We start from the raw sequence: 55,235 nt of genomic DNA on the forward strand, positions 1-55,235 counted from the left end.
TCATCCTCTGGCACGGCTTCTGCTCGGTGCACCGCCGCTTCACCGTCGACCAGATCGACAAGGCCCGCGCCGAACACCCGGGCGTGCGCGTGATCGTGCACCCCGAGTGTCCGATGGACGTGGTCGACGCCGCCGACGAAGCGGGCTCGACCGACATCATCCGCAAGGCCATCGCCGCCGCGACCGAGCCCACGACCTTCGCGATCGGCACCGAGATCAATCTCGTGCAGCGCCTGGCCGCCCAGTACCCGCAACACGAGATCTTCTGCCTCGACCCGGTGGTGTGCCCCTGCTCGACGATGTACCGCATCCACCCCGGCTACCTCGCCTGGGTGTTGGAGTCGCTCGTCGCGGGCGAGGTCGTCAACCGCATCACGGTCCCGGCCGACGTCGCCGAGCCCGCGACCGTCGCCCTCGAGCGCATGCTCGCGGCCAAGCCGAACGGCGCGGTGAAGTGACTACCGTCGTCGTGGTGGGCAGCGGCATCGCCGGTCTCACGGCGGCGCTGCACGCGGCCGAGTCCGGATGCCGTGTCACGGTCGTGACGAAGGGCGCCCTGCCCGACACCAACACGCGGTGGGCGCAGGGCGGGATCGCGGCGGTCACCTCCCCCGCCGACACCGTGGCCTCGCACGCCGCCGACACGCTCACGGCCGGCGCGGGTCTGAATGATCCGGATGCCGTGGACGTCCTCGTCGGCGAGGGCACGACCCGCATCGCCGAGCTCGTCGCGCGGGGCGTGGACTTCGATCGCGCCGCCGACGGCGACTTCTCGCGTGGGCTGGAGGCGGCCCACGCCGTCGCGCGCGTGCTGCACGCCGGCGGAGACGCGACGGGAGCGGCGATCCAGGCCGCTCTCGGCGACGCTGTCCGGGCCGCGGCCATCGAGCTGCGCGAGCACGCGCTGCTGCGCGACCTGCTGATCGCGAACGGACGCGTCGTCGGCATCGAGCTCGACGGCGGCGAGCGCCTCACCGCCGACGCGGTGATCCTCGCCACCGGTGGCGCCGGGCAGCTCTACGCCCACACCACCAACCCGCTCGGGGCCACGGGCGACGGCATCGCCGCGGCGGTCCGCGCGGGCGCCGCCGTGGCCGACCTCGAGTTCGTGCAGTTCCACCCGACCGCGCTGGCCGTGGGCGCACCGTTCCTCGTGTCGGAAGCCGTGCGCGGAGAGGGCGCGACCCTCGTCGACGACACCGGCCGCCGCTTCGCGTTCGACGCCCACCCCGATGGCGAGCTCGCCCCGCGCGACGTCGTGGCCCGCGCCAACGCGCGCGCGATGGCGGCGCAGGGCGGTCGCCCGGTGCGGCTCGATGCCACTGCCATCGGCGACGAGCGCCTCGCGCAGCGCTTCCCCACGATCGACGCCGCCGTGCGCGAGCGCGGTCTCGACTGGGGTCGCGAGCCGATCCCGGTGACCCCCGCGGCGCACTACCTGATGGGCGGGGTCGTGACCGACCTCGACGGACGCACGACGGTTCCCGGGCTCTACGCGGTCGGCGAGACCGCCCGCACGGGCGTGCACGGCGCCAACCGCCTGGCCTCGAACTCCCTGCTCGAGGGCGCGGTGTTCGGCGCACGCGCAGGAGAGGCCGTAGGCCGCGACACGGTCTGGCCCGTCGCCGCCGTCGCGCCCGTCCCCCTTCGGGAAGTCCCGGACGCCGCTGCCCCGCCCTTCACCCGCGCGGCGCTCCAGCAGCTGATGTGGACCGACGCGGGGCTCATGCGCGACGCCGCGGGTCTCACCCGGGCCGCCGGGATCCTCGCCGCGTGGCGCACAGCCGGCGCAGCCCTCGGTGTCGAAGACGCGAACCTGTTGCTCGTCGCGTCGCACGTGGTCGACGCGGCGTTGCGGCGCACGGCATCCGTCGGCGCGCACTTCCGCTCCGACGCCGAGACCGGTTCGATCGCTGCGCCGGCGGTCGGCGCCGACACTCGCGTCCTCGCCGCCGTCGTTGCGGTCGAGGCCTCGGGGACCGACGCCGACCCTCGCGACCCCTCACCCGCCCGCGTGCCCGCCGCCGCGGCATCCGCCCCCTCCTCCCCCTCGAAGGTGCTCGCATGCTGACCCGTTCCGCCATCGACCGCGTCGTCACCGCCGCCCTCGAAGAAGACGCACCGTGGGGCGACCTCACGAGTGAGACCCTCATCCCCGAGAACGCCGTCGCCCGCGCGGAGCTCGTCGCGCGGGTCGAGGGCGTCTTCAGCGGAGCCGCGGTGTTCGCCGCCGCCTTCACCCTCACCGACCCCTCGACCTCCGTCGAGCAGCTCGTCGCAGACGGCGAGCGTTTCTCCCCCGGTGACACGCTCGCCGTGGTCACGGGCCCTGCGCGTGCGGTGCTGACCGCCGAGCGCATCGGGCTCAACTTCGCGCAGCGCATGTCGGGCATCGCCACCCTCACCGCCCGCTACGTCGCCGAGGTCGCCCACACCGGCGCGCGCATCGTCGACACGCGCAAGACCACGCCCGGCCTGCGCGCGATCGAGCGGCAGGCCGTGCGCGACGGCGGCGGGCACAACCACCGCTTTTCGCTCTCGGATGCCGTGATGGCCAAGGACAACCACCTCGCCGTGCTGACCGCGCAGGGTGTGTCGGTGACCCAGGCACTCGAGAGTGCGATCGCGCGTCTCCCCCACACCACGCACGTCGAGGTCGAGGTCGACCGCCTCGACCAGATCGACGCGGTACTCGCGGCCGGGGTCGGCACCATCATGCTCGACAACTTCTCGCTCGACGACCTGCGCACCGGTGTCGCCCGCATCGCCGGCGCCGCGCAGGTCGAAGCATCAGGGGGCGTGAGCCTCGAGACCGTCCGCGCGATCGCCGAGACCGGGGTCGACGTCATCTCGGTCGGAGCCCTCACCCACTCGGCATCCGCCCTCGACCTCGGGCTCGACATCCGCATCGAGACGGCGTGAGCCTCTACCTCGACAACGCCGCCACCACCCCCGTGCGCCCCGAGGTGCTCGAGGCCATGACCCCGTACCTCACCCGTTACTTCGGCAACCCGTCGAGCCATCACGAGGTGGGTGAGGCCGCGGCATCCGCCCTCGACGACGCCCGCCGTCGCGTCGCCGCCGTACTGGGCATGCGCCCCGCAGACGTGCTGTTCACCTCGGGCGGCACCGAATCGAACAACGCCGCGATCAAGGGGATCGTCCTGGGGTCGGAGCGGCGGCACCTCGTCACCACCGCGATCGAGCACGAATCGGTGCTCGCCTCGGCCGACTACCTGCACCGCCTCCACGGCGTCGAGATCACCCACGCACCCGTCGACGACACCGGAACCCTGACCCCCGAGGCGCTCGCCGCAGCGCTGCGCGACGATACGGCCCTCGTGTCGGTGGGCTATGCCAACAACGAGATCGGCACGGTGCAAGACGTCGCCGCGCTCGCCGCCGTCGCGCACGCCCGCGGGGTGCCCCTGCACCTCGACGCCGTGCAGGCTGCGGGGTGGCTGCCGCTGTCGGGGACGGGGGCGGATGCCGTCACCATCGCCGGGCACAAGCTCGGCGCCCCGAAGGGCACGGGCATCCTGGCCGTGCGCGGACGCCTGCCGTTCGAGCCGCTGCTGCACGGCGGCGGGCAGGAGCGCGGCCGTCGCTCGGGCACCCCCGACGTCGCCGGAGCCGTGGGGATCGCCACCGCCCTCACCCTCGCCGAGACCGAAAGGGCCAACGAGGTCGCCCGGGTCGGCGCCCTGCGCGACGCGTTCATCGCCCGCGTGCTCGCCCTCGTTCCCGGCGCGCGTCTAACCGGTCACCCGACGCATCGCCTCCCCGGGACGGCGAGCTTTGTCTTCCCCGGCACCAACGGCGAGACCGTGCTGCTCGAGCTAGAGCGGCGCGGCATCGTGTCCTCCAGCGGATCCGCGTGCGCGGCCGGCAGCGACGAGGCGTCGCACGTGCTGCTCGCGATCGGCGTCGCGCACGACGACGCCCGCACCGCCGTGCGGTTCACTCTCCCGCACGGTCTCACCGCTTCTCTCGACGACGTGGCAGATGCCGTCGCCACCGCCGTCACCGCCGTAGGATCGCGCGGGTGAGTTCCACCCCCGTCACCGTCATCGTCCCCGGGTTCGACGTCGCCGCCTTCGCCGAGGAAGCCCTCGACTCCCTGCGGGCGCAGACGCACCCGCACTGGAGCGCGATCCTCGTCGACGACGCCTCGAACGATGACACAGCGCGCATCTTCGCCGACGCCGCCTCCGCCGACCCGCGGTTCCGCCTCGAGCGGCACACCTCACGGCGGGGGCTCGGAGCTGCCCGCAACACCGGCCTCGCACGGGTCGACACCCCGTACACCGCGTTCCTCGACGCCGACGACGTCATGCGCCCCCACGCCCTCTCGCGCCTGGCCGACACGCTCGATCGCACCGGCAGCGACTTCGTGGTGGGCGCCTACGTACGTCTGCGACCGGATGCCGACACCCCCGCCTACGTCGCCGGAGAGGTGCAGCCCTGGGTGTCGGCATCCACCGATCCCGCCCGTGAGCGCACGACGCTCGCGGAGCACCCCGCCGCCTCGGGCAACATCGTGGCGTGGTCGAAGATGAGCCGCACCGCCTTCTGGCGCGAGCACGACCTGCGGTTCCCCGAGGGGCGTTACTACGAAGACCAGGTCCTCACGCAGCGCATGTACACGCTTGCGGCGGGGTTCGACGTCATCCCCGACGTCGTGGTCGACTGGCGCCAGCGCCGCGAGGGCGGGTCGATCACCCAGCGACTCAGCGAACTCGACATCCTGCGCGATTACCTCGACGCTCTCGGTGAGGGCATCGCGGTCCTGCAGGCCGCCGGAGCCGACGCGGCCGTGCGGGAACGCGGGGCGCTGATCCGCACCCTGGACCTGCCGCCGCTCGAGCGCATCGCCGAGTCGCACCCCGACCCCGCGTACCGCATCGCGCTCGAGGCGTTCGTCGAGACCCTGCCCGGCTGACGCCCGCCCGGGGCAAAACCGCGGAGCTCCGCCCGACACGCCGATGGCGGATGCCGTTACACGGCGCGCGGTTGGAAAGCTCCGCCGTTGTGCACGCGGCGGACCCGCGCCCGTCCGGTCTGATGGCGGGCGCCTCAGTCGGGTGCCTCGTCGGCGCGTCGCGCGGGAAGGGCGGCACGGGCGAGGCCCGCTTCGTCGAGCTGCTCCTCGGCGAGGACGAACGACGCCGCGAGCTGTTCGGCCGCGAGGCTCGCGTACAGGCCGCCCTGGGCCAGCAGCTCGCTGTGCGTTCCCGATTCGACGATGCGGCCGGCATCCACCACGTGGATTCGGTCGGCGCCGATGACCGTCGACAGGCGGTGCGCGATCGACAGGGTCGTGCGTCCGTGCGAGGCCGTCTCGAGGGCCTCTTGCACGATGCGCTCCGACACCGTGTCGAGGGCGCTCGTCGCCTCGTCGAGCAGGAGGACCGGCGGGTCCTTCAGCAGCACGCGCGCGATCGCGATGCGTTGCTTCTCTCCGCCCGACAGACGGTAGCCGCGCTCGCCCACGATGGTGTCGTAGCCCGCCTCGAACGAGGCGATGACGTGGTGGATGTTCGCCGCGCGGCACGCGGCCTCGATCTCGGCGTCTGTGGCGTCGGGCCGGGCGTAGCGCAGGTTCTCGCGAACGGTCGCGTGGAACAGGTAGGTCTCTTGCGAGACGATGCCGATCTCGTCGATGATCGAGGCCCGGTCGAGGGTGCGCACGTCGGCGCCCGAGAACATCACCGCTCCCCCGGTTGCCTCGTACATGCGCGGAGTCAGGTAGAGGATCGTGGTCTTGCCTGCGCCCGATGGGCCGACGAACGCGACGTGCTGGCCGGGCTCCACCGTGAACGAGACGCCGTCGAGAGTGGGCCGCGCCTGCGCGGGGGCGTCGGGGTAGCGGAACTCGACGTCGCGGAACTCGATGCGCCCCACCGGTCCCGGAGCGGCCGAGACGGGCCGCGCGTCGGGCTCGTCGACGATCGCGGGACGCAGGTCGAGGTACTCGAAGATGCGGGCGAACAGCGCCGACGAGGTCTGCACGTCGAGCGCGACGCGCATGAGCCCCATCAACGGCATGAGCAACCGAGCCTGCACGGTGGTGAACGCCACGATCGTTCCTGCCGTGATCGCTCCCGCGCCGCCTCCGATGAGGTACCCCGCGACGAGGTAGATGACCGCGGGAACACTCGACATGATCACTTGAACCACGGCGAAGAAGCCCTGGCCGCTCATGGCCCGGCGTACCTGCAGACGGACCTGATTGTCGTTCTCGGCGTCGAAGCGGGCGGATTCCGTGCGCTGGCGGTTGAACGACTTCGACAGCAGGATGCCGGAGACGCTCAGGGTCTCTTGCGTGATCGCCGACAGCTCCGACAGCGACTCCTGCGTCTCGCCCGCGATGCGCGCCCGCACCTGGCCCACGCGGCGTTGCACGAAGAGGAGGAAGGGCATGAGCGCGACCGCGATCAGGGTCAGTCGCCAGTCGATGAGGATCATCGCCACCAGCGACGCGATGACCGTCACGGCGTTTCCGAGGATGCTCGTGACCGTGTTCGTCAGCACGCCCGAGACACCGCCGACGTCGTTCTGCAGACGAGACTGGATGACGCCCGTCTTGGTGCGGGTGAAGAAGCCGAGCTCCATGTCTTGGAGGTGATCGAACAAACGCGTGCGCAGATCTCCGGTGACCCGGTTGCCGACCGTTGCGGTGAGCCAGGTCTGGCCCACGTTGAGGGCCGCCGAGACCAGGAAGAGTCCGATCATGATGCTGACCAGGAAGGCGAGCAGTGAGAGGTCGGGGCTCGACCCGTCGACGGGGAACAACGCGTCGTCGAAGATCCGCTGCACCAGCAGCGGCGGGACGACGGCGACGGCCGCGCCCACCACGACGAGGAGCGCGGTGAAGACGATGCGACCGCGGTAGGGCCGGAACAGGTCGACGACGCGGCGACCGAGGTGGGCCACGCGCGGGGCCTGCGCGTTGCGACGGCGCTGCACCTCGGCATCCACGCCGCGGAACATACTCCCGCCCATCCCCATGCTCATGATCGTCAGCCTACGTCCGACCACCGACACCGGCTCCGGCTCCGGCGGTGTCGGGGGCACCCGATAGGGTCGCGAGCGGGTCTCCTCCGATCCGTGGACCCGCCGTCGGAATAACCCGGGCCGCACCTCCGTTGTGACCCTCGCAGTCGCCCTCCGTGGCGCCACGAAGCCCCCCGCACGCAAAGGACCTCGTCATGGCCGCCACCGGCACCGTTCCCGTCTCCCGACCCCACGCCGCCGCACCCGCGGCGCCCGCGCCCCGCCCCGGCCCCGTCATCGCTCTGCTCGTCGTCGCCGCGTTCGTCGTCATCCTCAACGAGACCACGATGTCCGTCGCTCTGCCCGCGATCATGGCCGACTTCGGCGTGAGCGCCGCCACCGGACAGTGGCTCACTTCGGCGTTCCTGTTGACGATGGCCGTCGTCATCCCCCTGACCGGCTTCCTCCTCGAGCGCTTCCCCATCCGCGTCGTCTTCTTCAGCGCGATGGGCATCTTCGCTCTCGGTACCCTCGTCGCCGCACTCGCTCCGGCCTTCGGCGTCCTGCTCGCGGGCCGCATCGTCCAGGCGATGGGCACGGGCGTCATGATGCCGTTGCTGTTCACCACCGTCCTGAACCTGGTCCCCGCGAACAAGCGCGGTCGGGTCATGGGCGTCGTCACGATCGTCATCGCCGTCGCTCCCGCGGTGGGCCCGACCGTGTCCGGCCTCATCCTGTCGGCTCTCACCTGGCACGCGATCTTCTGGCTCATCCTCCCGATCGCCCTGGTGGCCATCGCGCTCGGTGCCCGCTGGGTCCGCAACGTCACCCAGACCCGTCCCGACGCACGATTCGACGTGCTCTCCGTGGTCCTGTCGGCGATCGGCTTCGGGGGTCTCGTCTACGGCCTCAGTGCCATCGGCGAGTCGGCATCCGGGCACTCGTCCGTTCCGGTGTGGATCCCCCTCGCCGTCGGCGCGGTCTTCGTCACCGTCTTCGTGATCCGTCAGCTCCGCCTGCAGCGCTCCGACTCCGCTCTTCTCGACCTGCGTGTGTTCCAGAGTTCGTCGTTCCGTCTCGCTGTGCCGCTGGTCGCGATCGTGATGGCCGCGCTCTTCGGCTCGCTCATCCTGCTGCCGATCTTCCTGCAGCAGGCGCTCGGTCTCAGCAGCCTCACGGTGGGTCTCATGCTGCTTCCGGGTGGCGTGCTCATGGGCGTGATGGCCCCGATCGTCGGCCGCCTCTTCGACCGCTTCGGGCCGACCCCGCTCGTCATCCCCGGCATGCTGATCGCGGCCGCGGTGCTGTGGACGATGGCGCTCACTTTCGGTCAGGACACGCCCATCTGGTGGATCGTGACGGTGTACCTCGCTCTCAACCTCGGGCTGGGCCTCGTCTTCACACCGCTGATGACCTCCGCGCTCGGCTCGCTCCCCCGCCGGTTGTACTCGCACGGCAGTGCCGTGGTGGGCACCGCGCAGCAGGTGGCCGGCGCGGCGGGTACGGCCGGTTTCGTGGCCATCATGACCGTGTTCTCCAGCGCCGCTCTCGCCGGTGGTGTCGATCAGGCCGGAGCCGTCGCGTCGGGCGTCCACGCCTCGTTCATCGTCGGCGCGGTCATCGCCACCGCAGCGGTCGTCCTCGCGTGCTTCGTCCGCAAACCGACGGAGGCCGAAGACGCCGACGCGCCTGTCGCCGCACACTGACCTCGGCACCGGGTGGGCGCGCCCGCGCCCGCCCGGTCTTGCGAGACACGCCAGCTCCCCGACCCGGGACGGGCGGAGGGTCTGCAGCCGTCCTGCGCGGCGCCGCACTGAGGCACGCGCCGACGCGGCGTCGATGCGACACGCGAAGCGAGCGTTCAGCGTGACAAGCGCTGGCTGACGTCAGAGCGAAAAGCCACGGCGCGAAATCAAGACGACACGCGCCGGCGCAGCGCCAGGGCGCTCACGGCGGCGAGGGCCAGCGCGACACGCACCAGCACGGAATCAGAGCGAGCAGGAACCGCCGCCGCAGCACTGCGACGCGGAAGGCTTCTCTGTGGTGTCGGTCTCGACACCGGGAGCGTTGAGCAGCGCGATCAGCGGCTTCGACGCGGCGGTGGTGTCAGAGGTGGTGTCAGCGGACATGCGCTCCATGCTACGCCTGCGCGCGAGCGCGGGGGCCGCGCGGTTCAGGTAACGCCGGGGTCCGGCATCCGCAACCCCCGTCTCTTCGTCTCGCCCGGTTCATAGCGTGGAAGCACCCCCGATCGAGAAAGAAGGGCTTCCCATGACCGACCTCACCGGAAAACGCATCGCGTTCCTCGCCACCGACGGATTCGAAGACAGCGAGCTGACCAGCCCGTGGGAGGCCGTGACCTCCGCCGGAGCCGAGGCGGTCCTCGTCTCGCCGAACGACGACAGCATCAGCGGCGAGAAGGGCCACGAGCAGAAGGTCGACCTCTCCGTCTCCGGCGCCTCGGCGGGCGACTTCGACGCCCTCGTGCTCCCCGGCGGCGTGCAGAACGCCGACGACATCCGCATCGTGGAGGACGCCGTGTCGTTCACCCGTGGCTTCTTCGACCAGCACAAGCCGGTCGCCGTCATCTGCCACGGCGGATGGATCCTCACCGAGGCCGACGTGCTCAAGGGCCGCACGCTCACGAGCTACCCCACGCTGCAGACCGACCTGCGCAACGCCGGTGCCACGTGGGTCGACGAAGAGGTGCACGTCGACCAGGGCTTGGTCTCGAGTCGTAACCCCGATGACCTGCCCGCGTTCAACGCGAAGCTCGTCGAAGAGGTCGCCGAAGGAAAGCACTCCGGCCAGACCGCCTGAGCATTCCGCGACGAGGGGCCCCGCACTTCGGTGCGGGGCCCCTTCGTCGTCCCCGCCGCCCGAGGGGTCAGAACGTGTCGCCGAGCGACGCGCGGGGCGACACGTATCGACCCCTCACACGGGCTGCGCGCCGGGGCGCGCCGCTCAGGCGTCCGCGGGCAGCGTCTGGCAGGACGGGCACCACTGCCCGCCGCCCTTCGTGCCGGGAATGTCCTCGATCACCCCGCCGCAATCGGGGCAGGGCTCTCCCGTACGCCCGTGCACGCGCATCGACGCGACCTTCGCGGCCTTCTGCTCGGCGATCGGGACTCCGCGACGTGCGATGACGGCAGCGGTCAGGGTGTCGTGCAGCGCGTGGTGCAACCGGGTGATGTCATCGTCGCTGAGGGCTGCGGCGTGGGCGGTGGGCGACAGTCGCGCGGCGAAGAGGATCTCGTCCGAGTAGGCGTTGCCGATGCCCGCGAGCGTCTCTTGCTCCTGCAACAGCGCCTTGAGCTGCTTGCGCCGCAGCCCGAGGGCTTCGGCGAGCTTGTCTCGCGAATAGCCGAAGTCCGCGGCATCCGGTCCGAGTTTCGCGACCGAGGGCACCTCGTCGGCGGCATCGACGACGTGGAGCTGCACCGACAGCCACTCCCCGGCATCAGTGATGCCCAGGATGCCGTGGTCGAACACGATCCGCGCGATGACAGCCGCTCCCGCGGGGGCGTCGTCGTCCGCGGGCCCGTCACTCCAGGTCGCCCACCCGGCCCGCCCGAAGCCCAGACCCAGGTGCACACCGTCGAGATCGAGGTCGATGTGCTTGCCGTGGCGGGTCACCGCGGTCACGGTACGACCGACGATCTCGTCGAGCGGCCGCGCTCGGGTCTTCAGCGCCCGGCCCTCGACGAGCTCGACACCCGTCACAGTGCGACCGGTCAGGCGCTCGCGCAGGAAGAGCGCGAGCGCCTCGACCTCGGGTGCCTCAGGCACCGGTCGATCCGATCACGACTCCGACGACGCCGGGGGCGTGGTCGGGGCCGGGTACGAGCGCGTCTGGGCGGATTCGCCGGCGTGCTGGGGGTTCGTGAACGCGTCCGCGACGACGCGCCCCTGAATGATCTGCGTCAGGTCGATGCCCGTCGCCGCCTTGACCGCTTCGAACGACGAGCGCAGGCCCGTCGCCGATTCCGTCGCGAGGTGACCGCTGGCGCCCTCGCCGCCGAGGACGGTGATGTTGCCGACGCGGTCGTAGCCCTTGGCGAACTCCGCCATCATCGGCACCAGGGCCTCGAGGGCGCGCTGCGCGAGCAGGGCCTCCTGGTTGTGCGACAGCGCCTCGGCCTCGGCGCGGATCGCCTCGGCGCGGGCTTCACCGGCCAGGCGGACGGCCTGGGCGTCGGCCTCGGCGCGCACGCGCACGGCGGCGGCTTCTTGCTCGGCGATCTCGGCGCGGGCCTGGGCGGCCTTGATCTGCGCGTAGGCCTCGGCGTCGGCATCCTTCTGGCGCTGGTAGAGGTCGGCGTCGGCGACGCGGGAGACCTCGGATTCCAGGCGGGCCTGCGTGTTCTGGGCCTCCTGCTGCAGGACGGCCTGGCGGCGCTCGGCGCGGGTCAGTGCCTCGGCCTGCTCGGCCTCGGCATTGGCGCGACCGACCTCGGCCTTGGCCGCGGCGCTGTTCTTGTCGAGCTTGGTCTGCTCGATGAGGTTGGCCTCGTCCGTGGCGATCTGGCGCGCGCGGATCTCGCGGACCGCGTTGATGCGGGCGACCTCCGCCTCGCGCTTGACGCGCTCGACCTCGGTCGCACCGAGGGCGGAGATGTACCCGTTGGTGTCGGTGACGCCCTGAATCTGGAACGAGTCGAGGATCAGGCCCTGCGACGAAAGGTCGGCCTTGATGCCCTCGGCGATCTGGTCCGAGAGACGCTGGCGGTCGCGCATCAGCTCTTCGACGGTCAGCGTCGCGACGACACCACGCAGCGCACCCTCGAGCTGCTCGGTCGTGAACTGCTCGATCGCCTTGTCCTGCGAGGCGAAACGCTCGGCCGCGCGGCGCACCGACTCCGGGTCGGATCCGATCTTGACCAGGGCCACGCCGCTGACGTTGACGGTGACGCCGTTGGACGACTGCGCGGTCGGCTCCATCTTGATCTGGCGCGCGCGCAACGAGATCATCTCGCCGCGCTGCGTCAGCGGGTTGACGATCGCGCCGCCGCCCGTGATCACGGTGATGCGCGAGGACTCGCCGTCGGCGCTCTTCTGCCGCTTTCCGACGATGACCAGCGCTTCGTCGGCCTTCGCGACGCGGTACCAGCCGCGGATCACCAGGCTGAGCACGATCATCACGACGATCGCGACCACCACGACGATGGCGGCGATGACGCCGATGGCTCCGAGGGCGGCGAGTTCCATACTTCTCCTTCGACGGGTACCGCGAACCGCGGTACGGGGGAATTCCCTCCAACCTATCCGGGGGCCCGCGGCCGGTGTCCACCCCTTCTGCGCACGATTCCGGTCCCCGCGGGGGTGGGGAGGAGCGTACCGTTGAGGGTGGGCGGCCCGAACCGCCCGAGAAGGGTCCCCCATGAAGATCGTTTCGTCGCAGGACTGGCGAGATGCCATCCGCTTCGATGCTCCCGTGCTCGTCTCCGAGGTCGTCCCGGGCGAAGCCACCCGCTGCGTCGCCTGCGGCACTGACGGTCCGCTGTACGAGCGCACCGAGCTGTGGGCCGTGAAGCACCGCCACCCCAAGCACCACGGCGGGTTCGTGCGGTTCTACTGCGAGGCGCACAAGCCGGCCGCCCCGCCGCCGCCGCCAGCCCCGACCATCGAGGCCCGCCGCGCCCGTGCCGCGTCCACTCCCAAGGAGCGTCGCGCGCCGAGCCTCAAGCCCACCCCGATCACCGACCGCCCCACTCGCGCGATGTGCCCCGACTGCTTCGTCGAGGTCTCCGCGGGTGGCGACTGCGGGATGTGCGGGGCCCAGGTCCTCTGACCGACGGACCACCCACATGAACAGAACCGCCCCGGATCACTCCGGGGCGGTTCTGTCGTTGGCAGGGTCTCAGCGCGCCGAGATGGTCCACTCGGCGTCGTGCGAGGCTCCGGGGTCGAGCGAGACGACGCCCGTGTCGAAGTCGTAGGCGTCGTCGTTGAACGCGTCGGGTGCGCAGGTCATCGGTTCGACGGCGAGGCCGGCGCGATGACCGGGCGTGCCGGGACCGTCCGGCAGATCGGCGGTGTGGATCTGCACCCAGGCGCACTCCCCCGCCCAGCTCATCTCGACGCCGGTGCCCGAGGGATCGGTGAGCGTGACGGTCGCGCGGCCGTCGGCATCCCGGATCAGTCCCGTGTAGGCGTGGTCGATCTCGACGGCACCCAGCACCCGCTCGTCGCGGAAGTCGAAGCGCTCGGCGTCGGAGGTGACGGATGCCAGTGCCACCGGCGCGAGCCGATCGGGGGTGACTTCGAGAACGGTGTCGGCGGGCAGGCCGAGCGTCCACTCGTCGAGGGTCGCGGGGCCCGCGACGAGGTACGGGTGGGGTCCCGTGCCCCAAGGCGCCGGTGTGTCCGACAGGTTCGTGGCGCGGACGGTCTGCGTGAGGCCGTTCGCCGCAAGGCGGTAGGTGGTCGAGACGACGAGCCACCAGGGGTACCCGGCCTGCGCGGTGACGGTCGCGGTCAGGGTGACGGCGTCATCGGACGCCTCGAGGATGTTCCAGTCGACCCATGACAGCAGCCCGTGCAGCGCGTGCCCGCGGTTCGGCTCGGTCAGCGGCAGCTGGTGCTCGACGCCGTCGAAGTGGTGGATGCCGTCGACCACGCGATTCGGCCAGGGGGCGAGCGTCGTCCCCCGGTAGCCGGGACGGAGCTCGTCGGCATCGAAGGGAACGACGAGGTCGCGGCCCTCGTACGTCAGGGAGCGGAGGGAGGCGCCGACGCTCGCGATCGCGGCTTCGTAGCCGTGTGCGCGGAGGACGACGGGGGTGCCCGAGACCACGGTGGGGGTCTCGGTGGGAACGGCAGCGGTCATGTCGCCATTATCCCGGCCGCGGCCCCGGCACCCCGGCATCCCCTCCGCCGGATTTCATCCGAACAGACGAAATGCCCCGATCCACACGGATCGGGGCATTTCGGGGAGGGCGACTTACTTGAAGGCGTCCTTGACGTTCTCGCCGGCCTGCTTGGCATGGGCCTTGGTCTGGTCAGCCTGACCTTCGGCCTCGAGGCGCTCGTTGTCCGTCGCCTTGCCCGTGGCTTCCTTCGCCTTGCCAGCGATGTTCTCCGCAGCGTTCTTGATCTTGTCGTCGAGTCCCATAGTCGGCTCCTCCCGTGTGGTCTTCGGGTATCTCCCGATGTGCGTACACGGTAAGCCGCCGACCTCCGGAGAAAAGGGGGGCTTGAATTTCAGGTCGTGGTGGGGAAGAGAAACCAATAGGTTCGAGACGTGGGGGACCCTGGAGATATCTCGTGAGCACGCTCGCCGATTTCGGCGACCTCCTCGAGGAAGCACCGCGAGAGCCGCAGCCGAGCGGTCGCGCCGGGCGCGTCGTCCTCATCGTCTTCCTCGTCGTCACCCTCCTCATCCTCGGCGGGGGCGGTGGCTACGTGTGGTGGGCCTCGTCCGCCGCTCTACCTGCCCCGACCGTCACTTCCCAGGCTCCTGCCGCGAACGCCGGGGCGGCGGCATCCCTCGCCCTCCCCGCCGGAGGCGAGACTCTGCTGCGCGTCGACGGAGGCGCCGACTACCTCGGCCCTGATGCGGCCCAGTCCTTCGCCGCGTCGGGAGGGAACGACTCGCGCTCCCTCGCGAGCATCTCGAAACTCGTCACCGCCCTGGTCGTCCTCGACGCCCACCCGCTGAGCGGGCCGACCGACCCCGGGCCGACCATCTCGTACACCGAGGCCGACACCGATCTGTACGACCAGTTCTACGTGCAGGGCGCGGTCATCGCGCCGATGCCCGACGGACTGAAGCTGTCGCTGCACGACTCGCTCACGACCATGCTGCTGCCCTCGGCCGCCAACTACGCCGTCGCCATCGCCCGGTGGGGGTTTGGTTCCGAGGGGGCGTACGTGTCGGCGGCTCGATCGTGGCTGAGCAAGAACGGTCTGAACGACACCCGGATCGTGGATGCCACGGGCATCGACTCCCGCAACGCCAGCACCCCGAGCGATCTGCTGGCGCTCGCGAAACTGGCCGAGGCGAACCCGGTCATCGCCCAGATCGCCGGCACCCGATCGGCGCAGATCACCGGCGCCGGCACGGTCACCAACACCAACGACCTGCTGGGGACCCTCGGCATCACGGGTCTGAAGACCGGCAACCTCGGCGACGGCACCTTCAACCTGCTGTTCACCTCGTCACTCGACGTGGGAATCGGTTCTCCCCTGCAGATCACGGGCGCGCGACTGGGTGGCGAGACCCACGACAGCACCGACGCGGACGTCCGCAACCTCCTCCAGAGCATCAGCGACGGCTTCCACGACATCCCGCTCGGCACGGTCGGCGACGACCTCGGCACCATCTCGACCCCGTGGGGCTCGAGCGCGTCGCTCGTGCTGGCCAAGACGACCAAACTCCGTACGTGGTCGGACACACCCGTCTCGGTCACCCTCGACACCACGACCCCGCAGAACTACGCCGACGGCGAGGTCGTCGGCTCGGTCACGTGGACCGCGGGGCCGCAGACGACGTCGGCCGAGGTGAAGATCAAGGGAGCGATCGAGGAGCCGTCCCTGTGGTGGCGGCTGACGCACCCGAGCGAGCTGGGCTGAGCACCGAGGACGCCCGCTTCCCCGGGAACGAGTCGACCGGATGCCGAACCCTCGCGGTGTCATCGACCGCGGCGCGTCCGGGGCTCGTTGAAGACCAACCGCGGGGCCGATAGCGTTCGTCTATGAGGCGAACAGTCCCCCTTCTGACGTTCACGGCCGTTCTGGCCCTCGGTCTGAGCGCGTGCGTCCCGCAGCCCTCCCCCGAGCCGACGGAAGCGGCTTCGCCGACGCCCGCCTTCACCCCGTCGGAGAAGCCCACTCCGACGGTCTCACCCACGGGCGACGCGGCAGCCCCGGCGAGCGATGCCGTCCTGATCGTCTCTCTCGACAGCGCCTCGATCGCCGCGGGGTCGACCCTCGAGTACTCGCTGAACTCCGTCGACGCGTGGACGGCGGCGCTCGGCACGGCCCCCACGCAGTCGGCGGTCGAGGGCCCCTACGGCGGCACCCTCGAGCTCACCGCGCTCACCTGGCCGGGATTCACCGTGACCGTACCCAATGACGGATCCACCCGCGGCGCCACCGTCCGCGCGACCACGCCCACGGTGTCCGGCCACCCGGTCGTCACCACGGGCGGCATCGGTGTCGGCTCGACCCGCGCCGAGGCGGTCGCGGCGGGCGCCACGGAGGGCTTCGACTCCACCGCGCTGCGCCTCGACACGCGCGACGTACCGGGGACGCAGTCCCTCCAACGCCCGGGCGAGGTGGGGCGCGAGTACGTGATGCTCGTGCTCGACGGCGACGCGGTGACGCTACTCATCCTGCCGGCGAACGACTACAGCGACATCTGATCCCCCTTTGCGGGTGAAACGCGCGGATGCCCCGGGTGAAATACAGTGCATCTCCTCGCCCCGGACCGGCGCCTCGCCCTAACGTGAGGGGCATGTCGCCACTCCCGCTCGAACCCGGAACCCTCGCCGATTGGGTCGCGGCGCTCGCCGCCGTCCTGGGGTGCATCTTGAGTATCTTCGCGCTCCGCGTCGCGCTCGCCGCGAACAGGACCGCTGACGAGACGCGTCAAGAGGCCGTCGCCTCCGCGCGCGACTCGGCTACGCGCGAAGCCCAACGAGACGAGGTCGACCGAGCGCGCGACCGTCGCCAGTTGGCGGGCAGCGTCGCCTCATGGTGGGCGGCCGACCGAGATGAAAGCGGTCGCCGATACGGGGTCGTCGTCTCGAACCAGAGCCCGACGTCGGCCGTGTTCTACGACGTCGAAGTTCACGTGGCTGGCCCGGGCGAGAACACCCACATCATCCGCATGAAGGTGCTGCCGCCCGGACAGTTCTTCGTCCAGAACCGAGGGCTCGCCCTGCAATCCTCCTGGGACGGTATTCCCCGACCAGTCCGCGAGGCTGACGTTCTCGACCCCTTCACCGTCGCCGGCGATCGCTCCATCACCCGGTTGGAGTACGCCGATGGCCTCGGCACGAGGTGGCGGTGGACGCCCGGGGAAGGTCTCGTCGAGCTTTCACCGAGCGCCCTCAGCGCTGCACGCGTCTGAGAAGAGACGTCGCTCCTAGGCTGAGGTCATGAGCGCCCCCTCCCCCGCACAGGTCGATCGCGCCATCGGCGCCGTCCTCGTCTCGGCCGCGGGCGACGCCCTCGGCTCCGCCTACGAGTTCGGCCCTGCCCTCGCCGACGAGGTCGTGCCCGCGTTCGGACGCGGGCATTTCGGCCACGGCGAGCGCGAGTGGACCGACGACACGAGCATGGCCGTTCCGATCCTCGACGAACTCGCCGCCGGACACCGCCTCGAAGACCCCTCCTCGCTCGAGACGATCGTGCACCGCTGGAAGGAGTGGGCGCGCGAGGCCCTCGACGTCGGTGCCCAGACGCGCCAGGTCCTGTCCCGCATCCCCGCCGGCGGAGTAATGGATGCCATCACCGCGGCATCCCGCGCCGTGCACGACGCGTCGGGTCGCAGCGGAGGCAACGGCTCGCTCATGCGCACGGGTCCCGTCGCCCTCGGCTATCTCGATCGCCCGCGCGAGGATCTCGCCGCGGCCGCCGGCGCCGTCGCTCGCCTCACCCACTGGGAGGACGACAACCTCGACGCGTGCGCTCTGTGGTGCGGGGCGATCCGCCACGGCATCCTGACCGGGGAACTCGACATGCGCGCGCAGCTCGATCTCGTGCCCGCCGAGCGCCGCGGTCGGTGGGGCGATCTCATCGACGCGACCGAGGGCCGGCATCCGCGGGACTTCGAACAGGCGAACGGGTGGATCGTCCGGGCGTTCCAGGGCGCCCTCGCCGCCGTCTCGGGCGCGGCGACGCCGCTCGACGCGATCGAGCGCGCCGTGCGCGGCGGGAACGACACCGACACGGTCGCGGCCATCGCCGGCTCGCTCGCGGGCGCCGTGTGGGGCGCCGACGCGCTTCCCGCCTCGCACGCCGAGGGCCTGCACGGCTGGCCGGGTATCGACGGCACCGAGCTCGCGCGCCGCGCGCGGGCAGCCGTGGGGGCCTGACGCCGCGTCAGAGGGGGTTCGCCACGCTGAACACCGTGATCAGCACCCCCACCGGAACGAGCAGGGCAGCGGCGGCGATTCCGATCCCGATCCACACCCATCGCGGCAGACTGCGCTTCAGTCGGCGCCCCTCCGGACCGACGGATGCGGACAGCCCCGGCGCTGCCCGATCGTCGCTGTACCCGTCGGTCTGGGTCCACGCCTTCGCGCCCACCGTGGCCCGGATGCGCGCGAAGCGCTCCCAGACCGCGGGATCGTGGAGGTCGAACCCGCCGGGCCGGTACACGATCAGCATGTCGTCACGCACCTCGACGTCGAGGTCGCCCGTCTCGTCGATCAGCAGCGCCATGAGATCGGGCGTGAAGACGTAGAGCGCATCGCGCTCGTAGCCCTTCGGCGCGAAGAGGTGGAAGTGCGTGTCGAAGTCGCCCTCGAGAGAGAGTCGCTGCCCCCGCTGCGGTCGGTGCTGGAGCGATGACAGGATGCCGTCGTTGCTCCGCGCATCGAGCACGAAGTGCGGCAGGTGCCGGGGCAGTCGGATTGCCAGGTAGCCGAGGTTGATGCTCCTCACCGGCACGTTGACCGACACGCTCGTCCGAATGGTGAAGATGCCGTTCTGGCGAACGTTTTCGGCCTTTCTCGCCCCGCCGACGATCCGGCCGGCCTCCCAGTCCGCGCCGGCGATGCGGTCCTGGACGTTGCCCGCCGTGGCGTACTCCCACATGTCACCCGAGAGCGCGGGAGGCTCGGCGGTCGGCTGGGACGTCCAGCCGTTGGCCGCGGCGAAGGCGGCGAGATCGTCGATGCGGGCGGGCTCGGGAATGGTGGTCACGTGCCCGACCCTTCCTCGCCGAGGAACGTGGTGCCGTAGAGATGGCATCCGAGGACACTGATCTTCGCGAGAAGGTCCGCTTCTAGGACGAAGCCTCCCTGCGTGCTGTCGGAGTCGCCCGACCACCAGATGATCGTCTCTCCGTCGTTTCGAAGGTCGGCGAGCTTGTGGGCGACGGGAAGCACCCGATCGACCACCTTCCGCACAGCGGAGAAGCCGGTCTGATCCTCGGCGTCCGTGTCGTCCGCGTCTTCGCGCAGGCACCAGAACGTGCGCTGATACCTCGCGTAAGGCGGCGTGAGGTTCCGACCGGCGCGCCCGGACGGCGTCGGGTCACCGATGTCTCCCGAGCGTTCCGGCTCCACTCCGAGCATCTCGGTGATTTGCGCCACGCTGTACTTGTCGCTGTACACGCACAGCGACGCACTGTTGTGCCTGATCATGTGCGCAAGGCTAGTGCGCCGCCAGACCGAGCGTGCTTCGGGCGCCCAGCCGCTGCGTGCAGGGTCCCGTTCGGCGGGTAAATGAGCCGTTCCGAGAAGCAGCGCACGCCGCTCGCAGCACCTGCCATCACTCGCTGCAGTGGCCGCCGCGATTTCGCACACGCTCTCGGCAGCCCCGCGAAACACCCGCTACGCGGAAGCCGTCCCGCCGAGCGCATCGACGAGGATCCGCGGATCGATATCCAGGTTCTCGGCGGAGACCGTTCGTCGCCGGAGCTTGCCGCCGTCCTGCCGAGTGAAGACGACCAGGGGCGCCTGGAACAGACCGGATGCCGGGCGGATCTCGGCGGTCGTGCCTTCGCGGACCCACTGCTCAGCACGCACCCGGGGAGCAAGAGCAGACGGTCGTTCGAGGGCGGGGAACTGCACGCTCGTCGGGGTGATCGCGACCGCGATCTCGGGCATACGCGGCCGCCGCCTGAGCTGGCGCACGCCCAACGCGCCGATGGCCAGAGGGACCACGAGCGTCACCGCGAGCACGAGTGCCGCGGTCACCTGTCCGTCCGCGGCCACGACCGCGATCGGCAGCAACGTGACGAATCCCCAAACGACTGCCAGAGCGATCGCCGCGATGCCTTGAGCCCGCACCACCTTCTGAAGAGTGTCTTCAACCGCTGCACGCTTTGCCTCGTCGTAACGCGCAATGAACGACGTTTCGGGACTCATCGCTCGAACGCTGCGGGGTTGTTCGTATCGATAGCCGTATCGCGGACGACTTGCCAGCCACTGCGCTCATCGTCATTGATTGCGTCCCGAGTGGCAGTAGCACGGCGCATGACGTCGGCGACATCCGAAGCGACTTCCTCTCGCGTCGGCATCACCGTGCGACGACGAGCTTGTTCGACGGCTTCGTCCAGCGCGCGGCGTTGCTCCGGCTCCATTGCAGCCAACTTCACGGTTTCGGGGATGCGGGAGTCGAACGATTCGCGCCATTGAGGATCGTGAAGGAGCGTCCGAAGGGGTCGCTTGCCGTTGGCAATTAGCCGTAATCGACTGGCATACGCCTCGTCCTCGGTCGCGTCGGCGAGCGCGAGCAATCGTTTCTTCAGATTCGATGCGAAGTCGTCGTCGGTCGTGCGCAGCAGCGCCGCGGACACATCAGGAAGATTCATGTCAGACCTCCGGGAGAGAGACGAACTCGATGTTGGTGGTGGCGGAGCCGAGGGTCGCTCCGGCCGCGATTGTCAGCGAGAGCGTGGTCATCATGGCGCCCCACGCACTCGAAAATGCCTCCACAACCGCGATCACGGCGGAGACGACCGCCGGTACGGCTGTCGCACCCCCGCTGAAGATGGCTGCGAGCGCCTCGCCGACGGAGGCGAATCCCATCAGGAAAACGACGAGCGCATCAACGGCCGCATCGAGCGCAGACAACAGGCCCTGACACGCTCCGAAAGCTGCCCACGCCGCATTGGAGTACTTCAACGCGAGGTCGCCGTACACCTCCGGTTGGGCGGCAAACGCCGCCGCAAGTTCTGCAAAGTATTCGCCAGCACGGTCGGCGCTCTCTCCGCTGGTCCAGGCGGCGAACACATCCACCGCCAGGTTGTTCACCTCGCCGGCGAGGCCGTCAAAAAAATCTCCGAGATGACCGAAAGCGCTTCCTGCCAGCGCCACTTTGTCCCAATCGCCGCCGAGCTTCTGCGCGAGGAATTCGAACAGGTCCTGGCCCTCAGTAAGGGACGGCGCAACGAGCTGAAATATCGCATTCAGAAGCTGCCGACCCCAATAGGACAAAGAGATGTAGTCCGGCCAGTTGATGATATTCCACACGACCGCGAAGGCCGGGTCAGCTACGGAAGACTCGGGTGGAACGAGCGCCGCGCTTGGAGAACCGACGGCAATGCTCTGGTGCTCTGTGCTCCCGTCGATGGGCGCCGTCGCCACGCCCGGATCGAGATCATCGAACAGGTCACGAACGCTGACCTGGGCATCGTACTCGTTCTCGTCGAAGCGCCGAGCTACATCATCTAGAGCGCCGCCCGAGGCAATCATCAACGCCTTCGATCGCATAAGCCCGGAGTCAACCCTGGACGCGTAAGAGCTATGCTCCGATAGAAGCCACTGGATTAACGCTCCACCCGCCCACGACTGCGCCTTATCGATGTGGTTATCGAAGTACTCCAACGCGCGACCGATGTCGTCAGCAAGCTGCAAGCACGCTTCGCCGCCCCCTCGAACCACCGACGTATCAACCTGAATGGCCATGAGCCTCTCCCCCCGAAGTGGTTCGTCAGCTTACGGGGTCGCTGCCCACCCCGTCGACACTTCCGCCCTCATCGCGCGGGCCCGGGCCGCGCGCCGTCGGCTCAGTTGTTGAAGCGGAACTCCACCACGTCGCCGTCCTGCATGACGTAGTCCTTGCCCTCGAGGCGGGCCTTGCCCTTCGCGCGGGCCTCGGCGACCGAGCCGAGCTCGACGAGGTCGTCGAACGAGATGACCTCGGCCTTGATGAAGCCCTTCTCGAAGTCAGTGTGGATGACACCGGCCGCCTGCGGCGCCTTCGCGCCCTGCGGGATCGTCCAGGCGCGCGCTTCCTTGGGGCCGGCGGTGAGGTAGGTCTGCAGGCCCAGCGTGTCGAACCCGATGCGGGCGAGCTGGTCGAGACCCGACTCGTCCTGGCCGGTCGACGCGAGCAGTTCGGCGGCGTCCTCGGGGTCGAGGTCGATGAGTTCCGACTCGATCTTGGCGTCGAGGAAGACGGCCTTCGCAGGGGCGACCAGAGCGGCGAGTTCGTCCTTGCGCGACGGGTCGGTGAGCACGGCCTCGTCGACGTTGAAGACGAAGATGAACGGCTTCGCGGTCAGCAGCCCCAGCTCGCGGATCGGCGAGAGGTCGATTCCGGATGCCGACAGCAGCACGCCACGCTGGAGGGCGTCCTGCGCGGCCTTGGCGGCCTCGAGCACCGAGGGGTCGAGCTTCTTGCCCTTGACCTCTTTCTCGTACCGGGTGATCGCCTTCTCGAGCGTCTGGAGGTCGGCGAGCTGGAGCTCGGCGTTGATGGTCTCCATGTCGTTCGCCGGGTTGACCGAACCGTCGACGTGGACGACGTCGTCGTCGGCGAATCCGCGGACGACCTGCGCGATGGCATCCGCTTCCCGGATGTTCGCGAGGAACTGGTTGCCGAGGCCCTCGCCCTCGCTCGCGCCGCGGACGATTCCGGCGATGTCGACGAACGACACCGCAGCGGGCATGAGCCGCTCGCTGCCGAACACGTCGGCGAGCTTCTGCAGGCGCACATCGGGAAGGTTCACGACCCCGACGTTGGGCTCGATGGTGGCGAACGGGTAGTTCGCCGCGAGCACCGAGTTCTTGGTCAGAGCGTTGAAGAGGGTCGACTTTCCGACGTTGGGAAGGCCGACGATTCCGATGGTAAGAGCCACGGGAGTCCAGGTTACCCGGCTCGGAGCCCGGTCACCGCGTCACGGTCGCCGTGCGCGGAAGGCGTGGGTGACGTACGGCAGGGCGACGGAGCCTCCGTCGGCGAGTTCGGGGACGGATGCCACGACCCCGTCGACCGCGGCCTCGATGCCCGCGCGCTTCTCGGGGTTGGCCGTGATGATGTCGCTGCGCGAGACGACGAGGTCGCGCAGTTGCGGCAGGGTGATGCGCCTCTCCCACGACCATTCACGATGCTCGAGCTCGCCGTAGGGCTCGGCGACGCGCGGACCGGTTGTGGCGAGGAGGACCTCGGCGTTCGACCCGCCCATGGCCGCGGTGAGCCGCCGCACCCAGTCGACGCGGTCGTCGCGGATGTTCCAGATGAGCCCGAGTACTCCCCCGCTGCGCAGCACGCGAGCGGTCTCTCGCGACGCCGGCTCGACGTCGACCCAGTGCCAGGCCTGGCCCATGACGACGGCGTCCAGACCGGAATCGGGCAGGGGCAGATGCTCGGCCGTGCCGACGAACGTGGGCACACCCCGCGCGTTCTCGCGCAGGGTCGCGAGCATGTCGGCATCCGGATCCACGGCCACAACGTCGGCGCCGAGCTCGGCGACCGCGCGAGTGAGCTTGCCCGTCCCCGCCCCGACGTCGGCGACGCGCAGCGCGCGGCCGGCCTCGCGCACGGGTTCGAGCAGCCACGCCACGGCCTCGGCGGGATACCCGGGCCGCCCGGATTCGTAGGCGGAGGCCGCCTGCCCGAACGAGGTCGACTTCTCGCGATCGGTCATGCCCCGACCCTACGCCGCCCCTCCGACATCGCATCCGCCCCACGTCCTCCCCAGCCCCGCGGTCACGACGCAGGGACTTCGGCCGGCGTCGGGTTACCGCAGCCACCCCTCGGTCCTCGCCGGCACGCATCTTTCTGCGGAATGTTCCAGCGACCGCCGCCGGAGCGAAACGGCAGACCGGATGCCGCCGACCCCGGCGCGCCTCTTCGCCCCCACGGGAGCGCGGGTGAGGGTGGAGTCGTGGCTTTGGACTTCACCGCGATCGACTTCGAAACGGCGAACTCCAGCGGCGCGTCCGCGTGCGCGGTGGGTCTGGCCCGCGTCCGGAACGGCCGCGTGGTCGCCACGGCCGCCTGGCTCATCAAGCCACCGCCAGGTCACGACCACTTCGCCCCGATCAACGTCGGGATCCACGGCATCCACCCCTCCGATGTCGTGAACGCGCCCGATTGGACGACGCAACTCGAGCGCCTCACCGCCTTCGCGGGAGCCGACGTCCTGGTCGCGCACAACGCCGGTTTCGACATGTCGGTGCTGCGCCGGGCGTGCGCGGCGACCGGCGACGAGTGCCCGCCCTACCGCTACATGTGCAGCGTGCAGATGTCGCGCAAGACCTACACGCTCGACTCCTACCGGCTCCCGCTCGTCGCCGAGGAAGCCGGCTGCTCCCCGTTCGCCCACCACGATGCCCTGGCCGACGCCGTCGCCTGCGCCGAGATCACGATCGATTGCGCCCGCCGCGCCGGCGTCGACGACGTGCACGCCCTCGCCGCGCACCTGGGCGTCCGTGTATCGCAGATCGCGGCGGAGCCGGTCGAGCGCGCCGTCGCCTGACGCCTCTCGGCCCGTCTTTCCGGCGATGTCGGAGGTCTGGTGCAAGCTGACCCCATGGATGCCATCGCTCTCGTCTTCGTGATCCTCGCTCTCGTCGTGGGCGTCGTCGGCGGGTGGTTCGTGGGTTCTTCGCGGACCGCGGCCCGCGCCGCTGAAGAGCAGCGAACCCACGGCGCCCGCGTCGCCGCCGCCGAGACCGCGCGGGCGGGCGTGCAGGCGCAGCTCGACCACCAGGTCGCCCTGTACCGCGAGCTCGTGGGGCAGTCGCGCGCGGATCAGGCAGCCCGCGAAGAACGCGAGCGTCGCGAGCAGACCGTCCTTCGCGCCCTCGACCCGGTGCGCGAGACGCTCGATGCGATGCAGCGCAAGGTCGACGGCCTCGAACGCGACCGGGTCGAGCAGTACACCGCGCTCGGCGAGCAGCTGCGCCTGTCCCGCGAGGCCGACGAGGCACTCCGCGTGACGACCGAGTCGCTCGCCTCCGCGATGCGCTCCGGAACCACGCGCGGCGTCTGGGGCGAGACGCAGCTCCGCCGGGTCGTCGAAGCCGCCGGCCTCACGCGCTACGTCGACTTCGACCTGCAGACGGCGATCTCGAGCGACGCCGGAGCCGGTCGCCCCGACATGGTGGTGCGCCTCCCCGGCGGCAAGTCTTTGGCGGTGGATGCCAAGGTCCCCCTCGATGCGTATCTGCAGGCCAGCGCGATCCCCGTCACGGCGCACGGCGACGACGGAGCCCGCCGCGCCGCATTCCTGACCAAGCACGCCCGCGCGGTGCGCGCCCACGTCGACGCCCTCGCAAAGAAGGCATACTGGGCGGGGCTCACCACGAGCCCCGAGTTCGTCGTGTGCTTCCTGCCGAGCGAGTCGCTGCTGGCCTCGGCCCTCGACGAAGACCCGACGCTGCTCGACTACGCGTTCACGCGCCGCGTCGCCCTCGCCTCGCCCGTCAACCTCTGGGCGGTGCTCAAGACCGTCGCGTTCACGTGGACCCAGCAAGACGTCTCCGACGAGGCGCGCACGCTCTTCGCCCTGGGCACAGAGCTCTACGAGCGCGTCGGCAAACTCGCCGAGCACGCGAACGACCTGCGCCGCGCGATCGAGAAAACGGTCGACAGTTACAACCGGTTCGCCGGATCGCTCGAGACACGTGTGCTCGTCACGGCGCGGAAGTTCCCCGGCATCGACGAGACCAAGCTCGATGCGGTCGCCGCTCCCGTCGCGATCGAGGCGACTCCCCGCCGATGGACCGCGCCGGAGATGATCGAGAACCTCGATGGCGCCGGCGAAGCCACCCCGTCACCGGTCGAGACGGCCGAGGCGGCCGCGAGGGCCGACCTGGGTGTCATCCGCCAGCGAGCGGGACTGGCCGACACGGAGTCGTGAGCGCAAGGCCCGACACGCGCGATGCTCGAACCCTTACCGGCATCGAGCCGGGCACGAGGGCCGAGAATGCGGGAGCCGCCGTCCGGGAGGCCGGCTTCCGAAAGACGAGAAGGTTCAGGCCCCGCCGGGAACCCAGCTCAGCAAGCTCACCACGGCCGCGGAGACGGCGACGAACGCGCCGACCATCCACCACGCGCTGACCTCGTGACCCTCGTCGCGCCGGACGCGCAACAGCACGTCGGGGCGGCGCGCAGGGTCGACCGCGCTGGCGATGACCGCCTGTGCACCTGTCTGAGGTGCGGTCTGATTCGTCGGAGCTGCTGCCATGGACGATCCCCCTTCGGGTCTCGGAAGAACACAGCGTCGCCGTTGACACTCCTAGAGATTCTGCCAGACAGGGCTTCCGTTACCGGTCACGCTTGCGTCACGACACGCCCGGCTCTAGCTGCACGTCGAGGCGACGACCGTGCGCCTGTCGCCGAACGCCGAAACAGCACCCCGCTGACGTCACGGCTGCCCCGGGCGACCGCTCCGTCCGCGAGATGCTGTCTCAGGAAACGACGAATTCAGCGCCGCGGCGTCACAGCCACTTCGACGTCAGGTGCTCGGACGAGATGCGGCGGAGCGTTCCCGAGGCGCCGCGCAGCACGACGCTCTCGGTGTAGATGAAGTCGCCATCGCGGCGGACTCCCTGCACGAGCTGGCCGTCGGTCACGCCCGTGGCGACGAAGATCGTGTTCTTGCCCTTCACCAGACCATCGGCTTCGTAGACCTGGCCGTCGACGTCGAGGCCGGCATCCCGACCCTTCTCCTTCTCGTCGTCGGTCCGCGGGGCGAGCACGCCCTGGATGTGACCACCCAGCGCCTTGATCGCGCACGCGGTGACGATGCCCTCGGGGCTGCCGCCGATGCCGACGCACATGTCGGTGCGGGCGTTGTGGCGGGCGGCGTTGATGCCGCCGGCGACGTCGCCGTCGCTCATGAGGCGCGTGCCCGCCCCCGCCTCGCGGATCTCGGCGATGAGCTTCTCGTGACGCGGACGATTCAGCACCGACACGACGATCTCGTCGACGGGCTTGCCGAGGGCCTTGGCCAGCAAGCGGATGTTCTCGGCGATGGGGAGGCGGATGTCGACGACACCGACACCGGCGGGCCCGGTGACGAGCTTGTCCATGTAGAAGACGCTGGACGCGTCGAGCATCGTGCCCTGGTCGGACACGGCGATGACCGACAGGGCGTTCTGGCGGCCCGCGGCCGTGAGCGAGGTGCCGTCGATCGGGTCGACCGCGACGTCGCACTGGGGCCCGCGGCCGCTTCCGACGCGCTCTCCGTTGTAGAGCATGGGGGCGTTGTCCTTCTCGCCCTCGCCGATGACGATCGTGCCGTCGAAGTTGACGGTGCTGAAGAACGCACGCATCGCGTCGACGGCTGCGCCGTCGGCGGCTTCCTTGTCGCCGCGGCCGATGAAGGGGACGGCGCGGATAGATGCCGCTTCGGTCGCCCTCACCAGCTCGAGCGCCAGGTTCCGGTCGGGGTGCAAAGGGCTCATGTCGGCAGTCAGGCTCACCATGGGGCCACTGTATCCAGCGATCCGGTGACAATCGCGGGTTTTGACCGGACGTGCAACGAAGGAATCGCCGTTCTTAACGGATCAGCAGAACCGCCCGGTTCCTGCTGCGCCCGCACCGTCACGATCCGGCGGCTTCGCTAGAGTGACGGTGTCCCGACAACACCAAGGAGCACCTCCATGCCCGTCGCTTCCCCTGAGCAGTACGCCGACATGCTGGACCGCGCGAAGGCCGGCGGCTTCGCGTATCCCGCGATCAACGTCTCGAGCTCGCAGACCATCAACTCGGTGCTCCAGGGCCTGACCGAGGCCGGCTCCGACGGCATCCTCCAGGTCACCACCGGTGGTGCCGACTACTTCGCCGGTCACACGGTCAAGGCCCGCGCCACCGGCGCCCTCGCCTTCGCCAAGTACGTGACCGAGGTCGCGAAGAACTACCCGATCACGGTCGCCCTGCACACCGACCACTGCCCCAAGGACGCCCTGCCCGGCTTCGTCCTTCCGCTGCTCGAGGCCTCCGAAGAAGAGGTCAAGGCCGGTCGCAACCCGATCTTCCAGTCGCACATGTGGGACGGCTCGGCCGTTCCCCTCGACGAGAACATCGACATCGCGGCGGAGCTCCTCCCCCGCATGAAGAACATCAACGCCATCCTCGAGATCGAGGTCGGCGTGGTCGGCGGCGAAGAGGACGGCGTCCAGCACGAGGGCTCGAACGAGGCCCTGTACACGACGGTCGCCGACGTGACCAAGGCCGTCGAGCGCCTCGGCCTCGGCGAGAACGGCCGCTACATCTCGGCCCTGACCTTCGGCAACGTGCACGGCGTGTACAAGCCCGGTGGCGTCAAGCTCCGCCCCGAGCTGCTCGGCGAGATCCAGGAGGGCATCGCCGCGAAGTTCGGCACCGGCCCCAAGCCCCTCGACCTCGTCTTCCACGGCGGCAGCGGCTCGACCGACGACGAGATCGCCCTCGCCGTCGCCAACGGCGTCGTGAAGATGAACATCGACACCGACACCCAGTACGCCTTCACGCGCTCGATCGCGGGCTACATGTTCTCGAACTACGAGGGCGTGCTCAAGCTCGACGGCGAGGTCGGCAACAAGAAGCAGTACGACCCCCGCGCCTGGGGCAAGGTCGCCGAGTCGGCGATGGCCGTCCGCGTGGTCGAGGCCACGAAGCAGCTCGGCTCGTTCGGCCATTCGAAGAGCTGACACCTCGTCATCCCGCGAACGCCCCGGCTCTCACGCCGGGGCGTTCGTCGTTTCCGGTTGCCGTGCCCCGGCCCCCGCCGCTGTCCCGGCATCCCCCGCACGCGCCCCTCCTGCACGCCGAGACGGCATCTCGTTGACAACCGGGTGTCAGCCTGCAACGGACGAGTCAGCGAATTGCCGTCTCGCGCCACCGGCAAGGCAGGACGCCCCGCGCGATCGCACAGCCGAGCGCGGGTGCGCCGACCGGGGCCGGACGCGCCTCAGCTGCGGTACACCTCGAGCACCGTGGGCGCTCCGTGGGGCGACGAGAGCACCTCGATGGCATCCCCCGCTCGGATCTCTCCGGCGCGACGGACACGCAGGTAGGCGCCGAGGCGCCCCTCGTCCGAGAAGCGCTTGACCCAGCCGAGCGCTGCCGACCCACCGACCCACCGGGCGAACGTCGCACAGGGCGTTCGGGGCATCGTGACCTCGAGCTCGACGGTGTCGCCGATGCGCCAGACCTCGCCGATCCGCGCTCCGTTGACGTCGAGTCCCTCGACGCGGAGGTTCTCGCCGAACCATCCCGGGCGCAGCTCCCGATCGAGCTCGCCCTCCCAGAAGTCGGCGTCGTCCTGGGCGTACGCGTAGACGGCCTTTTCCGGCCCGCCGTGGTGTTTGCGGCTCGCTTGCACGTCGGAGCGGAGGCCGAGCTTGCCGACGCGGACCTTCCCCTCGAGCGGACGCTTGTCGATCGCCGTCACCCCGATCGACCCGGAATCCGGGCGCAGGCTGTGAACGACGCAGACGGCGACGAGTCGAGGCATGCGTCGATGCTAGAGCGTGCGGCGGCGGCGCGCGGACGCGGCCCTCAGTCGAACTCGCGCCGCATCACGACCGTGTCGCCGTCGAGAGAGCGGATCTCGACCGCGCCGATGTTCGAGGCCGAGAGGTCGGTCCCCGCGCTCAGTTCGGTGGTCGAGCCCGGGTCGGCGCGCCAGGTCGAGAGCACGCTCGTCGTCCCCGAGTCGTCGGTGATGGCGAGAGCGTAGGGCCAGCCCCCGGGCGGGGCGTCGAGCACCTGACCGGTGTACTGGCACACGAGGTCGATGCGGGTCCCCCACGGCGCGGAGGTGAGCTTCACCGAGGCCTCGAGGGGTGCACCGGCGACGTCGTCGAGGGCGTAGACGGTACCCGCCGACTGCTGCATCGCACTGTTCACGGCGAACACGCTCGGCACCGCGACCGCCACCAGGGCGATGGATGCCGCGAGCGTCCACGCGGTGATGCGCCGCTTCCGGCGACGCCGCGCGACCTCGACCACGCGTCCGCGCAAAGACGGATCGGGCGAGGCGAGCGGAATGGGGCCCGTCGTCGCGCTGAGCGCTCGGGCGCGTTCGGGCGACAGTCGCGAGAGGAGTCCCGCGGTCGGAGCCAATTCTGCGACGGAGGCGCGACAGATGGCGCACACCGCCAGGTGCGCTTCGAATTCGGCGCGGTCGGAGGCGCACAGCGCTCCGAGCACGTAGGCGCCGTCCGACATCGACAGACGTTCGTGATCGTCGTTCATCGGGTCACCCCCCTTTCCTGCAGCGCGAGCCGCAATGCCCGCACCGCGTAATGCAGTCGCGATTTGACGGTGCCCGTCGGGATGCCGAGCTCGTCTGCCGTCTGTGCGACGCTGCGTCCGCCGTAGTAGGCGCTGACGATGACGGCGCGGTGATCGGGTGTGAGGGTGGCGAGCGCCTCCTCGACCAGAAGCGCGTCGAACATCGCGTCGGTGTCGTCGTCGCGGACGGTCTCGGGGAGTTCGTCGACGGGCTGCTCGTGCCGGCGCCGCGCGCTCCGCGCCTCGTCGATGACGATGTTGCGGGCCACGGTGTACATCCACGAGCGCAGGGAGGCCGGGTCGTCGCTCATGACGCGTGGCGTACGCCACGCGCGCAGCAGCGTCTCCTGCACGACGTCGTCGGCGCCCGCGTGATCGCCGGTGAGGCTCACGACGTAACGCCAGACGGGGGTCGCGTGCGCGTCGTACAGCGCGGTCAGTTGCGCGTGGTCGTCTCGCACAGCGGCATCCCCTCTCCCTCTTCTTCTAGGAACACGGGATGCCGTGGGGTTCGGTTCAGTTCGAGACGGTGCCCATGACGGCCGTCAGGAACTGCGGGTCACTCGCCATGCCGATGAGCGACAGGACGGCCGCGATGACCGTCGAGACCAGCGCGCCGACGATCGGGATCCAGAACGAGATACGCCCGCGCCTCATGGACCGCCAGGTGAACATGGCGGTCAGAAGCCACCCGATCCCGGTGACGGCCGCGGCCGCCGCACCCCAGAGGTACCCGGCGGTCAGGTTGGTGAACGTCGCGTCGACCTGGAAGACCCGCGCGAAGTTATTCGCGTACTCGGGGAAATTGAGCAGCTGGATGATCGTGGTGACGACGGAGAACAGCCCGTAGATCAACAGACCGAACGTCACGATCCGGTCGACCTGGCCGCCGCGGGTGGTGGGGGCGGGCATGGGCCCGGGCTTCGCCGCGGCGCGGGGTTCGGGGGCATGCTCCGGCTGCGGGGCCACGCCCGCCTCGAGGGCCTCGGTCACCTCCGGACGGCGGATGCGCGCCCGCTGCTCCTCGGGGGTGGCGTACTCGCCGTACTGCGGGCGGGGACGAGCCTCGTCCGCCGCGGACGGGGTGCGCGGGTCGACGTCGCTCACGCGCGGCCCCGGCCGCCCAGCGCGCGCTCGTCGCGCTTGCCGCTGGCATCCTGTCGCAGCTCCTTGGGGAGCGAGAAGATCAGGTCTTCCTCGGCGGTGCGCACCTCTTCGACGTCGCGGTAGCCGGCGCCGGCGAGCTCTTCGAGGACCTCGGTCACGAGCACCTCGGGCACCGAGGCGCCGCTGGTGACGCCGACGGTCTCGACACCCTCGAGCCACTCCTGCTTCACCTCGTCGACGTAGTCGACGCGGTAGGCGGCCTTCGCGCCGTGCTCGAGGGCGACCTCGACCAGGCGCACGCTGTTGGAGCTGTTCGCCGAACCCACGACGATCACGAGGTCGGCGCCGACGGCGACCTTCTTGATCGCGACCTGGCGGTTCTGGGTGGCGTAGCAGATGTCGTCGGAGGGCGGATCCTGCAGCTCGGGGAAGCGCTCGCGCAGACGCCGCACGGTCTCCATCGTCTCGTCGACCGAGAGCGTGGTCTGCGAGAGCCACACGACCTTCGACGGGTCGCGCACCTCGATGGTGTCGGCGTGGTCGGGAGAGTTCACGACGGTGACGTGTTCGGGGGCTTCTCCGGCGGTGCCCTCGACCTCTTCGTGGCCCTCGTGGCCGATCAGCAGGATCTCGAAGTCGTCACGGGCGAAGCGCACGGCCTCGCGGTGCACCTTCGTCACGAGGGGGCACGTGGCGTCGATGGCCTGCAGACCCCGATCGGATGCTGCGGACACGACGGCCGGCGAGACACCGTGCGCGCTGAAGACGACGTGGGAGCCGGCGGGGACCTCGTCGACCTCTTCGACGAAGATCGCGCCCTTCTTCTCGAGCTCGGTCACGACGTGGATGTTGTGCACGATCTGCTTGCGCACGTACACGGGGGCGCCGTAGCGCTCCAGGGCCTTCTCGACGGCGATGACCGCACGGTCGACACCGGCGCAGTAGCCGCGGGGTGCCGCGAGCAACACCTTCTTCTTGCCCTGGACCGGGACGTCCTGAAGCCGCCCGCGTCGACCCGGGATGCGGGGAACGGGCAGGTGCACGGCAGGTGAGCTCACCCCTCGATTCTACGGGGGCGCCCCTGGACGACGGCCGAACCTCCCCGGCGCGACCCGGCCGGATAGCATGGGACCTTCCCTCCCGAGAGACGTCCGGCTCTCGCGGCCCCCGCCGACGGCGTGCATCCCAGCGAGTGACATGACCTCTTTCCAGCCCGAGACCGTCGCAGGTCAGGCCCCGCCCGCCGACAGCGTGCACCCCCGCGACTCCTCCACCGATGCCCCCACCTCGGTGTCCCGGCTGAACGACACGATCCGGGGCTTCATCGAGCGCTGGGGATCGGTCTGGGTCGAAGGTGAGATCACCTCGTTCAACCGCCGCGGCGGCAACGTCTTCGGGCGGCTGAAGGACCTCGGCACCGAGTCGACGGTGGCCTTCCGCATCTGGTCGAGCACGCTCAACCGGTTGCCCAAAGACCTCAAGGTCGGCGACCACGTCGTCGCGTGCGTGAAGGCCGACTACTTCCCGCGCACCGGAGACTTCTCGTTCGCGATCTCGGCGATGCGACACGTGGGCTTGGGCGAACAGCTCGAGCGCCTCGAGCGCCTGCGCCTGCAGCTGCGTTCGGAGGGGTTGTTCGACCCCGTCCGCAAGAAGAAGCTGCCCTTCCTCCCCCACTGCATCGGTCTCATCACGGGCGAGAACTCGGATGCCGAGAAGGACGTGCACCGCAACGCCGAACTGCGTTGGCCCCGCGTCCGTTTTCGCACACAGCACGCCGCCGTCCAGGGCGACCGGTGCGTTCCCGAAACGCTCGCGGCCCTGAGGATCCTCGATGCCGACCCCGAGGTCGACGTGATCGTGATCGCACGCGGCGGCGGGGATCCGCAGACGCTCCTCGGCTTCAGCGACGAGCGCCTGCTGCGTGCGGTGGCCGCGGCATCCACTCCGATCGTCAGCGCGATCGGGCACGAGAACGACCGACCGCTCCTCGACGAGGTCGCCGACGTGCGCGCCTCGACGCCCACCGACGCCGCCAAGCGCGTGGTCCCCGACGTCAGCGAGCAGCGGGCCCTCGTCTCGCAGTTGCGCGCCCGACTGACCGGACGTCTCACCCAGCGCGTCCTCCACGACATCGCGCAGCTCGAACAGATCCGCTCGCGTCCCGCTCTGCGCAACCCGCACTCCCTGCTCACCTCCCGCGCGCAGGAGCTGTGGATGCTTTCGAACCGGGGGCGCGACATCGTCGATCGCCGCATCGAAGGAGAGCGTCGGCGCACCAGCGAGCTCGGGGCGGGGCTCCGCGCCCTCTCGCCGCTCGCCACTCTCGCCCGGGGGTACGCCATCGCCCAGCTCCCCGACGGCTCGGTGCTGCGCGACGCCGCCCACGCGCCGGCCGGAACCGCCCTGCGGCTCACGGTCGAGCAGGGAACCGTGGCCGCCCGTTCGGACGGCGCCGTGCCCGACACCGTCGCACACGGCGCTTCCTCGGCCGACCTGGCCGGCTCCGCGGCATCCGTCGATCGTCCGCTCGACGACGAGGCACCCGGCGACGGGGTGTCGGTGGGGCGCGCCTAGAATGGATGCCATGACCGCGACGACCCCCGGCCCCGCCGTCGACGTCGCCACTCTGTCGTTCGAACAGGCCCGCGACGAACTCGTGCGCGTGGTCGCCGAACTCGAGCAGGGCGCCCCGACCCTCGAAGAATCCCTCGCGCTCTGGGAGCGCGGCGAGAAGCTCTACGCCCGCTGCGAGGAGTGGCTGCTCGGGGCCAAGCGCCGCCTCGACGCCGCCCGCGGCGAGGGAGACGACTGATGGCTCGCGTCGTCGCGCATCTCGGCCGACCCGAGACCCCTCAAGAAACCGCCGACCGCAAAGCCGAGTCCTCGCGTCGGTACCGCTCGAGCAAGACGTTCCGCAACCTCATCGCGGCCCTGCTCGTGACGGTCGCGGTCGTCCTGGTCGTCGTGGCGGCCGTCCCCCGCGGCGAGCCCGCCCCCCGCCCCGAGATCGACGTGCCCGCCCTCGCGGCCGACATGCAGCGCGATCTCGGTCGGCCGGTGCTCTCGCCGTCTCTCGGCGAGGGATGGCGGGTCAACCAGGCCAGCACCGAGGGCGTCGGCGGCACCGAGGCGTGGACCATGGTCTACGTGCGATCGGGCGAAAGCGGGTTCCTCCGCGTCGCTCAGGGTCTCGACGCCGACGACGCCTGGGTCGGTCAGGTTCTCGACGGCACGCGCAGCACCGAGACGACCGAGATCGACGGCATCACGTGGAACGTCTACCGCCCCTCGAACCCCTCGGGTGCGGGCAATGTCGACTACGCCCTCGCCACCCCGGCCGGGCCCGACTACGTGCTCGTCTACGGCGATGCCGCCCCCGAGACCGCGGCCCTCGCGGCCGCCTCCGTCACATCGCAGATCGAGCAGTTGAGAGAGGTCCCGTGAGCGAGCGCATGAGCCCCCGTCAGGTCTGGCAGCAGATGGTGGAGGGCAACGAGCGTTTCGTCTCCGGCGCACCCGCGCACCCGCGTCAAGACGTGGAACGTCGCACCGAGCTCGCGAGCTCGCAGCACCCGACGGCGGCGCTCTTCGGATGCTCCGACTCGCGCCTCGCCGCCGAGATCATCTTCGACGAGGGCCTCGGCGATCTGTTCGTCGTCCGCAACGCCGGCCAGGTCATCTCGGACTCGGTCATCGGCAGCCTCGAGTACGCCGTGGGCGTGCTGGAGGTCCCCCTCATCGTGGTGCTCGCGCACGACGCCTGCGGAGCGGTCGGCGCAGCGATCGAGAGCACGGGCGTCGACGCCCCGACCCTCCCCGCGTACATCTGGCGCCAGATCGCCCCCATCGTGCCCGCCGTCCGCCGCGTTCAGCGCGCCTCGGCCGTGGACGGCCAGCTGCCCGACGTCGTCGACCCCGAGCTCGTGGGCCGCGAACATCTGCGCCACACCGTGGGCGAGCTGCTGCGCGCCTCCGAGCTGATCAGCGAGGCCGTGGCCGAGGGCCGCGTCGCCGTGGTCGGCGCGAACTACCGCCTCGACGAGGGCGAGGCCTTCCCCGTCGTCATCGTGGGCGATGTCGACGACCCGCGCGTCGACGACCCCCGCGTCGAAGACGCCCGCATCTGACAACCGAACGAACGACCTGGAGGAACGACGACGTGACCGACATCGAGTACCGCATCGAACACGACACCATGGGTGAGGTGCGGGTCCCCAAGGACGCCCTCTACGCCGCGCAGACGCAGCGCGCCGTCGAGAACTTCCCCATCTCGGGCTCGGGCCTCGAGTCGACGCAGATCGCGGCGCTCGCGCGCATCAAGAAGGCCGCCGCCCTCGCCAACAAAGAGCTCGGCACCCTCGACGGGGGCATCGCGGATGCCATCGCCCAGGCCGCCGACGAGGTCGTCACGGGCGCGCACGATGCGCACTTCCCGGTCGACACCTACCAGACCGGCAGCGGCACCTCGTCGAACATGAACATGAACGAGGTGCTCGCGACCCTCGCGACCCGCATCCTCGGCGACACGGTTCACCCCAACGACCACGTCAACGCGTCGCAGTCCTCAAACGACGTCTTCCCCACCTCGGTGCACATCGCGGTCACCCAGGCCCTCATCACCGACCTCATCCCGGCGCTCCAGCACCTCGCGACGGCGCTCGAGACCAAGGCCGACGCCTGGAAGGGCATCGTGAAGTCGGGCCGCACCCACCTCATGGACGCCACCCCCGTCACCCTCGGTCAGGAGTTCGGCGGCTACGCGCGCCAGATGCGCCTCGGCATCGAGCGCGTCGAGGCCGTCCTCCCCCGCGTCGGCGAGGTGCCCCTCGGCGGCACGGCCGTCGGCACCGGCATCAACACCCCCCTCGGCTTCCCGCAGAAGGTCATCGAGCTGCTCGCGGCCGAGACCCAGCTGCCCATCACCGAGGCGAAGGACCACTTCGAGGCGCAGGCCAACCGCGACGGCCTCGTCGAGGCATCCGGAGCCCTCCGCACCATCGCGGTCTCGCTCACCAAGATCAACAACGACATCCGCTGGATGGGATCGGGCCCCAACACCGGCCTCGGCGAGCTGCACATCCCCGACCTGCAGCCCGGCTCCTCGATCATGCCCGGCAAGGTCAATCCGGTCGTGCCCGAGGCCACGCTCATGGTGTGCGCCCGCGTGATCGGCAACGACGCCACCGTCGCCTGGGCCGGCGCCTCGGGCTCGTTCGAGCTCAACGTCGCGATCCCCGTGATGGGCACCGCTCTGCTGGAGTCGATCCGCCTGCTCTCCAACGCGATGCGGGTGCTGGCCGACAAGACCGTCGACGGCCTCGAGGCCAACGTCGCGCGCGCCGAGGCGTTCGCCGGCATGTCGCCCTCGATCGTCACGCCGCTCAACAAGGTCATCGGTTACGAGGCCGCGGCCAAGATCGCGAAGCACTCCGTCGCCAAGGGCATCACGGTGCGCGAGGCGGTCATCGACCTCGGCTACGTCGAACGCGGAGAGATCACCGAAGAGGTGCTCGATGCCAAGCTCGACCTGCTGTCGATGACCCACCCGGGCTGATCGACCGCACCCGCACATCCACGACGCCGAGGCGCGCCATAATCAGAGGATGAGCCGCACGCCGAGACCCGTCTCGACGCGCGTGCGTTTCCTCGGCGCGATCCTCGGCGTCGTGCTGCTCGGGATGATCATCGCGGGCGGCGTCACGTTCCTCGTGCAGAGCGAACGTGTCGTGGCCAATGCCGAGCGCCAGCTCGACGGTTTCGATTCGACGCTGTCGACGAGCAGCCAGGATGCCGCCGCCCTCGTCGCCGCGACCATCCCCGGCCGCACCGATGGCACGGTGGCGCTCGACGGCACCCGCGTGCTCGCGACGACGCCGGCCCCGCCGGGACTCTCCGTCGGCGACGACGCGGGGCTCGTGGCATCCCTCGCCGATCAGATCAGCCTCGGCAACGACCGGGGCCGCCTCGACAGCGATCACGGCCCCGTCCTGTACGCGGCCGTCGAGACGCGCGGCGGAGTCGTCGTGCAGGTCATCTCGATCGATCAGCGCATGGAGCTCGTCACGCTCTCGACCGTCACCTACGGGATCTCGGCGCTCGTGGTGCTGCTGCTCGTCGGGGTGGCGGGCTGGTTCGTGACGGGGCGCCTGTTCTCGCCGCTCCGTCGTCTGCGCGACACCACCGACGCCATCACGATCGACGACCTGGGCACGCGCCTGCGCGCGCACGGGAACGACGAGATCTCCGACCTCACCACCTCGGTGAACTCGATGCTCGATCGCCTGGCGATGTCGGTCGACGCGCAGCGGCAGTTGCTCGACGACGTCCGGCACGAGTTGAAGACCCCCATCACAATCGTCCGCGGCCACCTCGAGATGATGAATCCCGCCGACCCCCACGACGTCACCGAGACGCGTGAGCTCGGCATCGCCGAACTCGACCGGCTCTCGCGACTGGTCGACGACATCGACACCCTGGCCGACGTCGAGAGCGGGGCGCTCGAGGCCGCGGTCATCGACGTCGGGGCGCTGACCGACCGCGTCGCCGAACTCGCCGGCGCCATCCCCGGCCACACGTGGACGATCGACCAGCGGGCTCGCGTCCGTATCCACGGCGACGCGGACCGCCTCGTGCAGGCGTGGCTCCAGCTGGCCGACAACGCCGCGAAGTACACCCCCGAGGGCACCTCGATCGAGATCGGCAGCACGGCCGACGACACGACGGCGCACCTCTGGGTGCGCGACCACGGCCCCGGCATCCCGCCCGCCGCGCGTCATCGCGTCTTCCGCCGCTTCGACCGGCTCTCGACCGGGCGCGGAGTGGACGGATCGGGGCTGGGACTGTCGATCGTGGATGCCATCGCCAAGGCGCACGACGGACACTGCACCGTCGGCGACACCCCCGGCGGTGGCGCGACCGTGGCCCTGCACATCCCCGTGACCGGGGCCCAGTCCCCCGCGGAGCTCCCGACGCCCGTGCGCGCCGGTGACGTCGTCATGCAGAGAGAGGCCACCGGATGACTCGCATCCTCATCGCGGAAGACGAGGAACGCATCTCGGCGTTCGTCGCGAAGGGACTGGAGTCCGCGGGCTATCAGACCCTCATCGTCGCCGACGGGGCGGAGGCCCTCGACACCGCACTGTCGGGCGACGTCGACCTCGTCCTGCTCGACGTCGGGCTGCCGACGCTCGACGGTTTCGAGGTGCTGCGGAGCATTCGCGGCCAGGGGTCGCAGATCCCGGTCATCATGCTCACCGCCCGCACGAGTACGAGAGACACCGTCGACGGGCTCGACGCCGGGGCCAACGACTACGTCGCCAAGCCCTTCAAGTTCGACGAGCTTCTCGCCCGTGTGCGGTCACGCATGCGCGAACCGATGACCGTGGGGCCGATGACGGTCTCGCACGGAGACGTCTCGCTCGATGTCCTCGCGCGGCGGGCGACGGTCGGCAGTCGCGAGATCGACCTGAGCGCGCGCGAGTTCTCGCTGGCCGAGGAGTTCATCCGCCACGCGGGTCAGGTCCTCAGCCGCGAGCAGCTGCTCAGCCGCGTGTGGGGGATGGACTTCGACCCGTCGTCCAACGTGGTCGATGTCTACGTGCGATATCTGCGGGCCAAGATCGGCCAATCCCATATCGTCACCGTGCGCGGCGCGGGCTATCGCTGGGAATGACGCAGAAAACCCGAAAACCCCCGGCGGGGGAACCGGGGGTTTGGGGAGACGCCCACGGTGGTCTTCCGACTCACCCGAAGAGCGGTGACCTGCACGTGACGTTCTCGTGTTTTTCCTGGGGGAACCGCCGAGGCGGGTGACGAGGTTTCCCTCGTCGATGGCTCTACTCTGACGGGCCATTGTGAGAACCCGGCGAGCCGCGAATGAGAACCCTCTCATCTTCCGTCGCGGCCTCGTCCGGCGCCGGTCACCCCGGTCGAGGCGCGCCTCAGCCACTCCGGCACAGACGAAGAGGGGCCGGGATGCCACGGCATCCCGGCCCCTCTCTCTTCACCGTTACGAGAGCTCGCCGGCCTCCAGCAGCTCCGTCACGAGCGCGGCGATGGCCGAACGCTCGGACCGCGTGAGGGTGACGTGACCGAACAGACCGTGGCCCTTGAGCGTCTCGATCACCGAGGCGACGCCGTCGTGCCGACCGACGCGCAGGTTGTCACGCTGACCCACGTCGTGCGTCAGCACCACGCGGGAGTTCTGGCCGATGCGGCTCAGCACGGTGAGCAGCACGTTGCGCTCGAGCGACTGCGCCTCGTCGACGATCACGAACGCGTCGTGCAGCGACCGGCCGCGGATGTGCGTGAGCGGGAGCACCTCGAGCAGACCCCGAGCGAGCACCTCTTCGAGCACGTTGCCCGAGACGACCGAACCCAGCGTGTCGAAGACCGCCTGCCCCCAGGGGCCCATCTTCTCGGCCTGGTCGCCCGGGAGGTAGCCGAGCTCCTGGCCGCCGACGGCGAAGAGGGGGCGGAAGACGATGATCTTCTTCTGCTGCTGACGTTCGAGCACGGCCTCCAACGCCGCGCACAGCGCCAGCGCCGACTTCCCGGTGCCGGCCCGGCCGCCGAGCGAGACGATCCCCACCTCAGGGTCGAGGAGCAGGTCGAGCGCGATGCGCTGCTCGGCCGAGCGCCCGTGCAACCCGAACGCGTCGCGGTCACCGCGCACCAGGCGGTACTCCCCCTTGCCGGTCACCCGGCCGAGCGCCGATCCGCGCTCGGAGTGGATGACGAGGCCGGTGTTGATCGGCAGCCCCTTCACCGTTTCGCTGACGCCCACTTCGGTCTCGTAGAGGTCGGAGATCTCATCGCCCGAGAGGTCGATCGAGGCGATCCCGGTCCACCCGGAGTCCATCGCCTGCTCGGCGAGGTACTCCTCGGTGCTCAGACCGAGGGATGCCGCCTTCACGCGCATCGGGAGGTCCTTCGACACCACGGTGACCTCGGCGCCGTCCTGCGCGAGGTTCATCGCGACGGCGAGGATCCGGCTGTCGTTGCCGCCGGTGCGCATCCCCGAGGGCAGCACCTGCTGGTCGGTGTTGTTCAGCTCGACGCGGAGCGTGCCGTCGGTCCCGACCGGGACGGGGAAGTCCAGGCGGCCGTGCTCGATGCGGAGTTCGTCGAGGTGACGCAGGGCCTGGCGGGCGAAATACCCGATCTCGGGGTCGTGACGCTTCCCTTCCAGCTCGGTGATCACCACGACGGGGATCACGACGGAGTTCTCGGCGAAGCGGAAGAACGCTCGCGGATCGCTCAGCAGGACGGAGGTGTCCAGGACGTACGTGCGAAGAGCCTGGTCGACTCCCGCTTCGGACTCGGTGCTCTCGACGACGTGACGCTGGTCGTACGGTGCTCGTGCAGTCACAACCCACTCCCGACCCGGGTGAATCACCCGGTTGTCACGAGTCGACCTGTGGGTCACGAGTCGCGATCCGAAGGTCGACTCGACCGGACTCCGTGTCCGATGTGATCACCGTACGACTCCGCGACACCCTCGAGGGTCGTTAACACGCCGCGAATATGACGAGTTCGTGAACAGCGCGTTCGCGCGGCTCGCGGCCGCGAAGTAGTTCACCGGATGCCGTGCGCCGGCGCCGCCGCGCGGGGCAAGTGTTACTGCCCGAAGCGTCGGTCGCGCGCCGCGAAGTCGCGGATCGCGCGCAGGAAGTCCACCTCGCGCAGGTCGGGACCGAGGGCCTCGACGAAGTAGAACTCCGAGTGCGCGGACTGCCAGAGCAGGAAGTCGCTGAGCCGCTGCTCGCCCGAGGTGCGGATGACGAGGTCGGGATCGGCCTGGCCGCCCGTGTACAGGTGCTCGCCGATCTGCTCCGGGGTGAGACTCGCGGCGAGCTCTTCGAGGGATCCACCCGACTGATCGTGCTTGGCGATGATCGAGCGCACGGCATCCACGATCTCGCTCCGACCGCCGTACCCGACGGCGAGATTGACGTGCAGACCCTTGTGCCCCCGCGTGCGCTCGGTGACCTCGTGCAACACCTCGGCGAGCTCCGTCGGCAGGCCCTCGGCGCGGCCCACGTGCTTGACCCGCCAGTTTGGCTCGTGCGAGAGCTCCGCGGCCAGCTCGGCGATGATCTCGAGCAGGTCCTGCAGCTCCTGACTGTCGCGCTTGACGAGGTTGTCGTTCGAGAGCAGGTACAGCGACACCACCTCGATGCCGAGGTCGTCGCACCAGCGGAGAAACTCGTGCATCTTGGCCGCCCCCGCGCGGTGACCGTGTGCGGCGCTGTCGTAGCCGAGCTGTCGCGCCCACCGACGGTTGCCGTCGATCATCATCGCGACGTGGTGCGGCACGGTGGCCGGCATGCGACGGCGAAGGCGCGAGATGTAGAGACGGTAGAGGGGGCCTCGCCCCTCGTTCTTCCGCATACGCGCCACCCGCCTACGCTACCGCGTCACGGGCGACGTCACGGGTCTGAAACGGGTGACGCTTCCTGGGGGAACGGTGAGCGGATCGCCCATGTACCACCCGGAGCATGGGGGCCGACGTAGGGTCGAAGCGTGACGAGCTCGACCCCCGCAGACGGCCCCGACCTGCCCCAGCTCCCCCTCTTGGAGGCGGGCGCTCTGGGCGCGCAGGCCGATCTCAAGCCCACCTGGCGCGGCTGGATCCACGCGGGCACGTTCCCCGTCGCGATCGTCGCCGGCATCGTCCTGATCACCCTCGCCCAGGGCACGCCCGCCAAGTGGGCGGCGGCGGTGTTCATGGTGACGTCGATGCTGCTGTTCGGCAACTCCGCGCTCTACCACCGCTTCCACTGGAAGCCGAAGACGCTGGCCGTGCTCAAGCGCATCGACCACGCCAACATCTTCCTGCTGATCGCCGGCACGTACACGCCCCTGGCCGTCCTGGCCCTGCCGACCCCCAAGACCACGCTGCTGCTGTCGATCGTGTGGGGTGGGGCGATCCTCGGCATCCTGTTCCGGGTCTTCTGGATCAACGCTCCGCGCTGGCTCTACGTCGCGCTGTACCTCGCGCTCGGCTGGGCCGCCGTGATGTACCTGGGCGACCTGCTCGCGGCGAACGTCGCGATGATGGTGCTGGTCGTCGTCGGCGGACTGCTCTACACGGCCGGCGCGATCGTCTACGCCCTCAAGAAGCCCAACCCGTGGCCGGGGCACTTCGGGTTCCACGAGATCTTCCACGTGTGCACCGTGCTGGCGTTCCTCTGCCACTGGACGGCGTGCCTGCTGATCTCGCTCGCCCCCGCGTACCACGGCGGCTGATCGCGCCGCGCATCCCGCGCGAGTCGCCAGGATGCGTCGCGTCGGAAAGGTCTGAGGCGACGATCATCAGCGAGTCACACGGTGACGGCGATGCCGGATGCCGGGGCCTCCGACAACCGCTCAGTCGCGGGGAGCGGCCGGGTCGATGTCCTGGTCGTCGACTGCGCTGGCGTTCTCGGCGGCGCGCGCCTGCTCCTCGGCATCCAGCTCCGCATTCACTTCTTCGCGGTACCGACCACGGCGGATGCGACGCAGCATGTCCCACACGAGGAGGAAGACCGCGACGCCGATGAAGGCGATCGCGGCGAAGCCGAGCGGCCCGGGCGTCACGATCGACTCGTCGGGGGTGACGACCGGGGAGGGTGTGGTCGCGAGAGCGACGATCACGGAGTGCATGGAGTCCTTCGGTCCGGGCGGAAGCGCGTAGCCTGGTACTCCAGCCTAAAGCCCGGGGAGACCATGACGACGCAAGCCCTGCTCGATGACCGTTACGGGCGCACGCGGTCGCCCCGACGGCGCATCGTCGGCTGGTCGATCGTCGCGGTGCTCGCGCTCGGAGCCATCGGGTATCTCGGCTACACGACGTTCGCCAGCAGTGCCGCCTCGGTCACGGCCACCGACACCGGCTTCACCGTCACCGACGACAAGTCCGTCACGGCGAGTTTCCAGATCACCGCCCCCGTCGGCAAGCCGGTCGCCTGCGCCCTCGAGGCACGCGACGAAGACCACGGCACCGTGGGCTGGAGGGTCGTGCAGTACCCGGCATCCGACGACGCATCCCGCGCCTTCTCCGAGACGATTCCGACGCTCTCGCTGGCGACGACGGGTTTTGTCAACGCCTGCTGGGTGCCGTAAACTCGCGGGATCACGACGCGCCCCGGCTCGATGCCGGGGCGTTCGACATATCCCCCGCCGGCGGCCGCACGCGCGCCGTCAGCGCCTCGACGAAGGAGTACCCGTGTCCAACGACGCTCAGGTGACGTTCCTCACGCAAGACGCCTACGACCGCCTTCATAACGAACTCGAGCACCTCTCGACGACGGGCCGGGAAGAGATCGCCAAGCGCATCGAGGCCGCCCGCGAAGAGGGAGACCTCAAAGAGAACGGCGGCTACCACGCCGCCAAGGACGAGCAGGGCAAGCAGGAGGCCCGCATCCGTACCCTGCAGCAGCTGCTCAAGGACGCCAAGGTCGGCGAAGCCCCCGAGAGCCACGGCGTCGTCGAGTCGGGCACCGTCGTGACCGCGATCGTCGCGGGCGGCGAGGAGAAGTTCCTCCTCGGCAACCGCGAGATCGCGGCCAACTCCGAGCTCGACGTCTACAGCGAGGCCTCGCCCCTCGGCGCGGCCATCATGGGCCTCAAAGAGGGCGACAAGGGCTCGTACACCGCGCCCAACGGCAAAGAGATCTCGGTCGAGGTCGTCAAGGTCGAGACGTACTCGGGCCAGTAACCCGCCTGTCGCCCGCGAGCCGCTCCCCCGTCATCGGGTGGGGCGGCTCGCGGCGTTTCTGCTCTCGGGTCAGTTGGGGACGACGGTCGCGACGAACCCGGCGTCCTCGAGCGTCTGGATGACCAGAGCCCGGTGCTCCTCACCGCGCGTCTCGACGCTCAGCTGGAGGATCACCTCGCTGATCTGCAGTCCCTGACCGTGACGCGTATGCAGCACCTCGATCACGTTGGCGCCCACGCCGGCGAGCAGCTCGGACACCCGAGCGAGCTGGCCCGGGCGGTCGGGCAGCGGAATGCGAAGGGACATGTAGCGACCGGATGCCGAGAGCCCGTGCGCCACGACCCGTTGCAGCAGGAGGGGGTCGATGTTGCCCCCCGAGAGGATCGTGACGGTCGGGCCGGTCGCTTTCACCTTGCCCGCCAGGATCGCTGCGACACCTACGGCCCCCGCCGGTTCGACGACCTGCTTGGCGCGCTCGAGGAGGACGAGGAGCGCTCGAGCGATGTCGTCCTCGGTCACGGTGACGACCTCGTCGACGTATTGGCGGATCAGTTCGAAGGGCAGGTCACCGGGACGGGCGACGGCGATGCCGTCGGCGATCGTCGGCGTCGTCTCGACCTGCATGGGGTATCCCGCGGCGAGCGACGAGGGGTAGGCGGCGGAGTTGTGCGCCTGCACGCCGATGATGCGGACCTCGCGCCCCTCGGCGGCCGCCCGGGCCTTCACCGCGGCGGCGACGCCCGCGGCGAGCCCTCCCCCGCCGATCCCGACGATCACCGTCTCGAGGTCGGGCATGTCCTCGACGAGCTCGAGGCCCAGCGTCCCTTGACCCACGACGATGTCGCGGTGGTCGAAGGGATGGATCAGCACGGCCCCCGTGCGCTCGGCGAACTCAGCGGCCAGGCGGAGCGGCGTCTCGACGGTCGCACCCTCGAGGATCACCTCGGCGCCGTACCCTCGCGTGGCGAGGAGCTTGGGCACGGGCACGCCCAACGGCATGAAGATCGTCGCCGCGATGCCGAGCTGCTGCGCGGCCAGGGCCACGCCCTGAGCGTGATTGCCCGCGGATGCCGCGACGACGCCGCGCGCGCGCTCCTCGGCCGTGAGACGCGAGAGGCGGTAGGTCGCGCCGCGGATCTTGAACGAACCGGTGCGCTGGAGGTTCTCGAGCTTGAGGCTCACCGGCACGCCGAGGAGCTCGGTCAGATGCAGCGACTCATCGAGCGGGGTTCGCGTGATGATGCCGCGCAGGTTCTGCGCGGCATCTTCGAACTCGGCCAGGGTGGGAGTGTCGTTCATGATCTCCTTCCGCGCTCGCGCGGGACGGTCCGCCAGATCAGATCCGGGGATGCCAAAACCTCACCGTCGCGCTTCCACGCCTTGGTGCTCAGATAGACGGCGACGACGTTCACGAATGCGGCGAGCGGTACCGCGAAGAGCGCTCCGGCGATGCCGCCGACCATCGCGCCGCCCGCCACCACGAGCACGACCGCGAGGGGGTGCACCTTCACGGCGGAGCCCATGAGGATCGGCTGCAGGATGTGGCTCTCGATCTGCTGCACGGCCAACACGACGATGAGCATGAACAGGGCGATGAGTGGACCGTTGTAGACCAGCGCGATGAAGACGGCGAGGGCTCCCGTGGCGACGGCGCCGACGAAGGGGATGAACGCGCCGAGGAACACCAGGACGGCGATGGGGATCGACAGCGGCACGCCCAGCAGGAAGGCGCCCAGGCCGATGCCGATCGCGTCGATCGTGGCGACGAGCAGCTGCGTGCGCGCGTAGCTCTTCACGGTGCGCCACCCCGCGCGACCGGCTCCGTCGACGGCGGGACGCGCGACGCGGGGGAACAACCGGGTCGTCCAACGCCAGATGCCGCCGCCGTCGGCGAGCAGGCAGAGCAGGATGAACAGCGTCAGCAGCACGCCGGTTCCGACGTGACCGATCGTGGTGCCGATCGCCAGCGCACCGGTCCAGAGCACCTCCGCCTGCTGCTGCAGGAAGGTACCCGCCTGCCGGAGCCCGTCGTCGATCTGCTGAGCGCTCAGGTGGAGCGGACCGTCGATGAGGTACTGGCGGAACTGCGAGACGGCGTCGACGGTGCGCTGACGGACCGAACCGAACTCGCGCGTGATCTGCCAGACGGCCAGCCAGACCAGCCCCGAGATGACGGCGATGGTACCGAGGACCGTGACGACGATGGCCAGCCACTTCGGCCACCGGTGGCGCTGCAGGAACGAGAAGGCCGGCCACACCAGCGCAGTGACGAGGATCGCGATGAGCAGCGGCACGACCAGCAGCTTCAGCTGGATGACCACGAACACCACGACGGCCAGGGCGGCCGCGATCACGAGCAGGCGCCAGGCGTAGGCCGTGGCCTGTCGCAGCGCCGGGGGCACCGGCGGTTGCAGGTCGCTCGAGACCGTGCGCCGCTTGAGGGCGTCGAGGAACGATCCGCGAGGTTCGGGATCAGTGCCGCTCATCCCGTCAGCCTACCGCCGCCCTCCGACATGCACCGCCGAGCATGTCGGAGGTGGCCGATACGGTGACAGACATGACCACGACGCTTCGTCGCGCCGACGCCCGCCGCATCGCCTTGGCCGCCCAGGGCTTCGCCCGCCCCCGGCCCGGCACCGTCGGCACCCGGCAGATCACCAGCGCTCTGCACCGCATGCGCATCCTCCAGATCGACTCCGTCAACGTCTTCTCGCGCTCGCACTACATGCCGCTGTTCGCGCGCCTCGGCGCCTACGACACGGCCCTGCTCGACAAGCTGGCCTTCGCCCGGCGTCCGTCGTGGGTGGAGTCGTGGGCGCACGTCGCCTCGCTGGTGTCGGTCGACGACTGGCCGCTGCTGCAGTTCCGCCGCGACGATCTGCGGGCGAAGTACGGGCACGATGCCTGGGCCGAGGCCAATCAGCCCCTCCTGCAGTGGCTCCGCGACGAGCTCGCCGACCGCGGCCCCCTGCGCCCGGCCGAGATCGACCACGATGCGCGCAGCGGGTCGCGTGGGTCGTGGTGGGGCTGGGACGACGTCAAGAACGGCCTGGAACGCCTGTGGCTGTTCGGAGAGGTGGCCATCGCGGGGCGGCGCGGCTTCGAGCGGCGCTACGCCCTGGCATCCGACGTCCTGCCCTCCGAGGCCCTGCAGACCGCCGTCCCCCGTCCCGAGGCGATCGCCGAGCTGGTGCGCCGCGCCGCTGTGGCCTACGGCGTCGCGACGGCCGCCGACCTGGCCGATTACTGGCGCGTCCGCGATCGTCCCGCGGTGATGGCGGCGATCCACGATCTCGTCGAGGACGGAGAGCTGATCCCCGTCGAGGTCGAGGGCTGGGCGATCGCCGGCCGCCCCGCCAAAGCGTGGCTGCACCGCGACGCCGCGCGCCCCCGCAGAGTGGATGCCGCGGCGATCCTCACCCCGTTCGACCCGGTCGTGTGGTTCCGCGATCGCGCCGAGCGCCTGTTCGACTTCGACTACCGCATCGAGATCTACACACCGGCCCCCCAGCGCCGGTTCGGGTACTACTCGCTGCCCGTCCTCGTCGGAGACGACGTGGTCGGCCGGGTGGACCTCAAGGCCGATCGCGCGTCGGGCGCCCTGCGCGTCCAGTCCGCGTGGTGGGAGCAGGGTGCTGCGCCGGATGCCGCCGACCGTGTCGCCGCCGAGCTGCTCACGGCAGCGCGCTGGCAGGGCCTGGACCGCGTCACCGTGTCGCGGTGGGGTGATGCCACCGATGACCTGGCCGGGGCCCTGCGCGCCGAGCGGCATGACCACCCCGATGGTCGCGCGAACTGAAACGCGCCCCTTCTGCCGAAGCGGAGGGGGCGCGATTCGTCAGAACTGCACGCGGGGCGGTTCGGCGATCGCGGCGCCGTCGATGACCTCGAAGAACTCCCGCTCGTGGAAGCCGAGCTGACGGGCGAAGAGGTTGTTGGGGAACACCTTGATCTTGGTGTTCAGCTCGCGCACTCCGCCGTTGTAGAACCGGCGCGACGCCTGGATCTTGTCTTCGGTGTCGACGATCGAGTGCTGAAGCTGCAGGAAGTTCTGGCTGGCCTGGAGCTGCGGGTACGCCTCGGCGACCGCGAACAGCGACTTCAGCGCCTGCTGCATGTGGCCCTCGGCGACACCGGCCTCGGCAGGGCTCTGCGCCGAGAGCGTCTCGGCGCGGGCGCGCGTGACGTTCTCGAACACGGCCTTCTCGTGAGCCGCGTACCCCTTCACCGTCTCGATGAGGTTGGGCAGCAGGTCGGCGCGTCGCTTGAGCTGGACCGTGATGTCACTCCACGCCTCGTCGACACGCACGTTCAGCGCGACGAGGGCGTTATAGGTGGCCCACAGGTAGATGCCGGCGATGATCAGGATGCCGACGATCACGATGACCGGTACGAGCCACTCCCACATAAGTCCCCACACTCCGTTCGAGAGATTGCCCTTCAGTGTAACCGCGGGCCGCACAGCGTTACGGGCAGCGGCCGGGGACTCCCAGGGGATGTCCACGAGACGGAGCACTGGTACCCCCGGTGGGACTCGAACCCACACTGAAGCGATTTTAAGTCGCCTGCCTCTGCCATTGGGCTACGGGGGCCCGAGCCTCCACCGTATCGCGGGGCGGTCGCGCGCCGGTCGCGCGGGGTGCCGCACCCGTTATGGGGCGGCGAAAGTGGCCTCGGGGCGTCGTAGGTGGCCCCGGGGCCACGACGAGACGCCGCACCGCCCCGATCACGCACGCGCGGCACAGCCACCCCGACACGCGGACCCCGGACGCCGCAACCCGGCGCGGAATGCCTCACCCGTGACGGGGCGGCGAAAGTGGCCCCGCGGCATCCGGAAACGACGAGACCCCCGCACCCAGGGGCGCGGGGGTCTCGAACGAGGGCTTACTTGGCCGCGACGGGCTCGGCCTTCTTCTCGGCCGGAGCCGCGGGGGCCTCGGCGGCGGGAGCTGCCGGACGCGGACGCGCGGCGAACTCCTCGAACGCGGCACGGGGCTTCTGAACGGCCTCGAGGTTGACGACCTCGCGGCCGTGGAAGAAGTTCTGCATCCAGTCGCCGACCACACGGAACTTGCGCTCCCACGTGGGCATGGCCAGGCCGTGGTACCCACGGTGGGCGAACCACGCGATGAGACCGGTCAGAGCAATGTTGCCCGACTGGAACGCACCGTTGTACAGGCCCAGGCCGGCGACGGCACCGAGGTTCTTGTGGTTGTACTCCTTGGGCTCTTCGCCGCGAAGGACAGCCACGAGGTTCTTGGCCATGAGCTTGCCCTGGCGCACCGCGTGCTGCGCGTTGGGGACGCAGAAACCGCCGACACCGCCACCCGAGAGGTCGGGAACCGCTGAAACGTCGCCGGCCGCCCAGGCACCCTCGACGATTTCGTCGTCGGTTCCGACGCGCAGGTCGGGGCGGGTGCGGATGCGACCGCGCTCTTCGACGGGGAGGTCGCTGCCACGGACGACCGTGGGGTTGGCCATGACTCCGGCCGTCCAGATGATCAGGTCGGTCGGGAGGTTCTCACCGGTGGAGAGCTCGACGATGCCGTCGACGGCACCCTTGACCTGCGTGTCGAGGTGCACGAAGGCACCCTTCTTCGCGAGGTCGGCGAGAACCCACTCGCTCGTCTTCTGCGAGACCTCGGGCATGATGCGCCCCATGGCCTCGATGAGGTGGAAGTGCGTGTCGTCGAACGACAGGGTCGGGTACTGCTTCAGTAGCGACGACGCGTAGGCACGGAGCTCGGCGAAGACCTCGATACCGGCGAATCCGCCGCCGACGACCACGACGGTCAGCAGACGGTCGCGCTCGGGGCCGGCCGGCAGCACCGACGCCTTGTCGAAGTTCGACGTGAGGCGGTCGCGGATGGCGACGGCCTCTTCGATCGTCTTGAGTCCGATCGCGTTGTCGGCGATGCCGGGGATCGGGAAGGTGCGCGAGACGGCACCGGCGGTCACGACGATGTGGTCGTAGCTCTGCTCGAAGGTCTCGTCACCGGCGATCGGCGTGATCGTCGCGGTCTTGGTCGCGTGAGAGATGCCCGTGATCTTGCCCGCGATGACCGTCGTGCGCTTGAGGTGGCGACGAAGGCCCACCACGACGTGGCGCGGCTCGATCTCGCCCGCAGCGACCTCGGGGAGGAAGGGCTGATACGTCATGTACGGCAGCGGGTCGACGAGCGTGACGTCGGCTTCGTTACGGCCGAGGAGCTTCTCGAGCTTCCAGGCGGTGTAGAAACCTGCATAGCCCCCACCGACGATGAGGATTCTGGGCACGGTAGTGGTCACGATGTGAGGGACTCCTCGTTTGTGGTGCGGCTCGGCTCGCGGGAGACGCGCGCCTGTCGGATTCGCCGGGCAGCAGCAGTGACACCGAGCGCAATCATTATAGCGGCCAGTGTGGCGGCACCGAGCGGCAGCGATCCATACAGAACGCTATCGCGAGACGGCAGCAGGGGCGAGCTCGCCGCCGGCGCGGCTTCGATCGGCGGCAGCGGGGGGATGACGACCGGGGTCGAGGTCGGCTCGGGCGACGGCTGCGCGTCCGCCCGGCGGTACAGCCGGATCCATTCCTCGAGGCTCCCCAGCGGGTTCTCCGACACGGTCTCGACCCGCGCCGACACGGCGGCCGCGGCATCCACCAGACCGTACCCGTAGAGCTTGTCGGGTCGCGCGGAAGCGCCCGCGGCCGGCTTCGCCGTCTGGATCAGGCGGTTGAGGACGTTGTCGGCATCCATTCCCGGATGCGCGGCGCGGACGAGAGCGGCGATGCCGGCGACGATCGGGGCGGCGCCACTCGTTCCGTTCCACTGCACCAGGGTGCCGTCGGCCGAGACGCCGATGAGTCGCTCGCTCGGGGCGGAGAGCCCGATGGTGATGCCCTGCGTCGACGCGTCGTTGCTCGCCGCGCCGGTCGGGTCGACGCCTCCCACGGCGAGCACCCCCGGAATGGTGGCGGGGGCGCCCACGCGGTCGGTGCCGCTCCCCCTGTTGCCCGCGGCGACCACGATCACGACGTCGTGGTCGAAGGCGTACTCGAAAGCGGTGTCCCAGCTGGTGTCCCAGTCGAGGGTGTTGGTCGTCAACGACATGTTGATGACCGTCGCACCGTTGTCGACCGCCCAGCGGATGGCGTCCGCGATCTGGTCGGTGAAGGGCTTGGTGCTCGCAGCCCCGAAGCCGACCGAGATGGACAGCAGCTCGGCTTCGGGCGCCACGCCGATCATGCCGCGACCGTTACCGGTGCCGCGTGCCGCGGCGAGAGAGGCCACCCAGCTGCCGTGGTTCGCGTCGACGGCACCGACGGGGGTGCGTCCGTCGGCGGCCCCCACGCCCGAGACGTCGGTGCCACCCGCGACGGCTCCGTTGAACTCGGCGGGACCGCGCCCGATCCCGGTGTCGATGACGGCGATCTTCTGCCCCGCGCCGCGCGTCGTCTTCCATGCCTCTCGGACGCCGTACTGGTCGAGCCAGTACTCGCCCGCGCGGACCGAGTCGGTCGGATCCTCGGGCACAGGATTGGCGGGCGCCTGCGGACTGACCGACGCCGGGACCGACACGGCCGCCGCGGGCATGGTCGTCGCGCCGCTCAGCACCGTCACGAGAAGAACGGATGCCACGACGGCGACGACGCGCTTCATCCGCCGGTCCCGGGGCTTTCGCACTGGCACCGCTCGGGCGACCAGGTGCCGCGCGCGAGGGCGCGGTCGCCGATCGGATTGACGCCGGGGCCGGCCGCGAGCGCGTGCCCCGCCAGGGCGTGCAAACACTTCACGCGCGTGGGCATGCCTCCGGCCGAGATGCCGGCGATCTCTTCGGGCTCGCCGTACGCTGCGCGGTCGCGGAGGTACGCCTCGTGGGCCGCGCGGTACTGCTGCTGCAGCTCTTCGTCTTCGGCGAGCTCGTCGGAGAACTCCTTCATGACGTGCCCCGCCTCGAGCACCGACATCGCCGCCGTCGCGGCGGGGTGGGTGAGGTAGTAGAACGTGGGGAACGGGCTGCCGTCGTCGAGACGCGGCGAGGTCGCCACCACGGTCGGATTGCCGCACACGCAGCGCGCGGCGATCCCCACGACGCCGCGCGGTACACGGCCGAGCTGCGACTGCAGAACGGCCAGGTCGGCGTCGGAGGCGGGGGGAAGCGTTGCGGTAGTCATCGACTCCAGGGTACCCGGGGTCTCCGACACTCCGTCGGGCCGCTCAGCCGGCCGGGGCGTCGGGCGCGGGAGTCGGGTCCGGGACGCCGATCGTGATGTCGGGGACGGCGACCTGCGCGGCGCCCGACGAGGTGACCGAGCGGACGAGCTGCGCCATCCAGTCGGTACGGGTCTGCCCCACGTCTCCGCTGACGTCGTCCTGCTCCTGCGGTGTCGCCGAGGCGGGGAGGTCGTTGTCGATGAGGTAGACGACCTCGCCGGGGAAGGTGTACCCGAGCCGCTCGCGCGCCTGCGTCCGGATGTACGCGGGGTCCGACCATCGATCGCGCTGGGTCTGCAGGTCGGCGACCTCGGACTTGCTCAGCTGCACAGCGCTCCGCAACGCCTGGATCTGCTGACGCTGATCCATGTACGTCCCTACCGTCGGGACGAGCACGAAGGTCCCGAGCACGACCAGGCCCAGCATGATCACGACGAAGCCCGAGATGCGCACCCGCCCGAGCCACTCGCGCACGTCGACGCGGCGTTCCTCGGCCGAGGGGCGCACGGGCTGTCGCACGGGACGCGCGGGCGCCTTCGCCGAGCTCTTCGACGCCTTGGAACGCGACGTCGGAGCCTCGGATGCCGCGGGACGGCGGGGCGGCAGTGTCGGTCGCTCCACGGCATCCTTTCCGTCGTCATCCCGCCCGGGATTCGGGCCGCGAGTGAGTCTACGTCGCCGGCCCGGGGGCCCCTGGGGACGCGCCGGGTGCTCGGCATCCGTCCAGCGAAAACGACGAAGGAGGGGGAACCGTGCGGCTCCCCCTCCTCGATGGTCGGTCGATCAGCCCATGAAGCGGGGGAACGCCGAGCGGCCCGCGAAGACCGCGGCGGTGCCGAGGTCTTCTTCGATGCGGAGCAGCTGGTTGTACTTCGCGACGCGCTCGCTACGTGCCGGGGCGCCGGTCTTGATCTGGCCGGCGTTGACCGCGACGGCGAGGTCGGCGATGGTGGTGTCCTCGGTCTCGCCTGAGCGGTGCGACAGCATCGAGGTGTAGCCCGAGCGGGTGGCCAGCGAGATCGCGTCGAGCGTCTCGGACAGCGTGCCGATCTGGTTGACCTTGACCAGCAGCGAGTTGGCGACGCCGAGGTCGATGCCCTGCTGCAGGCGCTTCGGGTTGGTGACGAACAGGTCGTCACCGACGAGCTGGACCTTGGAGCCGATGGCATCCGTCAGCTTCTTCCAGCCGTCCCAGTCGTCCTCGGCGAGGGCGTCCTCGATCGTGACGATCGGGAAGTTCGCGACGAGGTCGGCGAAGTAGTCGACGAGCGTGTCGACGCTCCACTCCTTGCCCTCGACCGTGTAGACGCCGTCCTTGTAGAACTCGGTGGCGGCGACGTCGAGGCCGACGGCGATGTCCGTGCCGGGGGTGAACCCGGCCTTCTCGATCGCGCGGATCAGGAAGTCGAGACCCTCGCGGTTGCTGGGCAGGTCGGGGGCGAAGCCGCCCTCGTCGCCCAGGCCGGTGTTGTAGCCGGCCGACTTCAGCTCGCCCTTGAGGACGTGGTAGACCTCGGTGCCCCAGCGCAGCGACTCGCCGTAGGTCTCGGCGCCGATGGGGGCCAGGAAGAACTCCTGGAAGTCGATGCCGTTGTCGGCGTGCTCGCCACCGTTGATGACGTTGAACAGCGGAACGGGCAGCAGGTGCGCGTTGGGTCCGCCGAGGTAGCGGAAGAGGGGAAGGTCGGCGCTGTCGGCGGCGGCCTTGGCCACGGCGAGCGAGACGCCGAGGATGGCGTTGGCGCCGGTGCGCGACTTGTTCTCGGTGCCGTCGGTCTCGATGAGGATCTCGTCGATGATGCGCTGCTCGCTGGCCTCGACGCCCTCGATGGCGGGGCCGAGCTCGTCGACGACCGCGGCGACGGCCTTCAGCACGCCCTTGCCGCTGTAGCGGCTCTTGTCGCCGTCGCGCAGCTCGTAGGCCTCGAACGCGCCGGTGGACGCGCCGGAGGGGACGGCGGCCCGCTGGACGATTCCGTCGTCGAGGAGCACCTCCACCTCGACGGTCGGGTTACCGCGCGAATCCAGGATCTCGCGCGCGTTGACAGCCTCGATAAGTGCCACGAAGGACTCCTCGTTGGTTCTTGGGTGGAGAGGGGGCGGAGCGTCGTCGGTCCGTGGTCGAGTCTAGTGACCCCGTCCGTCGGGCGTGCGGCCGAGTCAGGACGCGGTCGGATCCACCACGATCGCCACCGCCACCCCGTCCCACCCCTTTCGGTCGAGGGTCTGCAGGGCGGTGGCGTCGAAACGGGGGTCGGCGCCGAGCATCAGGATGCCGCGGCGAGCGCCTTGCACCTTGCCGTCGGGCGTGTCGGCGTCGGCGACCTCTCCCCCGCGCACGACGTTGTCGAGCACCACGACCGTGCCGGGTCGGCCGAGGCGCGCGGCCCAGTCGAGGTAGGTCTCGTTCGATTCCTTGTCGGCGTCGATGAAGACGAGGTCGAACGGCTCCTCGTCGACGAGGGTCGGCAGCACGTCCGCTCCGCGGCCGACGCGCACCTCGACGCGATCCGCGACTCCCGCACGCGCGAGGTTGGCGCGGGCGATCTCGGCGTTCGCCGGCTCCGCCTCGATGGTGACGACCCGTCCCGTCTCGCCGACGGCCCGGGCGAACCAGATCGTCGAGTACCCACCGAGAGTGCCGACCTCGAGCACTCGCCGCGCGCCGGCGATCCGCGTGAGCAGGTGCAGGAATTTCGCGTTGACCGGCGCCACCTCGATCGCGGGCAGTCCGGCCTCGTGCTGGGCGGCGAGCGCGGCTTCTCCCGCGGGGTCGGCCCCGATGAGGGTCTCGGTCAGGAACGCGTCGACGTCTTCGTGGGTGCGCACTCCCCCAGCCTGTCGGCGTGCGAGCGGCGGGTCAACGCTCTCCGCGCAGGTGGGCGCGCGTCATCTCGTCGTACTCCTCGTCCGAGAGCTCGTCGAAGCCCTTGGCCTCGACCCGGTCGCTGCGCATCCACCGGACCATGAGGATCACGAGGATCGGCACGTCGGCGAACTCGGCGATGAACCAGATCATGTCGCCCGCGAGGTGCTGGTCGTGCAGCAGCGAGGGCCACCACGACACCGCCTGCGTGGCATCCGGGATCAGATCCAGCACA

Annotated in this window: 59 protein-coding genes and 1 tRNA gene (2 of these 60 cut by a window edge); 26 read left to right on the forward strand and 34 right to left on the reverse strand. The window is 70.0% G+C overall.

Annotated features, from left to right (window positions below; translation table 11 throughout):
- The 5 genes in view from nadA to BLS25_RS16090 are tightly spaced (each overlapping or abutting the next) and all read left to right on the forward strand, a layout consistent with a single transcriptional unit that may run on beyond the window.
- Positions 1-458 carry the 3' end of a quinolinate synthase NadA gene (gene nadA, locus BLS25_RS16070; protein ID WP_074697029.1) on the forward strand. 874 nt of this gene lie to the left of the window's left edge, so only the last 458 of its 1,332 coding nucleotides appear in the window; its start codon lies beyond the left edge, outside the window; the stop codon is at positions 456-458.
- A complete protein-coding gene (gene nadB, locus BLS25_RS16075) occupies positions 455-2,071 on the forward strand; it encodes an L-aspartate oxidase (RefSeq protein WP_081349903.1) in 1,617 nt (538 codons plus the stop codon). Before nadA ends, nadB begins: the two co-directional genes overlap by 4 nt.
- Positions 2,065-2,922, forward strand: a complete 858-nt coding sequence (gene nadC / locus BLS25_RS16080; protein WP_074697030.1) for a carboxylating nicotinate-nucleotide diphosphorylase — start codon at positions 2,065-2,067, stop codon at positions 2,920-2,922. Before nadB ends, nadC begins: the two co-directional genes overlap by 7 nt.
- The gene (locus BLS25_RS16085) at positions 2,919-4,049 is read left to right on the forward strand and encodes a cysteine desulfurase family protein (protein ID WP_074697032.1); all 1,131 of its coding nucleotides are present in this window, start codon (positions 2,919-2,921) and stop codon (positions 4,047-4,049) included. The genes nadC and BLS25_RS16085 overlap by 4 nt, the downstream gene beginning before the upstream one ends.
- Positions 4,046-4,942 (forward strand): glycosyltransferase family 2 protein, encoded by an 897-nt coding sequence (locus tag BLS25_RS16090; RefSeq protein ID WP_074697034.1) that lies wholly within the window; start codon positions 4,046-4,048, stop codon positions 4,940-4,942. The genes BLS25_RS16085 and BLS25_RS16090 overlap by 4 nt, the downstream gene beginning before the upstream one ends.
- A gap of 134 nt (positions 4,943-5,076) precedes the next feature.
- Here the strand turns inward: BLS25_RS16090 and BLS25_RS16095 are convergent, their stop codons facing one another.
- On the reverse strand, positions 5,077-7,017 hold the full coding sequence (locus tag BLS25_RS16095; RefSeq protein ID WP_074697036.1) for an ABC transporter ATP-binding protein: 1,941 nt from the start codon (positions 7,015-7,017) through the stop codon (positions 5,077-5,079).
- Positions 7,018-7,211: 194 nt separating this feature from the next.
- On the opposite strand from BLS25_RS16095, the gene BLS25_RS16100 reads away from it, so the two are divergent.
- A complete protein-coding gene (locus tag BLS25_RS16100) occupies positions 7,212-8,702 on the forward strand; it encodes an MDR family MFS transporter (protein WP_056230115.1) in 1,491 nt (496 codons plus the stop codon).
- A gap of 282 nt (positions 8,703-8,984) precedes the next feature.
- Here the strand turns inward: BLS25_RS16100 and BLS25_RS17015 are convergent, their stop codons facing one another.
- The gene (locus BLS25_RS17015) at positions 8,985-9,125 is read right to left on the reverse strand and encodes a hypothetical protein (protein WP_156371708.1); all 141 of its coding nucleotides are present in this window, start codon (positions 9,123-9,125) and stop codon (positions 8,985-8,987) included.
- Between the two features lie 142 nt (positions 9,126-9,267).
- Between BLS25_RS17015 and BLS25_RS16105 the strand changes: the two genes are divergently transcribed.
- A complete protein-coding gene (locus tag BLS25_RS16105) occupies positions 9,268-9,816 on the forward strand; it encodes a type 1 glutamine amidotransferase domain-containing protein (protein ID WP_074697038.1) in 549 nt (182 codons plus the stop codon).
- A 144-nt stretch (positions 9,817-9,960) separates the two neighbouring features.
- Here BLS25_RS16105 and BLS25_RS16110 read toward each other — a convergent pair whose 3' ends face one another.
- The gene (locus BLS25_RS16110; RefSeq protein ID WP_074697040.1) at positions 9,961-10,785 is read right to left on the reverse strand and encodes a DNA-formamidopyrimidine glycosylase family protein; all 825 of its coding nucleotides are present in this window, start codon (positions 10,783-10,785) and stop codon (positions 9,961-9,963) included.
- A gap of 12 nt (positions 10,786-10,797) precedes the next feature.
- Positions 10,798-12,204 (reverse strand): SPFH domain-containing protein, encoded by a 1,407-nt coding sequence (locus tag BLS25_RS16115; protein WP_074697042.1) that lies wholly within the window; start codon positions 12,202-12,204, stop codon positions 10,798-10,800.
- Positions 12,205-12,376: 172 nt separating this feature from the next.
- Between BLS25_RS16115 and BLS25_RS16120 the strand changes: the two genes are divergently transcribed.
- Positions 12,377-12,787 carry a glucose-6-phosphate dehydrogenase gene (locus tag BLS25_RS16120; RefSeq protein WP_074697044.1) on the forward strand — a complete coding sequence of 137 codons (411 nt, stop codon included), beginning with the start codon at positions 12,377-12,379 and terminating at the stop codon, positions 12,785-12,787.
- Between the two features lie 69 nt (positions 12,788-12,856).
- Here the strand turns inward: BLS25_RS16120 and BLS25_RS16125 are convergent, their stop codons facing one another.
- Both BLS25_RS16125 and BLS25_RS16130 read right to left on the reverse strand, forming a co-directional pair.
- Positions 12,857-13,825, reverse strand: coding sequence for an aldose 1-epimerase family protein (locus BLS25_RS16125; RefSeq protein ID WP_074697046.1), 969 nt, complete (start codon positions 13,823-13,825; stop codon positions 12,857-12,859).
- Positions 13,826-13,939: 114 nt separating this feature from the next.
- Positions 13,940-14,110: a CsbD family protein gene (locus tag BLS25_RS16130; RefSeq protein WP_074697048.1), complete on the reverse strand. Its 171-nt coding sequence runs from the start codon at positions 14,108-14,110 to the stop codon at positions 13,940-13,942.
- Positions 14,111-14,262: 152 nt separating this feature from the next.
- Between BLS25_RS16130 and BLS25_RS16135 the strand changes: the two genes are divergently transcribed.
- The 4 genes from BLS25_RS16135 to BLS25_RS16150 all read left to right on the forward strand — a co-directional run bounded on the left by BLS25_RS16135 (position 14,263) and on the right by BLS25_RS16150 (position 18,038).
- A complete protein-coding gene (locus BLS25_RS16135; RefSeq protein ID WP_256335606.1) occupies positions 14,263-15,570 on the forward strand; it encodes a D-alanyl-D-alanine carboxypeptidase family protein in 1,308 nt (435 codons plus the stop codon).
- Between the two features lie 122 nt (positions 15,571-15,692).
- Positions 15,693-16,361 carry a hypothetical protein gene (locus BLS25_RS16140; RefSeq protein ID WP_074697050.1) on the forward strand — a complete coding sequence of 223 codons (669 nt, stop codon included), beginning with the start codon at positions 15,693-15,695 and terminating at the stop codon, positions 16,359-16,361.
- A 92-nt stretch (positions 16,362-16,453) separates the two neighbouring features.
- Entirely contained in the window at positions 16,454-17,071 is a 618-nt protein-coding gene (locus tag BLS25_RS16145) for a hypothetical protein (RefSeq protein WP_056230093.1), read from the forward strand.
- Positions 17,072-17,099: 28 nt separating this feature from the next.
- Positions 17,100-18,038: an ADP-ribosylglycohydrolase family protein gene (locus tag BLS25_RS16150; RefSeq protein WP_074697052.1), complete on the forward strand. Its 939-nt coding sequence runs from the start codon at positions 17,100-17,102 to the stop codon at positions 18,036-18,038.
- A 7-nt stretch (positions 18,039-18,045) separates the two neighbouring features.
- On the opposite strand, the gene BLS25_RS16155 is transcribed toward BLS25_RS16150, so the two are convergent.
- The 7 genes from BLS25_RS16155 to BLS25_RS16180 all read right to left on the reverse strand — a co-directional run bounded on the left by BLS25_RS16155 (position 18,046) and on the right by BLS25_RS16180 (position 23,545).
- Positions 18,046-18,870: a hypothetical protein gene (locus BLS25_RS16155; protein ID WP_074697054.1), complete on the reverse strand. Its 825-nt coding sequence runs from the start codon at positions 18,868-18,870 to the stop codon at positions 18,046-18,048.
- Positions 18,867-19,313: a DUF4279 domain-containing protein gene (locus tag BLS25_RS16160; RefSeq protein WP_081349904.1), complete on the reverse strand. Its 447-nt coding sequence runs from the start codon at positions 19,311-19,313 to the stop codon at positions 18,867-18,869. Before BLS25_RS16160 ends, BLS25_RS16155 begins: the two co-directional genes overlap by 4 nt.
- Positions 19,314-19,502: 189 nt before the next feature.
- Positions 19,503-20,039 (reverse strand): hypothetical protein, encoded by a 537-nt coding sequence (locus tag BLS25_RS16165; RefSeq protein ID WP_074697058.1) that lies wholly within the window; start codon positions 20,037-20,039, stop codon positions 19,503-19,505.
- Entirely contained in the window at positions 20,036-20,485 is a 450-nt protein-coding gene (locus BLS25_RS16760) for a hypothetical protein (protein ID WP_143017988.1), read from the reverse strand. Before BLS25_RS16760 ends, BLS25_RS16165 begins: the two co-directional genes overlap by 4 nt.
- 1 nt (position 20,486) lies before the next feature.
- Positions 20,487-21,581, reverse strand: coding sequence for a hypothetical protein (locus BLS25_RS16170; RefSeq protein ID WP_074697060.1), 1,095 nt, complete (start codon positions 21,579-21,581; stop codon positions 20,487-20,489).
- A gap of 101 nt (positions 21,582-21,682) precedes the next feature.
- Positions 21,683-22,756: a redox-regulated ATPase YchF gene (gene ychF / locus BLS25_RS16175; protein WP_056230077.1), complete on the reverse strand. Its 1,074-nt coding sequence runs from the start codon at positions 22,754-22,756 to the stop codon at positions 21,683-21,685.
- Positions 22,757-22,795: 39 nt separating this feature from the next.
- Positions 22,796-23,545: a class I SAM-dependent methyltransferase gene (locus tag BLS25_RS16180; RefSeq protein ID WP_074697062.1), complete on the reverse strand. Its 750-nt coding sequence runs from the start codon at positions 23,543-23,545 to the stop codon at positions 22,796-22,798.
- 240 nt (positions 23,546-23,785) lie between these two features.
- Between BLS25_RS16180 and BLS25_RS16185 the strand changes: the two genes are divergently transcribed.
- Both BLS25_RS16185 and BLS25_RS16190 read left to right on the forward strand, forming a co-directional pair.
- On the forward strand, positions 23,786-24,379 hold the full coding sequence (locus tag BLS25_RS16185; RefSeq protein ID WP_074697064.1) for a 3'-5' exonuclease: 594 nt from the start codon (positions 23,786-23,788) through the stop codon (positions 24,377-24,379).
- Between the two features lie 54 nt (positions 24,380-24,433).
- Complete coding sequence (locus BLS25_RS16190; RefSeq protein WP_074697065.1) at positions 24,434-25,765, forward strand: DNA recombination protein RmuC; 1,332 nt, start codon at positions 24,434-24,436, stop codon at positions 25,763-25,765.
- A 114-nt stretch (positions 25,766-25,879) separates the two neighbouring features.
- Here the strand turns inward: BLS25_RS16190 and BLS25_RS16195 are convergent, their stop codons facing one another.
- Both BLS25_RS16195 and glpX read right to left on the reverse strand, forming a co-directional pair.
- A complete protein-coding gene (locus tag BLS25_RS16195) occupies positions 25,880-26,092 on the reverse strand; it encodes a hypothetical protein (protein WP_056230066.1) in 213 nt (70 codons plus the stop codon).
- 253 nt (positions 26,093-26,345) lie between these two features.
- The gene (glpX, locus tag BLS25_RS16200; protein ID WP_056230063.1) at positions 26,346-27,335 is read right to left on the reverse strand and encodes a class II fructose-bisphosphatase; all 990 of its coding nucleotides are present in this window, start codon (positions 27,333-27,335) and stop codon (positions 26,346-26,348) included.
- A gap of 177 nt (positions 27,336-27,512) precedes the next feature.
- On the opposite strand from glpX, the gene fbaA reads away from it, so the two are divergent.
- Positions 27,513-28,541, forward strand: a complete 1,029-nt coding sequence (gene fbaA / locus BLS25_RS16205) for a class II fructose-bisphosphate aldolase (RefSeq protein ID WP_056230060.1) — start codon at positions 27,513-27,515, stop codon at positions 28,539-28,541.
- A 260-nt stretch (positions 28,542-28,801) separates the two neighbouring features.
- On the opposite strand, the gene BLS25_RS16210 is transcribed toward fbaA, so the two are convergent.
- Genes BLS25_RS16210 through BLS25_RS16230 form a run of 5 tightly spaced genes read right to left on the reverse strand, consistent with a single transcriptional unit; the run spans position 28,802 to position 32,294 of the window.
- Positions 28,802-29,347, reverse strand: a complete 546-nt coding sequence (locus BLS25_RS16210; protein ID WP_074697067.1) for an MOSC domain-containing protein — start codon at positions 29,345-29,347, stop codon at positions 28,802-28,804.
- A gap of 44 nt (positions 29,348-29,391) precedes the next feature.
- Positions 29,392-30,090 (reverse strand): anti-sigma factor family protein, encoded by a 699-nt coding sequence (locus BLS25_RS16215; protein ID WP_056230053.1) that lies wholly within the window; start codon positions 30,088-30,090, stop codon positions 29,392-29,394.
- Entirely contained in the window at positions 30,087-30,590 is a 504-nt protein-coding gene (locus tag BLS25_RS16220; protein WP_056230049.1) for a sigma-70 family RNA polymerase sigma factor, read from the reverse strand. The genes BLS25_RS16215 and BLS25_RS16220 overlap by 4 nt, the downstream gene beginning before the upstream one ends.
- Positions 30,591-30,645: 55 nt before the next feature.
- Positions 30,646-31,236 carry a DUF6264 family protein gene (locus tag BLS25_RS16225; protein WP_056230046.1) on the reverse strand — a complete coding sequence of 197 codons (591 nt, stop codon included), beginning with the start codon at positions 31,234-31,236 and terminating at the stop codon, positions 30,646-30,648.
- The gene (locus tag BLS25_RS16230) at positions 31,233-32,294 is read right to left on the reverse strand and encodes a 4-hydroxy-3-methylbut-2-enyl diphosphate reductase (protein WP_176786405.1); all 1,062 of its coding nucleotides are present in this window, start codon (positions 32,292-32,294) and stop codon (positions 31,233-31,235) included. The genes BLS25_RS16225 and BLS25_RS16230 overlap by 4 nt, the downstream gene beginning before the upstream one ends.
- 139 nt (positions 32,295-32,433) lie before the next feature.
- Here BLS25_RS16230 and xseA point away from each other — a divergent pair, with 139 nt between their 5' ends.
- The 7 genes from xseA to BLS25_RS16265 are packed head-to-tail and all read left to right on the forward strand — an operon-like array spanning position 32,434 to position 38,911.
- On the forward strand, positions 32,434-33,813 hold the full coding sequence (xseA, locus tag BLS25_RS16235; protein WP_074697069.1) for an exodeoxyribonuclease VII large subunit: 1,380 nt from the start codon (positions 32,434-32,436) through the stop codon (positions 33,811-33,813).
- Positions 33,814-33,823: 10 nt separating this feature from the next.
- Positions 33,824-34,051 (forward strand): exodeoxyribonuclease VII small subunit, encoded by a 228-nt coding sequence (locus tag BLS25_RS16240; RefSeq protein ID WP_174799685.1) that lies wholly within the window; start codon positions 33,824-33,826, stop codon positions 34,049-34,051.
- Entirely contained in the window at positions 34,051-34,683 is a 633-nt protein-coding gene (locus tag BLS25_RS16245) for a DUF4245 family protein (protein WP_074697071.1), read from the forward strand. The genes BLS25_RS16240 and BLS25_RS16245 overlap by 1 nt, the downstream gene beginning before the upstream one ends.
- Positions 34,680-35,366: a carbonic anhydrase gene (locus BLS25_RS16250; protein ID WP_056230032.1), complete on the forward strand. Its 687-nt coding sequence runs from the start codon at positions 34,680-34,682 to the stop codon at positions 35,364-35,366. Before BLS25_RS16245 ends, BLS25_RS16250 begins: the two co-directional genes overlap by 4 nt.
- 32 nt (positions 35,367-35,398) lie before the next feature.
- A complete protein-coding gene (locus BLS25_RS16255) occupies positions 35,399-36,793 on the forward strand; it encodes a class II fumarate hydratase (RefSeq protein WP_074697073.1) in 1,395 nt (464 codons plus the stop codon).
- A gap of 49 nt (positions 36,794-36,842) precedes the next feature.
- A complete protein-coding gene (locus BLS25_RS16260) occupies positions 36,843-38,258 on the forward strand; it encodes a sensor histidine kinase (RefSeq protein ID WP_056230026.1) in 1,416 nt (471 codons plus the stop codon).
- Positions 38,255-38,911, forward strand: coding sequence for a response regulator transcription factor (locus tag BLS25_RS16265; RefSeq protein ID WP_074697075.1), 657 nt, complete (start codon positions 38,255-38,257; stop codon positions 38,909-38,911). The genes BLS25_RS16260 and BLS25_RS16265 overlap by 4 nt, the downstream gene beginning before the upstream one ends.
- 336 nt (positions 38,912-39,247) lie before the next feature.
- Here the strand turns inward: BLS25_RS16265 and BLS25_RS16270 are convergent, their stop codons facing one another.
- Positions 39,248-40,609, reverse strand: coding sequence for a PhoH family protein (locus BLS25_RS16270; protein ID WP_056230019.1), 1,362 nt, complete (start codon positions 40,607-40,609; stop codon positions 39,248-39,250).
- Positions 40,610-40,857: 248 nt separating this feature from the next.
- Positions 40,858-41,631 (reverse strand): isoprenyl transferase, encoded by a 774-nt coding sequence (locus BLS25_RS16275; protein ID WP_056230016.1) that lies wholly within the window; start codon positions 41,629-41,631, stop codon positions 40,858-40,860.
- A 165-nt stretch (positions 41,632-41,796) separates the two neighbouring features.
- Here BLS25_RS16275 and trhA point away from each other — a divergent pair, with 165 nt between their 5' ends.
- The gene (trhA, locus tag BLS25_RS16280; RefSeq protein WP_176786408.1) at positions 41,797-42,489 is read left to right on the forward strand and encodes a PAQR family membrane homeostasis protein TrhA; all 693 of its coding nucleotides are present in this window, start codon (positions 41,797-41,799) and stop codon (positions 42,487-42,489) included.
- A 120-nt stretch (positions 42,490-42,609) separates the two neighbouring features.
- Here trhA and BLS25_RS16285 read toward each other — a convergent pair whose 3' ends face one another.
- The gene (locus tag BLS25_RS16285; RefSeq protein ID WP_056230009.1) at positions 42,610-42,885 is read right to left on the reverse strand and encodes a hypothetical protein; all 276 of its coding nucleotides are present in this window, start codon (positions 42,883-42,885) and stop codon (positions 42,610-42,612) included.
- A gap of 63 nt (positions 42,886-42,948) precedes the next feature.
- Here BLS25_RS16285 and BLS25_RS16290 point away from each other — a divergent pair, with 63 nt between their 5' ends.
- A complete protein-coding gene (locus tag BLS25_RS16290; protein ID WP_056230004.1) occupies positions 42,949-43,344 on the forward strand; it encodes a DUF4307 domain-containing protein in 396 nt (131 codons plus the stop codon).
- Between the two features lie 103 nt (positions 43,345-43,447).
- Entirely contained in the window at positions 43,448-43,939 is a 492-nt protein-coding gene (greA, locus tag BLS25_RS16295) for a transcription elongation factor GreA (RefSeq protein WP_056230000.1), read from the forward strand.
- Positions 43,940-44,008: 69 nt separating this feature from the next.
- Here greA and ilvA read toward each other — a convergent pair whose 3' ends face one another.
- Positions 44,009-45,238, reverse strand: coding sequence for a threonine ammonia-lyase (ilvA, locus tag BLS25_RS16300; protein ID WP_056229997.1), 1,230 nt, complete (start codon positions 45,236-45,238; stop codon positions 44,009-44,011).
- A complete protein-coding gene (locus BLS25_RS16305; RefSeq protein WP_056229994.1) occupies positions 45,235-46,425 on the reverse strand; it encodes an AI-2E family transporter in 1,191 nt (396 codons plus the stop codon). Before BLS25_RS16305 ends, ilvA begins: the two co-directional genes overlap by 4 nt.
- A gap of 71 nt (positions 46,426-46,496) precedes the next feature.
- Between BLS25_RS16305 and BLS25_RS16310 the strand changes: the two genes are divergently transcribed.
- Positions 46,497-47,738, forward strand: coding sequence for a winged helix-turn-helix domain-containing protein (locus BLS25_RS16310; protein WP_056229991.1), 1,242 nt, complete (start codon positions 46,497-46,499; stop codon positions 47,736-47,738).
- A 39-nt stretch (positions 47,739-47,777) separates the two neighbouring features.
- On the opposite strand, the gene BLS25_RS16315 is transcribed toward BLS25_RS16310, so the two are convergent.
- From BLS25_RS16315 to BLS25_RS16355, 9 genes are all read right to left on the reverse strand, one after another.
- Complete coding sequence (locus BLS25_RS16315; protein WP_056229986.1) at positions 47,778-48,347, reverse strand: LemA family protein; 570 nt, start codon at positions 48,345-48,347, stop codon at positions 47,778-47,780.
- Between the two features lie 108 nt (positions 48,348-48,455).
- Positions 48,456-48,531 (reverse strand) — tRNA-Leu (locus tag BLS25_RS16320).
- Positions 48,532-48,823: 292 nt separating this feature from the next.
- Entirely contained in the window at positions 48,824-50,227 is a 1,404-nt protein-coding gene (locus BLS25_RS16325) for an NAD(P)/FAD-dependent oxidoreductase (RefSeq protein ID WP_235556996.1), read from the reverse strand.
- Positions 50,224-51,579: a S8 family serine peptidase gene (locus tag BLS25_RS16330; RefSeq protein WP_074697079.1), complete on the reverse strand. Its 1,356-nt coding sequence runs from the start codon at positions 51,577-51,579 to the stop codon at positions 50,224-50,226. Before BLS25_RS16330 ends, BLS25_RS16325 begins: the two co-directional genes overlap by 4 nt.
- Positions 51,576-52,094, reverse strand: a complete 519-nt coding sequence (locus BLS25_RS16335; RefSeq protein WP_056230150.1) for a DUF501 domain-containing protein — start codon at positions 52,092-52,094, stop codon at positions 51,576-51,578. Before BLS25_RS16335 ends, BLS25_RS16330 begins: the two co-directional genes overlap by 4 nt.
- A gap of 43 nt (positions 52,095-52,137) precedes the next feature.
- Positions 52,138-52,755, reverse strand: coding sequence for an FtsB family cell division protein (locus BLS25_RS16340; RefSeq protein ID WP_235556995.1), 618 nt, complete (start codon positions 52,753-52,755; stop codon positions 52,138-52,140).
- Between the two features lie 162 nt (positions 52,756-52,917).
- Positions 52,918-54,198, reverse strand: a complete 1,281-nt coding sequence (gene eno / locus BLS25_RS16345; protein ID WP_074697081.1) for a phosphopyruvate hydratase — start codon at positions 54,196-54,198, stop codon at positions 52,918-52,920.
- Between the two features lie 96 nt (positions 54,199-54,294).
- On the reverse strand, positions 54,295-54,963 hold the full coding sequence (locus BLS25_RS16350) for an O-methyltransferase (protein ID WP_056229976.1): 669 nt from the start codon (positions 54,961-54,963) through the stop codon (positions 54,295-54,297).
- 31 nt (positions 54,964-54,994) lie between these two features.
- Positions 54,995-55,235, reverse strand: the end of a protein-coding gene (locus BLS25_RS16355; RefSeq protein WP_256335607.1) for a cytochrome c oxidase assembly protein. It continues 551 nt past the right edge of the window; 241 of the gene's 792 nt are visible here — the last part of the coding sequence; the start codon falls outside the window, past its right edge; it ends in the stop codon at positions 54,995-54,997.

The sequence above is a fragment of the Microbacterium testaceum StLB037 genome (genome assembly GCF_900104345.1).
Taxonomy (GTDB): Bacteria; Actinomycetota; Actinomycetes; order Actinomycetales; family Microbacteriaceae; genus Microbacterium; species Microbacterium testaceum_A.

Excerpts from the sequence above, each read along its gene's own strand:
- nadC (WP_074697030.1), top strand. The coding sequence starts at position 2,065 with ATGCTGACCCGTTCCGCCATCGACCGCGTCGTCACCGCCGCCCTCGAA.
- BLS25_RS16095 (WP_074697036.1), bottom strand. The coding sequence starts at position 7,017 with ATGAGCATGGGGATGGGCGGGAGTATGTTCCGCGGCGTGGATGCCGAG.
- BLS25_RS16100 (WP_056230115.1), top strand. The coding sequence starts at position 7,212 with ATGGCCGCCACCGGCACCGTTCCCGTCTCCCGACCCCACGCCGCCGCA.
- BLS25_RS17015 (WP_156371708.1), bottom strand. The coding sequence starts at position 9,125 with ATGTCCGCTGACACCACCTCTGACACCACCGCCGCGTCGAAGCCGCTG.
- BLS25_RS16105 (WP_074697038.1), top strand. The coding sequence starts at position 9,268 with ATGACCGACCTCACCGGAAAACGCATCGCGTTCCTCGCCACCGACGGA.
- BLS25_RS16115 (WP_074697042.1), bottom strand. The coding sequence starts at position 12,204 with ATGGAACTCGCCGCCCTCGGAGCCATCGGCGTCATCGCCGCCATCGTC.
- BLS25_RS16120 (WP_074697044.1), top strand. The coding sequence starts at position 12,377 with ATGAAGATCGTTTCGTCGCAGGACTGGCGAGATGCCATCCGCTTCGAT.
- BLS25_RS16125 (WP_074697046.1), bottom strand. The coding sequence starts at position 13,825 with ATGACCGCTGCCGTTCCCACCGAGACCCCCACCGTGGTCTCGGGCACC.
- BLS25_RS16130 (WP_074697048.1), bottom strand. The coding sequence starts at position 14,110 with ATGGGACTCGACGACAAGATCAAGAACGCTGCGGAGAACATCGCTGGC.
- BLS25_RS16140 (WP_074697050.1), top strand. The coding sequence starts at position 15,693 with ATGAGGCGAACAGTCCCCCTTCTGACGTTCACGGCCGTTCTGGCCCTC.
- BLS25_RS16145 (WP_056230093.1), top strand. The coding sequence starts at position 16,454 with ATGTCGCCACTCCCGCTCGAACCCGGAACCCTCGCCGATTGGGTCGCG.
- BLS25_RS16150 (WP_074697052.1), top strand. The coding sequence starts at position 17,100 with ATGAGCGCCCCCTCCCCCGCACAGGTCGATCGCGCCATCGGCGCCGTC.
- BLS25_RS16160 (WP_081349904.1), bottom strand. The coding sequence starts at position 19,313 with ATGATCAGGCACAACAGTGCGTCGCTGTGCGTGTACAGCGACAAGTAC.
- BLS25_RS16165 (WP_074697058.1), bottom strand. The coding sequence starts at position 20,039 with ATGAGTCCCGAAACGTCGTTCATTGCGCGTTACGACGAGGCAAAGCGT.
- BLS25_RS16760 (WP_143017988.1), bottom strand. The coding sequence starts at position 20,485 with ATGAATCTTCCTGATGTGTCCGCGGCGCTGCTGCGCACGACCGACGAC.
- BLS25_RS16170 (WP_074697060.1), bottom strand. The coding sequence starts at position 21,581 with ATGGCCATTCAGGTTGATACGTCGGTGGTTCGAGGGGGCGGCGAAGCG.
- BLS25_RS16180 (WP_074697062.1), bottom strand. The coding sequence starts at position 23,545 with ATGACCGATCGCGAGAAGTCGACCTCGTTCGGGCAGGCGGCCTCCGCC.
- BLS25_RS16190 (WP_074697065.1), top strand. The coding sequence starts at position 24,434 with ATGGATGCCATCGCTCTCGTCTTCGTGATCCTCGCTCTCGTCGTGGGC.
- BLS25_RS16195 (WP_056230066.1), bottom strand. The coding sequence starts at position 26,092 with ATGGCAGCAGCTCCGACGAATCAGACCGCACCTCAGACAGGTGCACAG.
- glpX (WP_056230063.1), bottom strand. The coding sequence starts at position 27,335 with ATGGTGAGCCTGACTGCCGACATGAGCCCTTTGCACCCCGACCGGAAC.
- fbaA (WP_056230060.1), top strand. The coding sequence starts at position 27,513 with ATGCCCGTCGCTTCCCCTGAGCAGTACGCCGACATGCTGGACCGCGCG.
- BLS25_RS16210 (WP_074697067.1), bottom strand. The coding sequence starts at position 29,347 with ATGCCTCGACTCGTCGCCGTCTGCGTCGTTCACAGCCTGCGCCCGGAT.
- BLS25_RS16215 (WP_056230053.1), bottom strand. The coding sequence starts at position 30,090 with ATGAACGACGATCACGAACGTCTGTCGATGTCGGACGGCGCCTACGTG.
- xseA (WP_074697069.1), top strand. The coding sequence starts at position 32,434 with ATGACCTCTTTCCAGCCCGAGACCGTCGCAGGTCAGGCCCCGCCCGCC.
- BLS25_RS16240 (WP_174799685.1), top strand. The coding sequence starts at position 33,824 with ATGACCGCGACGACCCCCGGCCCCGCCGTCGACGTCGCCACTCTGTCG.
- BLS25_RS16245 (WP_074697071.1), top strand. The coding sequence starts at position 34,051 with ATGGCTCGCGTCGTCGCGCATCTCGGCCGACCCGAGACCCCTCAAGAA.
- BLS25_RS16260 (WP_056230026.1), top strand. The coding sequence starts at position 36,843 with ATGAGCCGCACGCCGAGACCCGTCTCGACGCGCGTGCGTTTCCTCGGC.
- BLS25_RS16265 (WP_074697075.1), top strand. The coding sequence starts at position 38,255 with ATGACTCGCATCCTCATCGCGGAAGACGAGGAACGCATCTCGGCGTTC.
- BLS25_RS16275 (WP_056230016.1), bottom strand. The coding sequence starts at position 41,631 with ATGCGGAAGAACGAGGGGCGAGGCCCCCTCTACCGTCTCTACATCTCG.
- BLS25_RS16285 (WP_056230009.1), bottom strand. The coding sequence starts at position 42,885 with ATGCACTCCGTGATCGTCGCTCTCGCGACCACACCCTCCCCGGTCGTC.
- BLS25_RS16290 (WP_056230004.1), top strand. The coding sequence starts at position 42,949 with ATGACGACGCAAGCCCTGCTCGATGACCGTTACGGGCGCACGCGGTCG.
- ilvA (WP_056229997.1), bottom strand. The coding sequence starts at position 45,238 with ATGAACGACACTCCCACCCTGGCCGAGTTCGAAGATGCCGCGCAGAAC.
- BLS25_RS16305 (WP_056229994.1), bottom strand. The coding sequence starts at position 46,425 with ATGAGCGGCACTGATCCCGAACCTCGCGGATCGTTCCTCGACGCCCTC.
- BLS25_RS16310 (WP_056229991.1), top strand. The coding sequence starts at position 46,497 with ATGACCACGACGCTTCGTCGCGCCGACGCCCGCCGCATCGCCTTGGCC.
- BLS25_RS16315 (WP_056229986.1), bottom strand. The coding sequence starts at position 48,347 with ATGTGGGAGTGGCTCGTACCGGTCATCGTGATCGTCGGCATCCTGATC.
- BLS25_RS16330 (WP_074697079.1), bottom strand. The coding sequence starts at position 51,579 with ATGAAGCGCGTCGTCGCCGTCGTGGCATCCGTTCTTCTCGTGACGGTG.
- BLS25_RS16335 (WP_056230150.1), bottom strand. The coding sequence starts at position 52,094 with ATGACTACCGCAACGCTTCCCCCCGCCTCCGACGCCGACCTGGCCGTT.